The organism is Curtobacterium sp. MR_MD2014 (genome assembly GCF_000772085.1).
Lineage (GTDB): Bacteria > Actinomycetota > Actinomycetes > Actinomycetales > Microbacteriaceae > Curtobacterium.
The window spans coordinates 2,063,221-2,120,891 of the sequence record NZ_CP009755.1 but is presented as its reverse complement, the minus strand read 5'-3'; the positions used below and the strand labels follow the sequence as shown (position 1 = coordinate 2,120,891).

The window sequence follows — 57,671 nt, the reverse complement described above, 5'->3', positions numbered from 1 at the left end:
TCATCCTGACGGGCTCGCAGTCGACCGACGAACGGCGCCGGGCACTGCTCGCGGCGGCATCCGGCAGCTCACGGCTCGTCGTCGGCACGCACGCGCTGCTGGGCGACCGGGTCGACTTCGCGGAGCTCGGTCTGGTCGTGGTCGACGAGCAGCACCGGTTCGGCGTCGAGCAGCGCGAGGCGCTGCGGACGAAGGGCGCGACCCCACCCCACGTGCTCGTCCTCACCGCGACGCCGATCCCGCGCACCGTCGCGATGACGGTGTTCGGCGACCTCGACGTGTCCACCATCACCGGGCTGCCGTCTGGCCGTGCCGGGGTCGAGACCTTCGCCGTCGGGCTGGCCGAGCACCCCGGGTGGGAGGGGCGCATCTGGACCCGGATGGCCGAGGAGCTCGCCGACGGGCGGCAGGCCTTCGTGGTCTGCCCGGCGATCGACGACGCCCACGCCGAGGACGACGGCGGCCCCGAGCCCGCCGAGGACGACGCGCCGAAGCACGCACCGGCGACGGTGCTCGCGACGGCCGAGCGGATGCGGGCCATGCCGGTCCTGCAGGACCGACGGATCGAGGTCCTGCACGGGCGGATGACCGCGGACGAGAAGGACCGCGTCATGACGTCCTTCGCGGCCGGCGACGTCGACGTGCTCGTCGCGACGACCGTGATCGAGGTCGGCGTGGACGTGCCGAACGCGTCGATGATGGCGGTGCTCGACGCCGACCGCTTCGGGGTCTCCCAGCTCCACCAGCTGCGCGGTCGCATCGGTCGTGGGCAGTACGCCGGGGTGTGCCTGCTCGTGACGACCGCCGAGGCCGAGACGACCGCACGCGAGCGCGTCGACGCGGTGGCGGCGTCCGACGACGGCTTCGAGCTCGCCCGCGTCGACCTGGAGCTCCGGCGCGAGGGCGACGTGCTCGGCGAGCGGCAGTCCGGCGGCCGGTCGTCGCTGAACCTGCTCCGCGTCGTCGAGCACGCCGACCTCATCGTCGACGCACGCGGCGAGGCCGAACGCGTGCTCGAGCCCGACCCCGAGCTGCGGGAGCACCCCGCCCTGCGCGAAGCCCTGGCACGGCGGCTCGACGAGTCCGACGCCGCGTTCCTCGGGAAGAACTGACGCCGTCGGCCGGTAGCGTGACGGACATGGCCCAGATCGCCGTCGTCCCCGGCTCCTTCGACCCAGTGACCCTCGGGCACCTCGACGTCATCGGGCGTGCCGCGCGGCTGTTCGACGAGGTGCACGTGCTCGTCGTGCACAACCCGGACAAGCAGCCCGCGATGTTCGCCGCCGCCGACCGGGTGCGGTTGATCGAGCAGTCCCTCGTCGAGACCGGGGCACCGGACAGCGTCCGGGTCGGGGAGTGGACCTCCGGCCTGCTGGTCGACTACTGCCGACAGGTGGGTGCGGGTGTGCTCGTGAAGGGTGTGCGCTCGGGCGAGGACGTCGCGTACGAGACACCGATGGCCATCATGAACCGGCACCTGGCCGACGTCGAGACGGTCTTCCTGCTGCCCGAGGCGTCGCGGGCGCACGTGTCGAGCTCCCTCATCCGCCAGGTCGCGACGCTCGGGGGCGACGTGACGCCCTACGTGCCCGTCGTCGTCGCGGACGCGCTGGCCGAGCACCTCGGGCGCTGACACGCCGCGTCCCGGGCGTCCTCGACGTCCGCAGGAGATCGCGGTAGACTCGTCGATCGTGTCTTCCCCCGTGAACAGCCCCTTCGCCCTGCGCGTGCGCGACCTCGCGCACCGGCCGGGCGAGATGCGCGAGCACTCGCTCGACGTCGAGGTGCCGGACGCGATGGGTGCCGGCGTCATCGCCGTGCGCGAGGGCGCCACGCTGCAGCTCGACGTGAAGCTCGAGGGCCTGCACGAGGGTGTCCTGGTCTCCGGACACGCCTCGGCCGAGGCCACGGGGGAGTGCTCGCGCTGCCTCATCGACATCAGCGAACCGGTCGAAGTCGACTTCGCCGAGCTGTTCGCGTACGATGTCTCGGAGGATTTCGACTTCTTCGTTCACGATGACCACGTGGATTGTGAACCGGTCGTTCGAGATGCGGTAGTGCTGGCGCTGCCGTTCCAGCCGGTCTGCCGGCCGGACTGCCCCGGCCTCGACCCCGTCACGGGTGAGCGGCTGGCCGACCTCGGCGAGGTCACCCCGCGCGAGGTCGTCGACCCGCGTTGGGCCGCGCTGAGCGGCTTCCGGGGCGCCGACGCGGACAGCACCGACGCCGACAGCACCGATGCCGACGACAGCACCCCCACCCAGAGCCCCGAGGGCGACGGCCGCACGGCCTGACGCACCTCGACCCTGACCACCGACCAACCGAAAGAGAACCACCATGGCCGTTCCCAAGCGCAAGCAGTCCCGTGCCAACACGCACGCCCGTCGTTCGCAGTGGAAGGCCGCGCCGGTCCAGCTCGTGAAGACGATCGAGAACGGCAAGGTCACCTACAGCCTCCCGCACCGCGCGAAGGTCGTCGAGGACTCGGCCGGCACCGCCCTGTACATGGAGTACAAGGGCCGCAAGGTCGCCGACGTCTGATCGGACCGGACCACATGACAGCGACGTCCGGCGCCACGGGGTCCCGCCCCGTGGGGCCGGACGTCGTTCGTCTGCAGGGCATCCTCGACGTCCAGATCGACGCCGAGCTGCTCCAGCTCGCCCTCACGCACCGCTCGTACGCGTACGAGCACGGGGGCATCAAGCACAACGAGCGCCTCGAGTTCCTCGGGGACTCCATCCTCGGCCAGGCCGTGACCGTGAAGCTCTTCCGGTCGTTCCCCGACCTCGACGAAGGTGAGCTCGCCAAGCGGCGCGCCAGCCTCGTCTCGACGGTCGCCCTGGCCGAGATCGCCCGCATGATCGGGCTCGGCTCCTACCTGCGCCTCGGCAAGGGCGAGGAGCAGACCGGCGGCCGGGGCAAGGCGTCGATCCTGGCCGACACGGTCGAGGCCGTCATCGGTGCGACGTTCCTGTCCGCCGGTCCCGACGCCGCCACGGACCTGGTGCTGCGACTGGTCGAGCCGCTGCTCGTCGACCCGGACCGCTTCGGCGCCGCCATGGACCCGAAGACGAGCCTGCAGGAGCTCGCCGCGAGCCTGTCCCTCGGCAACCCGGCCTACCGGGTGACCGAAGAGGGCCCCGACCACGACAAGACCTTCCACGCGACGGTCGTGCTGCAGGGCGAGGACGTGTCGACGGGGTCCGGCACCAGCAAGAAGACCGCCGAGATGGCCGCCGCGCTCGAGGCGTGGACGCGGCTCTCCGGCCGGGCGGCCTGACCGCGTGCCCGAACTCCCCGAGGTCGAGGTGGTCCGTGCCGGCCTCGAACCCGCCGTCAGCGGTGCCCGCGTGCTGCACGTCGACGTGGTCGACGACCGCGCACTCACCCGGCACGACGGCCCGGCCGAGGACTTCGCCGAACGCCTGACCGACCGCACGATCGCCGCGGCCGTGCGCCGTGGCAAGTTCATGTGGTTCCCCCTCGTCCCCGAGCGCGACGGCGACCGACCCGAGGCACTCGTCACCCACCTGGGGATGTCCGGTCAGGTCCTGCTCGGCCGCGACCGACCGGCCGCGAAGCACCGCCGCATCCTGATCGACGTGCAACCGACGGGGACCGACCGAGACGGCCGTCCCGAGCAGCCGGTCGCGCTGGAGTTCGTCGATCAGCGGACCTTCGGGTCGATGGCGATCGACGCGATGGTGCCGACCGTCGACGGGGCCCCGGCCGGGTCCGCCGGTGCGGTCGACGCCCACGACCCCGACGCGCCGTGGCGGAGGAGCATCCCGACCCAGGTGTCGCACATCGCCCGTGACCCGCTCGACCCGGCGTTCGACGACGACCGCTTCGTCGCGATGGCGCGGAAGCGTTCCAGCGGCATCAAGCGCGTCCTGCTCGACCAGGGCGTGGTGAGCGGCATCGGCAACATCTACGCCGACGAGTCGCTCTGGGCCGCGCAGCTGCACTTCGACCGTCCGGCCGACCGCCTGCCGCGGGCCGACCTGCACCGGCTCCTGGCCGAGGTCCGCACCGTGCTCGCCCGTGCCCTCGAGGACGGCGGGACGAGCTTCGACGCGCAGTACGTCAACGTGAACGGGCAGTCCGGGTACTTCTCGCAGCGTCTCGCGGTGTACGGGCAGCAGGGGAAGCCGTGCCCGCGCTGCGGCACGACCATCGTGCGCGAGGCCTTCATGAACCGGTCGAGCCACCGGTGCCCCGTGTGCCAACCCGCTCCGCGCCGACGCAGGCGTTAGCCTGACGCGCAACCGAGCACCCGGAGACCCGCATGTACTTGAAGAGCCTGACCATCAAGGGGTTCAAGTCCTTCGCGCAGCCGACGACGTTCGCGTTCGAGCCCGGCGTCACCTGCATCGTCGGCCCGAACGGCTCGGGCAAGTCGAACGTGGTGGACGCCCTCGCCTGGGTGATGGGGGAGCAGGGCGCGAAGACGCTCCGCGGCGGCAAGATGGAGGACGTCATCTTCGCAGGCACCTCGACGCGCGGTCCCCTCGGTCGCGCGCAGGTGCTCCTGACCATCGACAACACCGACGGCCTGCTGCCGATCGAGTACTCCGAGGTGACGATCGCCCGCACGCTCTTCCGGAACGGTGGCAGCGAGTACGCCATCAACGGCGAGAACTGCCGGCTGCTCGACGTGCAGGAACTCCTGAGCGACACCGGGCTCGGTCGCGAGATGCACGTGATCGTCGGGCAGGGCCAGCTCGACAAGGTGCTGCACGCCACGCCGGAGGACCGCCGCGGCTTCATCGAGGAGGCCGCCGGGATCCTCAAGCACCGGCGTCGCAAGGAGAAGACGCTCCGCAAGCTCGACGCCATGCAGACGAACCTGACGCGGTTGTCCGACCTCGCGGGGGAGATCCGTCGGCAGCTGAAGCCGCTCGGTCGGCAGGCCGAGGTCGCGCGCAAGGCGCAGTCCGTCGCCGCGGTGGCCCGCGACGCCAAGGCCCGCCTCCTGGCCGACGAGGTCGTCCGGCTGCGCCGTGAGCTCCACGAGCACCAGGAGGTCGAGACGGGCCGGAAGTCCGAGCGCATCGTCCTGCAGGAGCGCCTCGACCAGACCCGTGCCCGGCAGCAGCAGGTCGAGCAGAGCATGGTCGGTGACGCCGTCGACCGCGCCCGGACCGTCGTGCACCGGCTGGAGAGCGTGCAGGAGCGGCTCCGCGGGCTGTCGAGCCTGGCGAACCAGCGCCTGATGTTCCTCGCCCAGCAGGCCGACGCGCCGCAGCAGGGCCCCACGATCACGCCGGAGCGGGTGCAGGGCGTCCGTGCCGAGGCGGACCGGCTCGAGGCCCGTGCTGCCGAGATGGCAGCCGGGTCCGGGGCAGCGGCGGCGGCCGTCGAGCAGGCGCGGGCCCGCCTGGACGCCCTCGACGAGCAGATCGCCGCGCAGGCCGCGCTCGTCTCGCAGCACGACCTCGAGGCCCAGCGCCTCCGCAACGCCGTGGACGTGCAGCGGTCGCGCCGCGCCTCCGTCGTCGCGGACCGCGAACGGCGGGCCCGGGCACTGGCCGAGGCCGAGGACCGAGCGGCGCGTGCCGCCGCGGCCCTGCACGACATCGGGGACGACCCCTCCGCCGGGGTGGACGCGGACGCACTCGCCGCCGCGCACGACACGGCGCGGCAGCGGCTCGAGGCAGCGCAGACGGCGCGCGAGACCCTGCGCGACCGGCTCCACGCCCTGGAACGCGAGCGCGACGCACTCGACGCCCGGGTCGCGGCCCTCGGCATGTCGATCGACGTCCGGGACGGGTCGCAGGCGGTGATCGACGCCCGGCGCGACGGCGTGCTCGGTCGCCTCGCCGACGCGCTGACGGTCGAGCCCGGGTTCGAGGCCTCGATCGCCACAGCGCTGGACGGGCTCGCCGACGCGGTCCTCGCCACCGACCGCGGCACCGCCCTCGCCACGGTCGCCCACGCGCGCGGCGCCGACCTCGGCCGCGTGGACGTCGTCGTCGCGGACGCGGAGCTCGACGGGCCGGGGCTCCCCGCGTCGCTGCCGCCGGGCGTGCGTCCGGCCCTCGACGTGGTGCAGGGGCCGACCGCGATCACCGCGGTGCTCCGCGGGACGCTGGTCGCGGTGGCGGACGACGTCGACCTGGAGGCCGTGCTCGCCGCCGCCCCGCACGCGACGGTCGTCACGCGGTCGGGTGACCTCGTCCGCACCGTCCGGGTGACCGGCGGTGGCGCGCGCACGGTCTCCCGCATCGAGCTCGTGGCGGAACGCGACGACGCGCAGGCCCGCCGTGACGCGGTCGCGGCGGACGCGGCGGACGCGGCCACGGGCCTCCAGGCCGCTCGCCAGGAGGTCGAGGACGTGCGCCGCCGTGCCGACGAGGCCGATCGCGCGCTGCGCGCGCACACCGCGGCGGTCGCCGACTACGACCGCTCCAGTGCCGCGGTCCGCGCCGGGGCGGAGAACGCCGCGGCCGAGGTGGAACGTCTGCGCGCCGCCCTGGGCGAGACGGACGGTGCGGTCGAGGCGGTCGACGCCGCGCTGGCCGGGGCCGAGGACGCGCTGCGGGGGTTCGAGGAGCGACCGCGACCCGTCGTCGACGCGTCCGGGCGCCCGGCGCTGCAGGACGCCGTCGAGTCCGCGCGGGCCGCGGAGATCGAGCAGCGCATCCAGGTGGAGACCGTGCGGGAGCGGGCCCGGTCGGAGCGGAACCGTGCAGCCGGTCTGCAGCGGCAGCTCGAGGCGGAGCGTGCGGCTGCGGAGGAGGCAGCGCGGCTCGCGGTGATCCGGCGCGGACAGATCGCCGTCGCCGAGGGGGTGCTCGCCGACCTGCCGGGCGTGCTCGGCGCGGTCGACCGGTCGCTCGCCGAGGCCCGGGTGCAGCTCGCGACCGAGGAGGCCGAGCGCACGAAGCGGAACACCGAGCTGCAGGTCGTCCGCAACGAGGAGCGCGAGCTCCGCGAGCGGCTGCAGACCATCACCGACGGCGTGCACTCGCTCGAGATGGAGATCTACGAGAAGAAGCTGCACGTGTCCGGCGTGCTCGACCGCGCGCAGAGCGACCTCGGGCTGAACGAGGCCGTGCTCGTCGCGGAGTACGGGCCGGACGTGCCGGTGCCGGTGGACGTCCTGGTCGACCCACGGGTGCTCGCGCGTCGGCACCGCGAGGCCGACCGGGCACGGGCGGCGGCGGAGGCCGCAGCGGCGCCCGACGCGGACGCTCCCGATGGCGACGCCGCCACGACCGCCGTCGCCGATGTCGACGCCGATGTCGATGTCGATGTCGACGCCGACCTGCCCGGGCTCGTCGACGCCGAGTCGACACTGCCCGGCGGTCCGGCGCTGCCCGAGCTCGACACCACCGACGAGGTCGACCCCGCCGACGTCGAGACGGTGCCGTACGTCCGCGCGGAGCAGGAGCAGCGGCTCGCAGCGGCGGAGCGGGACCTCGGCCGGCTCGGCAAGGTGAACCCCCTCGCGCTCGAGGAGTTCCAGGCGCTCGAGCAGCGGCACGCCTTCCTCGCGGAGCAGCTCGACGACCTGCAGAAGACCCGGACCGACCTCCTCACCATCATCGAGGAGCTCGACACGAAGATGCAGACGATCTTCGAGGCGGCGTACAACGACACGAAGGCCGCGTTCGACGTGATCTTCCCGATCCTGTTCCCGGGCGGCACGGGATCGATCACGCTGACCGACCCCGACGACATGCTCGCGACGGGGCTCGACGTCCAGGTGAAGCCCGCGGGCAAGAAGATCGACCGGTTGACGCTCCTGTCGGGCGGTGAACGCTCGCTCGCGGCGGTGGCCCTGCTCGTGGCGATCTTCACCGCCAGGCCGTCGCCGTTCTACATCATGGACGAGGTCGAGGCGGCGCTCGACGACGCCAACCTCGGGCGGCTGCTCACCGTGTTCGAGCGACTGCGGGAGTCGTCGCAGCTCATCGTGATCACGCACCAGAAGCGCACGATGGAGATCGCCGACGCGCTGTACGGCGTCTCGATGCGGCAGGACGGCGTGTCCGCCGTGGTCGGCCAGCGCGTGCAGCGGCGCGAGCCCGCGGCCGCGGCCGCGGTCGCGTAGCGCGCCCGCGCCCGCGCCCGGCCCGCGTCGCGCTGGCGCGCTGGCGGCCGCACGGCGAGACTCGGCTCGGCGGGCACGTTCGTGACGGGGACACCGCGAAACCGTCCGCTGGAGCGAGTCTCGGGGTGCGGAGACGGACGGGAGGCGCGGTGCCAGCCGGCACCGCGCCTCCCGTCCGCCACGTGGTCGCGACTACTTCGCGTCGGCCTCCACGGCCTCCTTCGGCTCGCCCGTCGGGGTCAGGCCGCGCTCCTGGCGCTTCTTCGAGACGATGAGCGAGGCGGCCGTGGCCACCGCGATCGTCAGCGCGATGAAGCTCAGCGAGAACCAGATCGGGATCTCCGGGGCCCACTCGATGTGCTCGCCGCCGTTGATGAAGGGCAGCTCGTTGACGTGCATGGCGTGGAAGACGAGCTTGACGCCGATGAAGGCGAGGATGACGGCCAGGCCCTGACCGAGGTAGATGAGGCGCTCGAGCAGCCCCGCGATGAGGAAGTACAGCTGACGCAGACCCAGCAGGGAGAACGCGTTGGCGGTGAACACGATGAACGCGTCCTGCGTCAGACCGAAGATCGCGGGGATCGAGTCCAGGGCGAACAGCACGTCGGTGAGGCCGATCGCGACCATGACGAGCAGCATCGGGGTGAACAGGCGCTTGCCGTCGACACGGGCCGTGAGCTTGTCACCGTGGTAGTCGTCCGTGGTCGGGATGATGCGACGCAGGACACGGATGAGCTTCGAGTCGCCCTCGGTCTCGTCGTGCCCGCCGCCCTTCGCCTGCGACCAGGCGAGCCAGAACAGCAGCGCGCCGAACAGGTAGAAGACCCACGAGAAGTTCTCGATGATCGTGACGCCGAGGGCGATGAAGACGCCTCGGGCGACGAGGGCGATCGCGACGCCGACCAGCAGGACCTTCTGCTGGAACTCCTTCGGCACCGCGAAGCTCGACATGATGATGAGGAAGACGAACAGGTTGTCGACCGACAGGGCCTTCTCGGTCAACCAGCCGGCGAAGTACTCGCCACCGGCCTGACCGCCGCCGAAGACCAGGATCCCGACACCGAACAGGATCGCGAGCCCGACGTAGAACGCCGACCAGAACGCGGACTCCTTGATGTGCGGCACGTGCGGGGTCCGCACGTGCGAGTAGAAGTCGAACACCAGCAGCGCGAGGATGCCCGCGATGGTGAGGAGCCAGACGAAGAGGGGAACGTCCAATGGATGTCCTTCAGGTTCGGGGCGTCCCGCGGAGCGGGTACGCCGATGCCTGAAGGTCTCCTCCGCCGTGTCGACCGACTGGTCGGACACGACCGGCGTCCCGGGTCTGGATCGTCCCAGACCGTACTGACGGGTGCGCCGCGCGGGAGTACTCCCCTTCAGGAACCGAGGATACCGGGCGCAGCGCCCACTGGTCGCGCCCTAAGCTGGGAGCATGGCGAGTTCCTGGTCACTGTCCACCCGTCTGCGCGGCCTGTTCCAGCGGAAGACCATCGACGAGACCACGTGGGACGATCTCGAGACCGCGTTGATCGGTGCGGATTTCGGCCCCGACATCGCGGACGAGGTCATCGAGGACCTCCACGCCCGCGTCGACCGGTACGGCACGACGGACCCCGCCGACCTGCAGCGCATGCTCCGCGAGGTGCTCGAGGAGCGCCTGTCGAAGCTCGACACGACCCTCAAGCTCAGCAACCGCCCGGCGGTCGTGCTCGTCGTCGGCGTCAACGGCGTCGGCAAGACCACGACGATCGGCAAGTTCGCGAAGTTCCTCAAGACCTACGACCGCACGGTCGTGGTCGGCGCGGCGGACACGTTCCGCGCGGCGGCGGTCGAGCAGGTCGCGACGTGGGCGCAGCGCGCCGGGGTCGAGGTCGTCCGACCGGCGCAGCCCGGCCAGGACCCGGCCTCGGTGGCGTACCAGACGGTCGAGAAGGCCATGCGCGACGGTACCGAGATCGTCGTGATCGACACCGCCGGCCGACTGCACACCAAGGCCGGCCTGATGGACGAGCTCGGCAAGATCAAGCGCGTCGTCGAGAAGCAGACCGAGATCGCCGAGGTGCTGCTCGTCCTGGACGCCACCACCGGGCAGAACGGTCTCGCCCAGGCGCAGGCCTTCATCGAGGGTGCCGGCGTCACCGGACTCGTCATCACCAAGCTCGACGGATCGGCCAAGGCCGGCTTCGTGCTCAGCGTGCAGGAGAAGACCGGCATCCCCATCAAGCTCATCGGGCAGGGTGAGGGCATCAACGACCTCACCGGCTTCACCCCGCACGTCTTCGTCCAGAACCTGGTCGGTTGAGCGCCGTGGTGTCGTCCGCGACCGCGCCGTCCACGACCGGCGGGCGAGGGACCCGACCGCCGGCCACCGTCTCGGTGCTCGAGGTCGTCGTGATGTGCGTGGTCGCGGTCGGGCTGACGATCGGCAGCCTGCTGCACAAGCTGCAGTGCGCCGCCCCCGGGGTCGACTTCGTGACCGCCACCCGCAAGGCCTGCTTCGCGGACACCGTGAGCCTGTTCTCCAGTCGCGAGCTCGCGTCGCACGTGTTCCCGTACGTGCAGCCGCTCGGCGAGAACGGGCTGCCGCCGGGGAGCCTCGAGTACCCGACGCTCAGCGGGATCTGGGCGTGGCTGAGCGCGCTGCCGGTGAGCTCGCTGCACGGGTTCCTCGTGGTCACCGCGCTGACCTTCGTGCCCGTGGTCGTCGTCACCGTCGTGGCGCTGGCCCGCGTCGCCGGACGCCGGGCGTGGTTCTTCGCGGCCACGCCGCCGCTCTTCCTCTACGCGCTCTACAACTGGGACCTGCTCCCGGTGATGTGCACGGTCGTCGCGATCGCGGTGGCGGTCTGGTGGCCGGCCGGGCGGTCGCTGGTGTGGCGGGCCGTCGTCGTCGGTGCGCTGTTCGGTCTGGGCGGTGCCTTCAAGCTGTACCCGCTCGTCTTCGTCGCGCCGTTCGTCCTCGCCCTGCTCGTCGACGCGACCGCGTCGTGGGGCGATCGCGTGCGCCGTGCCCTCGGCGCGGTGGCGGGCTCGGTGGGCGTGGTCCTCGTGGCGAACCTGCCGTTCGTGCTCATCAACGCCGAGTCGTGGTTCTCCGTGATCCGCTACCAGGGCATCCGGAACATCGACGGGGCGACGCTCTCGGTCTGGTACTACGCCTTCCAGCCGTGGTCGGCCGAGGACTCGCCCGCGTTCCAGCACACGCTGAACCTGCTGGCGACCGGAGCGACGGCGGTGGCACTGCTCGCGGTGCTGGTCACCGGGTTCGTCCTCGGGGTCCGTCGCGGTCGCATGCCCTGGATCGAGACCAGCGCGGCGCTCCTCTGCGCCTACCTGGTCGCGAACAAGGTGGACTCGCTGCAGTACGCTCTCTGGCTCGCGCCGTTCTTCGTGTTCGTCCGGATCCGCAGCGGTTGGGTGATCGCCTACCTGGCCGCGAACACGCTGCTCTTCGCCGGGTGGTTCCGGCACATCTACCTGCAGGCGATCGGGACCACCGTGCGGACCTACGCGGACGAGGCGATGTCGATCGGTGTCTGGGCGCAGATCGTCCTGCTCCCGATCCTGGCGGTCGTGTTCCTGCGCAGCCGGGCGGTGGACCGCGACGACGAGGTGTCGGTGGTGCACGGAGCGCCGGAGCCGCAGCGGACGCCCACGCCGAGCGCGTGAACACGCGCGCGATCGCCGGCAGCAGCAGCGTCCGTCCGGCCGGCGGGGTCGCCGCCGTCGAGCTCGTCGTGATGTGCGTGGTCGCCGTCGGCCTGACCGTCGGGAGCCTGTTCCAGAAGCTGCAGTGCGCGGGCGAGGGTCTCGACCTGGCGTACGTGACACGACACGCCTGCCTCGGCGACACCCTGAGCCTCTGGGGCATCCGCGACCTCGCATCGCACGTGTTCCCCTACGTCGGGCCGCTGACCACCCGCGGCCTGCCGCCCGGCACGCTCGAGTACCCGACCCTCACCGGCCTGTGGGCCTGGCTCAGCGCCCTGCCGGTCGGGTCCAGCCGCGGGTTCCTCGTGGTGACGGCGCTCACGTTCGTGCCGGTGGTGGTGGTCGTGACCGTCCTCCTCGCCCGGATGGCCGGCCGGCGCGCGTGGATCTTCGCCGCGACACCGCCGCTGTTCCTCTACGCGCTCTACAACTGGGACCTGCTCACCGTGGTGTGCACGACCGCGGGCGTCTTCGCCGCGGTGCGGTGGCCGGCCGGACGTGCGCCGGTGTGGCGTGCCGTCGTGGTGGGCGCGCTGTTCGGACTCGGCGGAGCGTTCAAGCTGTACCCGCTCGCGTTCGTGGCACCGTTCGTCCTCGCACTCCTCGTGGACGCCGGGCCGTCCTGGCCGGACCGGGTCCGTCGTGCCGCCGGGGCGGTGGCCGGCGCGCTCGGCGTGGTCCTCGCCGCGAACCTGCCGTTCGTGCTCGTCAACGCCACGTCGTGGTTCTCCGTGATCCGCTTCCAGGGCACCCGGGACATCGACCCGAGCACCCTGTCGGTCTGGTACTGGGCGCTGCAGCCGTGGTCCGCGCAGAGCAGCCCGGAGGTCCAGCTCCGACTCAACCTGCTCTCGACGGCGGCGACCGCCGTGGCCGTGCTGGCCGTGCTCGCCGTCGGTCTGGTCATCGGGCTCCGGCGCGGCCGCATGCCCTGGATCGAGACGAGCGCGGCGCTGCTGTGTGCGTACCTCGTCACGAACAAGGTCGACTCGCTGCAGTACGTGCTCTGGTTGACGCCGTTCTTCGCCGTCGTGCGGATCCGCCTCGGGTGGGTGGTGGCCTACGTGACCGCGAACCTGCTGCTCTTCGTCGGGTGGTTCCACTCGTTCGCGCTGAAGGCCGTGGGTGTCTCCGCCCGGACCTGGGCGGACGAGGCGCAGACCATCGGGATCTGGGGGCAGATCGTCCTGCTGCCGATCCTGGCGGTGGTGTTCCTGCGGAGCCGTGCGGTGGACCGCGACGCGGACCGCCCGGGGCCGGATCCCCGACCGGGGGCAGCTGCCGGGCTCCGTGCTCGGGGAACGGCGTCGCCGGCTCGCGAGTAGTGTCCGCTTCGGCCCGGGCGTCCGCTCGGTCTCGTTCCAGGGATTGGAGACCCTCATGCCCGCACTGCTGATCATCGCGATCATCGTCGGCCTCGTCCTGCTCTTCAGCGGCATCTTCGTCGGTGCGCTGAAGTTCCTGCTCTGGGTGGGCATCGTGCTCATCCTGCTGGCGGTCATCGGCTGGCTCCTCCGGAGCATCCGCGGTCGCGCGTAGCGTCGGCCGGTCACGTCGGACGTGACCACGGACGGACGGGAGGCCCGGTACCAGTTCGTACCGGGCCTCCCGTCCGTCCGTCGGTCGCCGGATCGGCGCTACACGGCCTGGCGACCCGGGGTCGCCTCGAGCAGGTGGGCGAGGTGCGGCGGCACCGTGCCCCCGCGCGCAACGGTGGCGCGCGCCCACAGCCGGCCCGCCCGGTAGGACGAGCGCACGAGCGGACCGGCGAGCACACCCGCGAAGCCGATGTCCTCGGCGATCTCGCGCAGGTCGACGAACTCCTCCGGCGTCACCCACCGCGCGACGGGCAGGTGCCGCGGCGACGGACGGAGGTACTGCGTCAGCGTGATGATGTCGGTACCCGCCTCGTGCAGCTGCTCGAGTGCGTCGACGACCTCGTGCCGTTCCTCGCCCATGCCGAGGATGAGGTTCGACTTCGTCACCAGGCCCGCGTCGCGGCCCTGCGTGAGGACGTCGAGCGAGCGCTCGAAGCGGAACGCGGGCCGGATGCGCTTGAAGATGCGCGACACGGTCTCGACGTTGTGCGCGAAGACCTCCGGGCGGGCGTCGAACACCTGCCCGAGCTGGTCGGGGCGGCCGTTGAAGTCCGGTACGAGGATCTCGACGCCGGTGCCGGGGGAGTGCTCGTGGACCTGTCGGATGGTCTCCGCGTAGAGCCAGGCGCCGCCGTCGTCGAGGTCGTCCCGGGCGACCCCGGTCACGGTCGCGTACTTGAGGCCCATCGACACGACCGAGTCCGCCACACGCCGGGGTTCGCCCCGGTCGAGCGGGCTCGGCTTACCGGTGTCGATCTGGCAGAAGTCGCAGCGCCGGGTGCACTGCGAGCCGCCGATCAGGAAGGTGGCCTCCCGGTCCTCCCAGCACTCGAAGATGTTCGGGCAGCCGGCCTCCTGGCAGACGGTGTGCAGCTGCTTGTCCCGGACCAGTGCGGAGAGGTCCCGGAACTCCGGGCCCTGCGTCGCGCGGGTCTTGATCCAGGCGGGCTTCGTCTCGATGGGTGTCGCGGCGTTGCGGGCCTCGACCCGGAGCATGCGGCGGCCGTCGGGGGCGAGGGTCATGCGGCGACCTCCTGTCGCGTGGTGCTGCTGATGCGGTGACCGGCGTGCATGCCGTCGACCGCCTGCTGGATCCGCGGCCCGACGAGGGCGGCGACCTCGTCGACCGTGACGTGGCGGCCGGTCGCGCGGCTGAGGGTGGTGACGCCCGCGTCGGCGATGCCGCACGGGACGATCGCGCCGTAGGGGGCGAGGTCGTTGTCGCAGTTGACCGCGATGCCGTGGCTCGAGACGTGCTCAGCGACGTGCAGGCCGATCGCGCCCACCTTGTCGTGCGGGCCGCCGCCCGGTCGGGGCACCCAGACACCGCTGCGCCCGTCGACCCGTCCGGCGGTGACCCCGACCGAGGCCGCCGCGTCGAGGACGACCTGTTCGAGGTCGCGGACCCACGCGACGACGTCGAGCGGGTCGGCGAGCCGGACGATCGGGTAGGCCACGAGCTGCCCCGGCCCGTGCCACGTGATGCGTCCGCCCCGGTCGACGTCGACGACCGGGGACCCGTCGGTCGGCAGGTCAGCGGGTTCGGTGCGGCGCCCGGCCGTGTAGACGCTCGGGTGCTCGCAGAGCACGACGACGCCGGGGGAGCGGCCGGCGACGACGTCGGCGTGGAACGACCGCTGGACGGCGAGGCCCTCCTCGTAGTCGAGGAGCCCGGGCCAGCGGATGATCTCGAGCTGGGGCACGTCGAGCACGCTACCCCGGTTCCTGGACGCAGTCCAACAACCGGGCGGTGGGCGGTCCGGGGCGGTCGGAGGTGGCCCTGTAGAATCGTCGGACCATGGCACAATTCGGCTCACTCTCCGATCGGCTGACCGAGACCTTCCGCAACCTGCGGAGCAAGGGTCGTCTGTCCCCGTCCGACGTCGACGGCACCGTCCGCGAGATCCGCCGGGCCCTGCTCGACGCGGACGTCGCGCTCGAGGTCGTCAAGGCCTTCACCGCCTCGGTGCGGGAACGTGCGCTCTCGGACGAGGTCAACAAGGCGCTCAACCCCGCGCAGCAGGTCGTCCAGATCGTCAACGAGGAACTCGTCGGCATCCTCGGCGGCCAGCAGCGCCGACTCGAGTTCGCGAAGCGACCGCCGACCGTGATCATGCTCGCGGGCCTCCAGGGCGCCGGCAAGACGACGCTCGCGGGCAAGCTCGGCAAGTGGCTCAAGAAGGACGGCCACACGCCGATGCTCGTCGCGGCGGACCTCCAGCGTCCCAACGCCGTGCAGCAGCTCCAGGTCGTGGGCGAGCAGGCCGGCGTGCACGTGTTCGCTCCCGAGCCCGGCAACGGCGTCGGCGACCCGGTCAAGGTCGCGAAGAACGCGATCAAGGCCGCGGTCGACCAGCAGTACGACACCGTCATCGTGGACACCGCCGGTCGACTCGGTGTCGACGCCGAGCTCATGAAGCAGGCGGCGAACATCCGCAAGGCCGTCGACCCGGACGAGGTCCTGTTCGTCATCGACGCGATGATCGGTCAGGACGCCGTCGCGACCGCTCGCGCCTTCCAGGAGGGCGTCGACTTCACCGGTGTCGTCCTGTCCAAGCTCGACGGCGACGCCCGCGGTGGTGCGGCCCTGTCGGTCGCCAGCGTCACGGGCCGCCCGATCATGTTCGCGTCCACGGGCGAGGGGCTCGACGACTTCGAGCCGTTCCACCCGGACCGCATGGCGAGCCGCATCCTCGACCTCGGCGACATCCTGTCGCTCATCGAGCAGGCGCAGTCCGCGTTCGACGAGGACGAGGCGCGCAAGGTCGCCGAGAAGATCGCGACCGACTCGTTCACGCTGAACGACTTCCTCGCGCAGATGCAGCAGCTCCGCAAGGCCGGCTCGATCAAGGGCATGCTCGGCATGCTCCCGGGCGCGAAGGGCATGCGCGAGGCGCTCGACAACTTCGACGAGAGCGAGATCGTCCGGACCGAGGCGATCATCCAGTCGATGACGAAGCAGGAGCGCGAGCTCCCGAAGCTCCTCAACGGCTCGCGTCGACTCCGCATCGCGAAGGGTTCCGGCACCACGGTGACCGAGGTCAACGCGCTCGTCAACCGCTTCGAGCAGGCAGCGAAGATGATGCGCACCGTCGCCCGTGGTGGCGTGCCGCAGATGCCGGGCATGGGGCCGATCCCGGGCATGCACGGCGGCAAGAAGAAGCAGCAGCAGGGCGGCGCCAAGAAGAAGAAGGTCGGCAACCCCGCCAAGCGCGCGGCGCTCGCGTCGGGTGCGGCGGCGCAGCCGCAGCAGCAGGCACCCACCGGGTCCGGTCTCGGACTCGGCGGTCCGAAGGGCGGCAAGGCGCCCACCGAGGAAGAGCTGGCCAGCCTGCAGAAGTTCCTCGGCCGCTAGACGCGACCCCATGACGGACGGGAGGCCCGGTACCAGCTGGTACCGGGCCTCCCGTCCGTTCCGTGGTGTCGTCTAGAGCGACTCCCGCAGCTCCGTCACCAGGTGGCGGACCACCGCGCGGAGGTCCCCGCCGTTCTCCTGCGCCACCCGCAGCTGCCGCTGGTACGACGCGCCGTCGGCGATCATCGTGTCCAGGTGGTGCAGCTCCTGCTGGCAGCCCAGACGGTCGGCGATCGGGTCGAGCCGCTGGACCAGGTCGTGGACCTCGTCGGTGACCAGGCGCTCGTGACCGGCGGCGTCGGTGATGATCTCGGCCTCCATGCCGTAGCGGGCTGCGCGCCACTTGTTCTCGCGGATGAACCACGGCTGCATCGACGGCAGCGTCTCGCCGCGGTCGAGGCGGTCCGAGAGCGCGGTGACGAGGCACTGGACGAACGCGGTCACGGCGCCGACCTCGTGGAGGGTCGAGATGCCGTCGGACACGCGGTTCTCGAGCGTCCCCCACCCCGGCGACGGGCGGATGTCCCAGCGCAGGTCCTTGAACCCGTCGATCACACCGGTCTTCGTCAGGTCGTCGACGACGGTCTCGAAGCCGGTCCAGTCGTCGATGCCCGGCGGCAGGCCGCCGGTGGGGAGCTGCTGGAACATGAGGGCACGGTTCGAGGCGTACCCGGTGTCGGTCCCGCCCCAGAACGGGCTCGACGCGGTGAACGCCTGCAGGTGCGGGACGTACGCGAGCATCGCGTTCATGATCGGGACCGCCTTGTCGCGGTCGTCGATCCCCACGTGCACGTGCACGCCCCAGATGAGCATCTGCCGACCCCACCAGCGCGTGCGGTCGATCAGCGTGGTGTAGTGCTCGCTGTCCGCCGTGATCTCCTGCTGGTCCCACTGCGCGAACGGGTGGGTGCCGGAGCACATCACCTGCGCGTCGAGCGGTTCGGCGGCGTCGATCACCTCGCCGATGACGCCCGCGAGCTCGCTCGTCGCCCCACCGACGGTGTCGTGCACCCCCGTGACCACCTCGACGGTGTTCGTGAGGAGTTCTTCGGTCACCCTGTCGGGATCGACGAGGCGCTCCTGCACGGCGGAGAGCACGGCGGGGGCACGGGGCGCGAGGTCGCCGGTGCCGCGGTCGACCAGCGGGAGCTCCCACTCGACGCCGAGGGTCGACGGGCGGGACTCGGTGAAGCGGATGTCCATGGGGCCATCCTGCCCGTCGGCTTGGAGGGTCGGCACAAGGAGTTCGGTCCCGTGCACGTCGTCCGGCAGAGTGGTCGCCATGAGCAGCGTTGCCGTGCCCGACCTCGCAGTCCTCTCCTCGTCCTGGAACCTCGGACCGCTCCACCTGCGGAACCGGGTGGTGATGGGGTCGATGCACACCGGGCTCGAGGTCCTCGACGACGGCGGTGCCGCGATGGCCGCGTTCTACCGCGAGCGCGCGGCGGGCGGCGTCGGCTGCATCGTCACCGGCGGGATCGCGATCAGCGACGAGGCCCGTGGTGGTCCGGACTTCGCGGTGTTCGGCAGCGGGGGCGCGGACGACCGGTTCCGGGTCGCCGTCGCGGCCGTGCACGACGAGGGCGGAGCCGTGCTCGCCCAGCTCTTCCACGCCGGCCGGTACGCCCTCGCGAACGGCCTGGTCGACCGGTACGGCCGACCCCAGCGCGTGGTGGCTCCGTCGGCGCTGCCGTGGGCGGCGGCGCGCGGGGTCCAGCCGATCGCGCTCACCGACGCCGAGGTCCGCCGGACGATCGACGACTTCGCCGCCGCCGCCCGGTCTGCCGCGGCGATCGGCTTCGACGGCGTCGAGATCATGGCGTCCGAGGGCTACCTGATCAACCAGTTCCAGTCGCCGCTGACGAACCTCCGCGACGACGACTGGGGTGGGGACGCCGAGCGACGCCGCCGCTTCGCGATCGAGGTCGTCCGGGCCGTCCGCACCACCGTGCCCGACCTGGCCGTCACGATCCGGCTGTCCGGCGCCGACCTCATGCCCGGGTCGACGACGGACGCCGAGGTCGACGCGCTCGTGCACGACCTGCTGCCGCTGGGACTCGACGGGATCTCGGTCGGCATCGGCTGGCACGAGTCGCGCACGCCGACCGTGCAGGCCGCGGTGCCGCACGGGGCGTGGCTGGCGTACGCCGAGCGGGTCGCGGGGGTGGTCCGGGCGTCGGGGCACCCCGGGGTCCGGGTCATCGCCTCGAACCGGATGACCGACCTGCGTGACGGCGAGGCGGTGCTCCGCGGCGGGCAGGTCGACGCCGTCGCGCTCGCCCGTCCGTTCCTCGCGGACCCGGAGATCGTCCGCCGATCGCTCGACGGCCGCTTCGACCTGGTGAACACCTGCATCGGCTGCAACCAGGCGTGCCTCGACCACTCCATCGTCGGACGGCCCGTGTCCTGCCTCGTGAACCCCCGCGCCGGCCGCGAGCTGACCATGCCGCTCCGGCCGACCGTCGAGCCGAAGCGCGTCGACGTGGTCGGCGGTGGCCCGGCCGGGCTGGCCGCCGCGGTGGATGCCGCGCGGCGCGGGCACGCCGTGACGCTGTGGGAGGCGACCGACGCCCTCGGCGGGCAGTTCGCCCTGGCCGCGGCGATCCCCGGCAAGGAGGACTACGCCGCGACCGTCCGGGCGGCGCGCGCCGAGCTCGGCGACCGCGGGGCGACCGTGCACACCGGCCGTGCCGCCACCGTCGCCGACCTGCTCGACAGCGACGCCGTGGTGCTCGCGGCAGGGGTCGTGCCCCGCGTGCTGGACGTCCCGGGCGCCGAGCTGCCCCACGTGGTGTCCTACGAGGACGCCCTGCGCGACGGGGTCCCGCCCGGCACCGTCGCGGTGGTCGGCGGCGGCGGCATCGGGGTCGACACGGCGGCCTTCCTGGTCGAGTCGCCCGACGAGGCGGTGCGCGCGGCAGAGTTCGCGGCGCGGTGGGACGTCACCGTCGCCGACGACCTGGTCGGCGACGTACCGCAACGGCTTCCCGCGGTGGCACGGACGCTCCGCCCCGGCGCCGACGTCACGGTGCTCCGTCGGTCCGGGAAGTTCGGCCAGGGGATCGGCATCACCTCGCGCTGGGTGGCGGTCGGACGACTGCGCGACGCCGGGGTGCGGATGGTCGGCGGGGTGCAGGAGTACCTGCGCATCGAGCCCGGGACGCTGTGGATCCGGGACGAGGACGGTCGGGAGACCGCGGTACCGGCCGACCACGTCGTCGTGTGCGCCGGGCAGGAACGTGCACCCGCGGTCGAGGGCGACGAGGCCGAGGAGGCGTCGGGGGTCGCCGTCGCAGGGGGAGGGCTCGCACCGGGCCTGGCCGCAGCGGGGGTGCCGTACGCCGTCGTCGGCGGTGCCCGGGACGCCAGGAGCGTCGACGCGGTCCGTGCCACGAGCGAGGCGATCGCGGCCGTTCGCGCCCTCGCACCGTGACGACACGGCGGCCACGGCGCGTCCCGGCTCGCTTCTCCGGCGGAAACCTGCAAGAATGAACGGTCGAATCGCGTCTGCTCGACCCTCTATCCAGCAGGTCGCGACTTCCTTCGAGCTTCCACCGCGCGTGCCCCCACGCCCGCGGTTCCGGTTCAACCACAACAACACGCAACAGGAGTAATTGTGGCTGTCAAGATCCGTCTCAAGCGTCTCGGCAAGATCCGTGCGCCCTACTACCGCATCGTCGTCGCCGACTCGCGCACCAAGCGCGACGGTCGTGTGATCGAGGAGATCGGTCAGTACCACCCGACCGAGGAGCCCTCGGTCATCAAGATCGAGTCCGAGCGTGCGCTCTACTGGCTCGGCGTCGGCGCGCAGCCGACCGAGCAGGTCGCGGCGCTCCTCAAGCTCACCGGCGACTGGGGCAAGTTCAAGGGCGAGGGCAACACCGAGTCCACCGTCAAGGTCGCCGAGCCGAAGCAGGCCTTCGTCGCGGACACCGCCAAGAAGGCCGTCCTGAAGCCGAAGTCGGAGAAGACGGCCCCCGCCGCCGCTCCGGCCGAGTCGGCCGACGACGCCGCAGAGACGACCGAGGCCTGATTCCTTGCTCGACTCTGCGCTGACGCACCTCGTCAAGGGGATCGTCGATCACCCGGACGACGTCCGCGTCGCCAGTTCCACCTCTGCGCGTGGCGAGGTCCTCGAGGTGCGTGTGCACCCCGAGGACCTCGGTCGCGTGATCGGTCGCGCCGGACGGACCGCAAAGGCGCTCCGCACCCTCGTCTCGGCTCTCGCCGACGGCAAGCGGGTGCGGGTCGACGTGGTCGACACCGATTCCTAGGGAGACGACCCAACTCCGGGTGGGTCGCATCACGAAGGCGCACGGGCTCAAGGGCGGCATCAAGCTCGAGCTCTACACCGACGACCCGGATCGTCGGTTCACGCCGGGGGCGGAGTTCACGCTCCAGGTCCCCTCGGACTCGCCGTGGTCGGGCAAGACCCTGACCATCGACGAGCTCCGCTGGTACAACGGCCACCCGGTCGCCTTCTTCGAGGGCGTCGCGGACCGCACCGCCGCTGAGTCCCTCGCGCGGGCGATCCTCTGGGTCGAGCAGGACGCCGACGCCGAGACCGGTGAGGACGACGCCTGGTACGACCACCAGCTGGTCGGCTTGCGCGTGCTCCGCGACGGCGTCGAGGTCGGTACGGTCGCCCGCGTCGACCACCTGCCCGCGCAGGACCTGCTCGCGATCGACACCCCGTCGCGCGGCGAGGTCCTGGTGCCGTTCGTCTCGGCGATCGTGCCGACGGTCGACATCACGGCCGGGACCGTCACGGTGACGCCCCCGACGGGACTGTTCGAGGACCCCGAGGACACCTCGCGGCCCGAGACGGTCACGCCGACCGACCGCGAGGGCTGATCGTGCGCATCGACATCGTCACGATCTTCCCGGAGTTCTTCTCCGTCCTCGACGTCTCGCTGCTCGGCAAGGCCCGCTCGGACGGGCTGCTCGACGTGCACGTGCACGACCTGCGGCACTGGACGACCGACCGGCACCGCACGGTCGACGACACCCCGTACGGCGGTGGCGCGGGCATGGTGATGAAGCCCGAGCCGTGGGCGCAGGCGCTGTCGTCGATCCTGCGCGAGGACGGTTCGTCGACGCTCGTCGTCCCCACGCCGGCCGGCACCCCCTTCCGTCAGTCGATCGCCCGGTCGCTCGCGTCCGAGCACGACCACCTCGTGTTCGCCTGCGGGCGGTACGAGGGCATCGATGCCCGCGTGTTCGCGTGGGCGGCCGAGCGGTGCTCGGTCGTCGAGCTCTCGCTCGGTGACTACGTGCTGAACGGCGGCGAGGTCGCGGCCATGGCGATGATCGAGGCGGTCGGCCGTCTCGTCCCCGGGGTCGTCGGCAACCCGGAGTCACTCGTCGAGGAGTCCCACGAGGACGGCCTGCTCGAGTACCCGTCGTACACGAAGCCGGCCCTCTGGCGGGACCTCGAGGTGCCGGACGTCCTGCTCAGCGGGCACCACGCGCGCGTCGCCGCCTGGCGGCACGAGCAGCAGGTGGAGCGGACCCGTCGCGTCCGCCCGGACCTGCTGCCCGACGCGTAGCGCCGGCCGCGTCGCCGCGCGCTCTGCGCCGGCTGGTCCGGCAGTGGTGCTCCGCGCCGTTCCGGTCGCACGACGTGCCGTTCCTGCACGTTGCGGTCGCGCGACGTGCCGCCGGCGCACGTTCCGGTCGCGCGACGTGCCGCCGGGCTGGATCGTGAGCGGCAGGTCGCGCGACGAGGGCGCCCGCGTCCCGACGGATGGATGGACGGACGGGAGGCGCGGGGCGGGGTCTCGCCGCGCCTCCCGGCCGTCAGGCGGTCGCCTCGGTGCGCTGGGCGCGTCGCAGGGTGAGCACCTCGGGACCGTCGTCGGTGACCGCCACGGTGTGCTCGACGTGCGCGGCACGGGATCCGTCGACGCTCTTCAGCGTCCAGCCGTCCTCGTCCTGCACGAGTTCGTCGGTGCCCTGCATGAGCCACGGCTCGATCGCGACCACGAGGCCCGTGCGGAGCTTCAGACCGCGGCCGGGGCGGCCGTCGTTCGGCACGTGCGGGTCACCGTGCATCGTGCGGCCGACGCCGTGCCCACCGAACTGCGTGTTGACGCTGTAGCCGGCGTCCTTCGCCACCCTGCCGATGGCGTAGGAGACGTCGCCGAGCTTGTTGCCCGGTCGGAACTGCTCGATGCCGGCCAGCAGCGCGCGCTCGACCGTCCCGACGAGTCGCTGGTCCTCGTCGCGGGCCGTGCCCACCTGCACCGTGACGGCGGAGTCCGCCACCCAGCCGTCGACGCTCGCGGCGAAGTCCAGGCTGACGAGGTCGCCGTCGACGAGCACGCGGTCGTACGGCAGGCCGTGCAGGGCCGCGTCGTTCACCGACGTGCACAGGTTCCGGCCGAAGGGGGAGTTGCCGAACGAGGGGTGGTAGTCGACGTAGCAGCTCACGGCGCCACGGTCGGCGATCATCCGAGCGGCCACGCGATCGAGGTCGAGCAGGTTCACGCCCACGTCGACGGTCTCGAGCAGCTCGTCGAGGACGTCGGCGACGAACCGTCCGGCGGCGCGCAGGCCCTCCAGCTCGGCGGGGGTGCGGAGTTCGATCATGCGTCCATCCTGGTCGTTTTGCGAGCGGGCTTCCCTGTGGCATGATGGACCGCTGTGCCCTGGCTGGACTCTGCCACGGGGGAGTCGCCGATTCCGGGCACGCACACTTCTTTCCACACACCGATCCGCGGCGACCCGTGCGCGTCCGCAGAGAGTGAACGAACATGCAGCTCCTCGACCACGTCGACGCAGCGTCCCTGCGCACCGACGTCCCGGACTTCCGCCCCGGCGACACCATCAAGGTGCACGTCAACATCATCGAAGGCACGCGCTCGCGTGTCCAGGTGTTCCAGGGTGTCGTCATCGCCCGCCAGGGCCACGGCCTCGGCGAGACCTTCAAGGTCCGCAAGGTGAGCTTCCAGGTCGGCGTCGAGCGCTGGTTCCCGGTGCACTCGCCGATCATCGACCACATCGAGGTCGTCACCCGCGGTGACGTCCGTCGCGCGAAGCTCTACTACCTGCGCGAGCTCCGCGGCAAGGCGGCCCGCCGCAAGATCAAGGAGAAGCGCGACGCCTGATCGCCTTCACAGTGAGGGCCCGCGAGCCGGGTTCCACTGGACGCCCCCCGCCGATGTACGGTTGTGCATCGACGGGGGGCTTTCCCGTTGTGCGCGCTCCACGGAGCGCAGGGTCTTCCACGTCCGACGAGTGCGGGTGTGGGTCGGCACGCTGGTCGAGCGTGCATGTGAACGAGAGCGGACATGACGGACACCACCGAAGGATCGGGACGCCGCCCACGGGCTGAGCACAAGGGCAACGGCGTCCTGACGTTCCTGCGGGACCTCGTCATCATCTTCCTCGCGGCACTGCTCGTCTCGTTCCTCGTCAAGACGTTCCTGATCCGGTCGTTCTACATCCCGTCGGAGTCGATGGAGAACACACTGCAGGTGAACGACCGGGTGATCGTCAACGAGCTCGTGCCGGACGTGGTGTCGCTCAAGCGCGGTGACGTCGTGGTCTTCAAGGACCCGGGCGGCTGGTTGACCGGCACGAACGTGCCGGGCGTCGCGCCGACCACGCAGCCGGCGAAGGCGATCGACTGGCTCCTCACCCAGGTCGGTCTCGGGACCGGCGACAGCGACGACCACCTCATCAAGCGGGTCATCGGCCTGCCGGGGGACAAGGTCACGTGCTGCAACGACCTCGGGCAGATGTCCGTGAACGGCGTGCCCATCAAGGAGCCGTACACGCTGCTGCCGAGCGGCGCCCCGGCGTCGGCCGACCCGTTCTCGGTGACCGTCCCCGAGGGCACGATCTGGGTGATGGGCGACAACCGCAACGACTCGAAGGACTCGCGCTACAACCGCGACACCCCGTCGAAGGGCTTCGTGCCGCTGTCGGACGTCACCGGCAGGGCGTTCGTCATCTCGTGGCCCACGAGCCGCTGGACGTGGCTCGACGACTACCCCGACGTGTTCGCGGGTGTGGAGGAGAAGGACCGGTGACCCCGGTCCGGCCATCGCTCCGGGTCGAGAAGAAGCTGCTCGGCTCCGGTCGCGTGACCGTGATCGGCATGGACGAGGTCGGCCGTGGGGCGATCGCCGGTCCGGTGGCCGTCGGGGTCGCGGCGGTGACGATCGACATCGGACGCGTGCCCCAGGGGCTCGCCGACTCGAAACTGCTGTCAGCCGCTCGGCGCACCGAGCTCGAGCCCGTCGTCCGACGGTGGGCACGGACCGCCGTGGGCATGGCGACGGCGGACGTGGTCGACCAGCAGGGGATCGTCCCCGCGCTCGGCCAGGCCGGTGCGGCGGCGCTCGGCGCGCTCGTCGACGACGGGCTGTGCCTCGACGACGCCGTCGTGGTGCTGGACGGCTCGTTCGACTGGTTGTCCCGTGCCGTCCCCACAGCACTGGTCCCGTCCGCCCGGCCGCTCGACGTCGTGGTGCGCGTGAAGGCGGACCGCGACTGCGCCTCCGTCGCCGCAGCGTCCGTGGTGGCGAAGGTCGAGCGCGACGCCCTGATGGTCGCTGCGCACGAGGGGGCTCCGCACTACGGGTGGGCGTCGAACAAGGGGTACGGGTCCACGGCGCACTACGACGGGATCCGGTCCGTCGGGGCGCACGCGCTGCACCGGAAGAGCTGGCTGCACCAGGCGTCGAGCGTCGCCCTGGACGGGTTCGACGAGCTGGCCGTCACCGGCTGACCCACCTCGTCGTCCATCGTCGGTCGGCTCGCCGTAGACTGTGCGGGCGATGGATGACGACGAATTCGACGACTACGACCGCGAGGTCGAACTTGCCCTGTACCGCGAGTACCGCGACGTCGTGTCGCAGTTCCGGTACGTGGTCGAGACCGAGCGGCGGTTCTACCTGGCGAACGAGGTCGACCTCGTCCGCCGTGACACCGAGCACGACTTCTACTTCGAGCTCACGATGAACGACGTGTGGGTGTGGGACGTCTACCGTTCCGACCGGTTCGTGAAGTCCGTGCGTGTCCTCACGTTCAAGGACGTGAACGTCGAGGAACTCACGTCGCGGGAACTCGAACTGCCCAAGGAACTCGCACTCGACGAGTGATCCACAGCTTTTCTGGAATTGCGACTCGGGCTTCTTCCGACGACATTCCCGCAATTGTCGCGCTACGGTGGTGGTGAAGCTTTTCCCGTGACCCACCGTCACGGGGATCACCACCCCTCGACCCAGGAGCACGACATGGCACAGAAGGTCACCGTCCAGCTCGTCGACGACCTCGACGATTCGCCCATCGCCGCCGGCGAAGGCCGCACCGTGGAATTCGCGTTCGACGGTTCGAACTACGAGATCGACCTGTCCGACGACAACGTGGACAAGTTCCGCGAAGCGATCTCGGACTACGTCGCAGCGGCACGGAAGGTCTCCGGTCGTCGTTCCGGTGGCAGCAGTGGTTCCGCGCCGAAGTCCGCACCCAAGCGCGGGAACTCCGAGGAACTCGCGAAGATCCGCGACTGGGCGAAGGAGAACGGGTACGAGGTCTCGAGCCGCGGCCGTATCTCGACCCAGGTGCAGGAAGCGTACGCAGCCGCGCACTGACGCACGACCTCACGAGACCCCGGATGTCCTGACGACATCCGGGGTCTCGTCATTCCTGCACAACATTTCCATCAAGAGTGCTCATCCACAGTTCCGCCATCCGACCGACGGCGCCGGATGCATTGCCGCATCGTCGTCGGTGGAGGCAACGACATGGAACGACGAACACTGGGGCAGTACGGCGAGGACCGCGCGGTGGAATGGCTCACGGCGCGCGGGTACCGATTGGTGGAACGAAACTGGCGGTGCGCACGCGGCGAGGTCGACGTGGTCGCCTGGCACGGGCGGACACTCGTGTTCATCGAGGTCAAGACGCGAGCGGGCACGGCGACCGGGCACCCGTTCGAGGCGATCACCACGGCGAAGACCGCGCGCCTCCGACGGCTGGTGCCGATGTGGTTCGCGGCGCATCCCGACACGCACGCCCCGGCGGTCCGTCTCGATGCGCTGGCGGTGCACGTGGCCGGTGACCGGCACGGCATCGAGCACCTGACGGGGATCCTGTGACCGGCATCGGTCGGTCCGCCGCGGTCGCCCTGCTCGGCGTGACCGGACGGCGGATCGAGGTCGAGGCGCACCTGACGAGCCAGCTGCCCGCCTTCAGCATCATCGGACTGCCGGACACCTCGTTGGGCGAGGCCCGAGAGCGGGTCCGGGCCGCAGCGGCGAACGCCGGGGCGCCCCTGCCGGCCCGGCGGATCACGGTCAACCTGACGCCGGCGGCGATCCCGAAGCGCGGATCGGGCTTCGACCTGGCGATCGCCATGGCGGTGCTCGCCGGCGCGGACGTCGCGCCCTGCGTGAGCGAACGGGTCGTGTACATCGGGGAGCTCGGGCTCGACGGGCGACTCCGGCCCGTACCCGGGGTCGTGCCGATGCTGCTCGCGGCACGGGACGCCGGAGCCGAGCGGGTGGTGCTCCCCACGGGGAACGCCGAGGAGGCCCGGTTCGTGCGCGGTGTGGACGTCCGCGCCGTGGACTCGCTCCGTGCCGCCGCGATCGACGCCGGGGCGCTCCTCCCGCCGGTCGAGGTCGACCCGGTCGCCGCGCCGCCGGTCCTCCCCGAGCGATCACCCGTCGCCGAGCTGGCCGAGGTCGTGGGCAACCCCACCGGCGTCCGTGCCCTCGTCGCGGCGGCCGCCGGCGGACACCACGCCCTGCTCGTGGGACCGCCGGGCGCCGGCAAGACGATGCTCGCGGAACGGCTGCCGGGCCTGCTGCCGGACCTCGACGACGACGCGGCGCTCGAGGTCGCGGCGGTGCGGTCGGTCGCCGGGCACGGGGTCGCATCGTGGACCACGAGACCTCCGTGGGAGGCCCCGCACCACTCGGCGTCCGCGGTGTCCCTCATCGGTGGCGGCTCCGGCACGGTCCGACCGGGCGCCGTCTCGCGCGCGACTCAGGGCGTGCTGTTCCTCGACGAGGCCCCGGAGTTCCCGCGCGCGGTGCTCGACGCGCTGCGACAGCCCCTGGAGTCCGGACGGATCACGGTGCACCGGGCCGCCGGGGCCGCCGAGTTCCCCGCACGCTGTCAGGTCGTGCTCGCGGCGAACCCGTGTCCGTGCGGCAACGCCGGCTCGATGCGGCAACCGTGCGAGTGCGCGCCGGCCACCGTCCGCCGGTACCTCGGCCGCATGTCCGGGCCGTTGCTCGACCGCATCGACATCCGGGTGCGCGTGCCGCGGGTGACCACCGGCCTGATCCGCGGTGAGGACGGCACGACGCCCAGCACGGCGCAGGCTCGAGCGACCGTCGAGGCGGCACGCCACGCGATGCGCACCAGGCTCGTCGGTACGGGGTGGACCCGGAACGCCGAGGTGTCGGGGGCGTGGCTCCGCGGCCCCGGGCGGGTGGACCGGCGGGCGACGACGGCGCTCGACCAGGCGCTCGACCTCGGCACGCTGACGATGCGCGGCTGGGACCGGACGATGCGCCTCGCCTGGACGCTCGCGGACCTGCAGGGGGACGACCGGCCGGGCGAACGGCACGTGCGCGAGGCCCTCGCCCTCCGGAGTGCGCTGTGACCGGGGCGCCCGACCTGCTCGAGACGGTCGCGGTGCTCCTCGGTCGGGCTGTGGCCGACGCGGTGGACCCGGTGGAGGCAGCGGCGCGCGTGGCGTGGTCGGCCGTCGTGGAGCCGGGGGACGCGGTGGCGGGGATGCTCGTCCAGGGACTCGGGGCCGAGCGCTCGTTCGCGCTCGTCCGGTCGGCGTGCGACGACGGACCCGTGGGCCTGCTCGACTCCTGCATCGACCGGGGTGTCCCGGGGGCTGAGTCCCCGGCACCCTTCGCCCGCACGCTGCGGGTCGCCCTCGAGCGCTGGCGCCCACGGCTCGCCCGGGTCGACGTGCTGACGACGCTCGAGGCCGCGCGCGCGGTCGGTGCGCGGCTCGTCGTGCCGGGCACGGCCGGGTGGCCCACCGGCGTCGACGACCTCGGGCCGCACGCGCCCGTCGTGCTCTGGACGCGGTCGGGGCGTCGGGCCTCCGGTCCTGCCCTGGCCGTCGTCGGCTCGCGGGCGAACACCGTCGCAGGGGCCGAGGCGACCGCGGAGATCGCCTCGGCCGCCGCCGACGCCGGGTGCACGGTGGTGAGCGGTGGGGCCTACGGCATCGACGCGACCGCGCACCGGGTCGCGGTCGCGGCGGGCACGCCGACGGTGGCGGTCCTGGCCGGCGGGATCGACCAGCTCTACCCGACGGGCAACGTCGAACTGCTGCGGAACGTCGCACGGCAGGGCAGCCTGCTGGCCGAGTCCCCGCCGGGTACCCGGCCGACACGGTGGCGGTTCCTCGCACGGAACCGACTGATCGCGGCGCTGGGTGCGGCGACCGTCGTGGTCGAGGCCGGGGCCCGCTCGGGCGCGTTGAACACGGCGCACCACGCTGCGCAGCTCGGCCGACCCGTGTTCGCCGTCCCGGGGGCGTTCTCGTCGTCGGCGTCGGTCGGGTGCCACCGTCTCGTGGCGCAGGGGCGTGCTCAGATCGTCGTGGGTCCGGGCGACCCCGTCGAGGCCGTCGTCGGACGACGCGGATCCGGGCGAGGACACCCGTCGAGGGACGCTGGGCCGACGCACGCCGACGAGCCGATCGGTGGTCGGCAGGACCCCGAGGTGGTCCGGGTCCTGGACGCATTGGGACGGCGGGCGCTCGGCGAGCAGGAGATCGCCGTGCGCTCGGGCATGTCGGCGGGTGCGGTGGCGGACGCGCTCGCGCTGGCCGAACTGCAGGGGCTCGTCACGCACACCGTCGGCGGGTGGACCAGGTCGTGACGGCGCCGGACGCTTACCCTGGGGCCCGTGGCGGAGCAGACGGACGGGCGACTCGTGGCGGCGGTGGAGTCGTTCCTCGACCACGTCCGTGGCGCCCGGGGTCTGAGCGACCAGACCGTCCGTGCCTACGCGAACGACCTCGACCAGCTGGTGCAGTTCGCCGACGAGCGGCGGATCGCCGCCACCGCGGACCTCGGTCTCGAGGTGCTCCGCGACTGGCTGTGGGAAGCGGACCGACGCGGGCTCGCCCGGTCCACGATCGCGCGCCGGTCGTCGTCGGTGCGGGCGTTCACCCGCTGGGCCAGCGAGACCGGTCTGCTCGACACCGACCCCGGCGCCCGGCTGCGCGCGCCGAAGGGGGCGGGGCACCTGCCGCGCGTCGTGTCGACCGACCAGGTCCGGACGGTGCTCGACGGACTCGAGGCTCGGGCGGACACGGACGACCCTGCTGCGCTCCGCGACCTGGCGGTCGTCGAACTGCTCTACGCCGCGGCGATCCGGGTGAGCGAGCTCGTCGGCATCGGCGTCGAGGACGTCGACCGAGACCGCCTGACCGTGCGAGTGCTCGGCAAGGGCGGCAAGGAACGGGTGGTGCCGTTCGGCGTGCCCGCAAGGGACGCGCTCGAGGCCTGGCTCGAACGGGGGCGCCCGGTCCTCGCTGCGCGCGCTGCCGAGCGGTCACCGGCCCCCGCCCGGCAGTCGGACACCTCCCCGCAGCCGGACCCCTCCGAGCAGCAGGTGCAGCGCTCCGGCGGGCCCGCGCTCTTCCTCGGCGACCGGGGTGGCCGACTCGGGGTCCGCAGCGTGTACCGGGTGGTCGCTCGAGCGCTCGGAGACCTGCCGGGCGCGGGTCCGAGCGGGCCGCACACCTTCCGGCACACCGCGGCGACGCACCTGCTCGACGGGGGAGCGGACCTCCGGGCCGTGCAGGAGCTCCTCGGGCACGCGAGCCTCGGGACGACGCAGATCTACACGCACGTCTCGTCCGCCCGGCTCCGGGAGGTCTACCGAACGGCGCACCCCCGCGCTTGACGGCGAACGGCCGGGCGGGAGGCCCGACGCCGTTCCGCCGCACGGCCTCGCGGCCTCGCGGCCTCCGGCACGTCACCCCGGCCACGCCGACTCCGGGAGCAGGACCGGCCAGGCAGCCGGCGACAGGAACCGCAGCGGATCGACGTAGCGACCCTCGACCCGTGCGCCGAGGTGCAGGCACGGATCGGCGGCGGGACAGTGTCCGACCGTGACGACACCGACCACCATCCCCTGCTGGACGGCGTCGCCCGTCGCCACCGAGGGTTCGACGGAGTCCAGCGTGCTCACGAGGCCCTCACCGTGGTCGATGGTCACGACGCCCCTGCCGGCGACCTGCCCGGCGAACGACACCGTGCCGTCCGCCACCGCGACCGCAGGGGTACCGACGGACGTAGCCAGGTCGATGCCGCGGTGACCGGGCGCGTAGTCGTCCGCGGGTGCCTCGAACGGTCGGACCACCTCGCGCGTGCCCGTCGGCCAGACCCACGGCGCCGGAGCGACGTCCTCGCTCGCCACGATCGTTCCGGCCGAGCGGCCAGCCTCGTCGGACGTCGCCGGGTGCCCCGACAGGAGCGCACTCGCGAGCGCGACCACGAGCGGACCCGCGAGTGCGACCAGGAGTGCGACCGCGAGGACGAGGAGCCCACCCGGCCGCCCGGGCCGAGGGAGGAGCGGTGACCGTCTCATGTGACGAGGGTCGTCGAGACGCACCCGGGCACGGGCGGCGGCAGGCCGATCTGGGGACGGTGCCCGCTGCCTCCAGGGCTGTGCAGGGACGGCTGTCGGACGGCGCCGCGCCGCACCACGTCCCCTCGCGGTGCCGGCTGCGACACGACACGCGTCCATCGACGCGTGCAACGTCGGCGAACCCGTGCGATCCACGGCGACCCCAGAACGCGTCCAACCCCGCATGCGTCGCCGCGCCGCCGCGCCGCCGCGCCCCGATGTGCCCCGCGAGCCGCCAGCGAGTACAGTCGGGGCCGCTCCGGAACACGCAACGCCGCTCGGACGGCGAACCAGCCGACCGCCGGGGCACCGTGCGCCACCCAGCACGGCGGCAAGAACCTGGAGCACCGTGTCGAACACGTCCACCCAGCACGGCGAGGACCGTGCGTTCAAGGGGAAGGTCACCCTGTTCGCCATCGCGGCGGCAGTCGGCGGCTTCCTCTTCGGATTCGACTCCTCCGTCATCAACGGAGCCGTCGACGCGATCAAGGGCGAGTTCGGCCTGTCCGAGGCCGCCAGCGGCTTCGCGGTCGCCTCCGCGCTCATCGGCTGTGCCTTCGGTGCCTACTTCGCCGGTCGCCTGGCCGACCGCTGGGGCCGGACGCGCGTCATGTTCTGGGCAGCGGTGCTGTTCTTCGTCAGCTCGATCGGCTCCGCCTTCGCGTTCGCGACCTGGGACCTCGTCATCTGGCGTCTCGTCGGTGGCCTCGGCATCGGTACCGCGTCGGTGATCGCCCCCGCGTACATCTCCGAGGTCTCCCCGAAGGCGATCCGCGGCCGACTGGCGTCCTTCCAGCAGCTCGCCATCACGCTCGGCATCTTCGCCGCCCTGCTCTCCGACCAGCTCTTCGCGGTGACCGCCGGTGGCGCCTCGGAGCAGGTCCTCGGCCTCGCCGCCTGGCGATGGATGTTCCTCGTCGGTGTCGTGCCGTCCGTCGTCTACGGCGTGCTCGCGATCACCCTGCCGGAGTCCCCGCGCTTCCTGCTCTCGAAGGGCCGTGCCGACGACGCCCGTGAGGTCATGGGCAAGATCGTCCCGCGTGACACCGTGAACACGAGCCTGGAGGAGATCCAGGACGGCATCAAGAAGGAGGCCAACGAGAAGAAGGGCTCCATCCGGGGCAACCGCTTCGGCCTGCAGCCCATCGTCTGGGTCGGCATCATCCTCGCCGTGCTGCAGCAGTTCGTCGGCATCAACGTGATCTTCTACTACTCGACGACCCTCTGGCAGGCGGTCGGGTTCAAGGAGAGCGACTCGTTCCTCATCTCGACGATCACGTCGATCGTCAACGTCGCCGTCACGTTCATCGCGATCTTCACCGTGGACAAGCTCGGCCGGAAGCCGCTGCTCGTGGCGGGCTCGTCGGGCATGTTCGTCTCGCTCACGATGGTCGCGATCGCGTTCTCGCAGGCCACGATCGTGGACGGCGCGCCGAGCCTGCCCGGCTCCTGGGGCATCATCGCGCTGATCTTCGCGAACCTGTTCGTGGTCTCCTTCGGCGCCACCTGGGGTCCGCTCATGTGGGTCCTGCTCGGCGAGATGTTCCCGAACCGCATCCGCGCGACCGCGCTCGGCGTCGGCTCGGCCGCCAACTGGATCGCGAACTTCGTGGTCACGATCTCGTTCCCGGTGCTCTCCGGCTTCAACCTGACGGTGACCTACGGCATCTACGCCCTGTTCGCCCTGCTCTCGCTGTTCTTCGTCATCGCGAAGATCCCGGAGACGAAGGGCCGCTCCCTCGAGGAGATGGGCATCACGGCAGAGGGCGACACGGTGTCGGCGAAGTAGCGTCCACCGGCGTCACCACCTGACGGGAGGCGCGGTGCGGGTCGGACCCGCACCGCGCCTCCCGTGCGTCCCGGCTCCGTCGTGTCCGGCGACGGCCTGGGCGTCCGGACCTGCTAACATTGCGACCGCAGCGCGCTCCGGCGCGCTGACTTCGCGCGTCCACAGTGCTCGTGCAACAGCAGTGCTCGTCCAACAGCAGTGCTCTCGCCACGACACGTTCCGCGGCCACCGGTCCTGCTCTCACGAGCGGGCGGCCGCGCGGACAGGGCGCCAGGGGTCACGGCCACCGGTCGCGACCGACACAACCGCAACCGTGCGCACGGCCGAACAGTCGTGTGCCGAGAACAAGGAGGGACGGCATGGCCGTCGTCACCATCCGCCAGCTGCTCGACAGCGGCGTCCACTTCGGACACCAGACCCGTCGGTGGAACCCGAAGGTGAAGCGCTTCATCCTCGCCGAGCGCTCGGGCATCCACATCATCGACCTGCAGCAGTCGCTGGCCTACATCGACCGCGCGTACGACTTCGTCAAGGAGACGGTCGCGCACGGTGGCACGATCCTCTTCGTGGGCACCAAGAAGCAGGCGCAGGGCTCCATCGCCGAGCAGGCGACCCGCGTCGGCCAGCCGTACGTCAACCAGCGTTGGCTCGGCGGTCTGCTCACGAACTTCCAGACGGTCTCCAAGCGCCTCGCGCGCATGAAGGAGCTCGAGGAGATCGACTTCGACGACACGACGAAGGGCTTCACCAAGAAGGAGCTCCTCATCAAGAAGCGCGAGCTGGACAAGCTCCACAAGACCCTCGGTGGTATCCGCAACCTCACGCGGACCCCGAGCGCGCTCTGGGTCGTCGACACCAAGAAGGAGCACCTCGCGATCGACGAGGCGCAGAAGCTCGGGATCCCGGTCATCGGCATCCTCGACACCAACTGCGACCCCGACGAGATCACCTACCCGATCCCGGGCAACGACGACGCGATCCGCTCCGTCGGTCTCCTGACCCGCATCGTCGCCGACGCCGCGGCCGAGGGCCTGAAGACCCGCCACAACGGCGGCGACGAGGAGACGGCCGAGCCGCTGGCCGAGTGGGAGCAGGAGCTCCTCTCCGGTGAGCAGGGTGGCGCGCAGGCCGCTCCGGCAGCCGAGGCCGCCCCCGCAGCCGAGGCTCCCGTCGAGGAGAACGACGCCGACGCGCAGGTCGCCGCGAAGGAGATCGGCGAGCCGATCGCCGACGAGGCCAAGAACGCCGAAGCCACCTCGGCCGAGTAGTCACCGGGGGCGCCGGGCCGGTCGGCTCGGCGCCCCTTCCCTCTCTCTCCACAACACCAGTCCAGAAAGGACTCCAGTCAATGGCCAACTACAGCCTTGCTGACGTGAAGAAGCTCCGTGAGGACCTCGGGGCCGGCATGATGGACGCGAAGAACGCGCTCGTCGAGGCCGACGGCGACTACGACAAGGCCGTCGAGCTGCTCCGCATCAAGGGCGCGAAGGCCGTCGCCAAGCGCGACGACCGTGCGACCTCCGAGGGTGTCGTCGTCGCGACGACCGAGGGTGGCGCCGCCACCGTCGTCGAGCTCGCGAGCGAGACCGACTTCGTCGCGAAGAACGAGAAGTTCACCACCCTCGCCGACAAGGTCGTGGCCGCGGTCGCCGCCGCCGGTGCGTCCGACGTCGAGGCCGGCAACGCCGCGCCGCTCGACGGCAAGACCGTCGCCGAGACGATCGACGAGGCCGCCGCCGCGCTGGGTGAGAAGCTCGCGCTGCGCACCGTCGTCCGTGTCGAGGGCGACGCCTTCGAGGTCTACCTGCACAAGACCAGCCAGGACCTGCCGCCGCAGATCGCCGTCGTCATCGCCTACGCGGGCTCCGACGCCGCCGAGGCGCGGTCGATCGCCCAGCACGTCGCGTTCGCGAACCCGACGTACCTGACCCGCGACGAGATCCCGGCCGAGGCCATCGAGAAGGAGCGCGCGACCGTCGAGGCGATCACGCGCGAGGAGGGCAAGCCGGAGGCCGCCCTGCCGAAGATCGTCGAGGGTCGCCTCAACGCGTACCGCAAGCAGGTCGCGCTCCTCGAGCAGGACTACGCGAAGGACAACAAGCTGTCCGTCGCGAAGGCCGCCGAGAACGCCGGTCTGACGATCCAGGGCTTCGCCCGCGTCAAGGTCGGCGCGTAACGAACCCGTGACGGGGCTCGGAACCACATCGGTTCCGGGCCCCGTTTTCTGCGCGCTGCGACACGCGCGGAGCCGGCCGGGAGGCACGACCTCCTCCGCCGGACCGGCTGCGGCCGGGTAGATTCCCACGAGACATTCGACGAAGGGTGCGCCACATGACGAACGAGAAGACCGGACGCCGCCGGGTCCTGCTGAAGCTGTCGGGGGAGGCGTTCGGGGCGGGGTCCCTCGGGGTGAACCCGGACGTCATCAGCACCATCGCCAAGGAGATCGCGCAGGCCGCGCAGGACGTCGAGGTGGCCATCGTGGTCGGCGGCGGCAACTTCTTCCGCGGTGCCGAGCTCTCGCAGCGCGGCATGGACCGCGGTCGTGCCGACTACATGGGCATGCTCGGCACCGTGATGAACGCGCTCGCGCTCCAGGACTTCCTGGAGCAGGCCGGAGCGGCGACCCGAGTGCAGTCCGCGATCAGCATGACCCAGGTCGCAGAGCCGTACATCCCGCGGCGCGCCGAGCGGCACCTCGAGAAGGGGCGCATCGTGATCTTCGGTGCCGGTGCGGGCCTGCCGTACTTCTCGACCGACACGGTCGCCGCCCAGCGTGCGCTCGAGATCGACGCGCACGAGGTCCTCGTGGCCAAGAACGGCGTGGACGGTGTGTACACCGCCGACCCGAAGAAGGACGCCACCGCCGAGAAGCTGCACCACGTCACGTACCAGGACGCCCTGCTGCAGGGCCTGAAGGTCGTCGACGCGACGGCGTTCTCGCTCTGCATGGACAACGGCATGCCGATGCACGTCTTCGGCATGGAGGGCGAGGGCAACGTCGCGGCCGCCATCCGCGGGGAGCGCATCGGTACGGTCGTCAGCAACTGACCCGCACGCTGACTAGACTCGACGCAGTACCGAAGGAGAACCACCGTGATCAGTGATGTCCTGACCGAAGCCACCGAGAAGATGGCGAAGGCCGTCGACGTCGCCAAGGACGACTTCGCGACCGTCCGTACCGGACGCATCAACGCCGCCCTCTTCCAGAAGATCCCGGTCGACTACTACGGCACCCCGACGCCGCTCGCGCAGCTCGCGTCGCTCCAGACGCCCGAGGCACGCACGCTCATCGTCACGCCGTACGACAAGTCGGCCCTGAAGGAGATCGAACGCGCGATCGCGACGTTCCCGAACCTCGGCGCCAGCCCGTCGAACGACGGCGAGATCGTCCGCGTGACGATCCCGGAGCTCACGCAGGACCGCCGCAAGGAGTTCGTGAAGCTCGTGCGTGGCAAGGGTGAGGACCACAAGGTCGTCATCCGGAACATCCGTCGCCGCGCGAAGGACGACCTCGACGCGCTGAAGGGTGAGATCTCCGACGACGAGATCGCCCGGGGCGACAAGGACCTCGAGGCCCTGACGAAGAAGCACGTCGACCAGATCGACGACGCGCTGAAGAAGAAGGAAGCCGAACTCCTCGAGGTCTGATGCGTCTCCCCGAGCCGGGCGGCGACCGCCCCACAGAACCGCGCCCGACCGGAGCAGCCCCGACCACGAAGAAGGGGCTGCGACAGGACTTCGATGCCCGTGCCCGTGCGGCGCGCGCCGACTTCGAGGCGCAGCTCAAGCAGCGCAAGGCGGACTTCGGCGCGCGCAACGAGGCACTGACCGCCCGCACCGGCCGCAACCTGCCGGCCGCGATCGCCATCGCCCTGGCGTTCGCGGTCGTCATGCTGGGGTCGCTCCTCATCTGGAAGCCGGCGTTCATGGTCGTCGCGGCCTTCCTGCTCGGGGTGGCCGTCTACGAGCTCGCGAGTGCGATGCGGTTCGCCGGGCGCGACGTGCCGCGCATCCCGAGCGTGGCCGCGGCCGTCGTCATGGTCCCGGCAGCGTTCCTCGGAGGGCAGGTCGCGGCGCTGTTCGCGATCCTCGGCGGCATCGTCCTCATCGCGGTCTGGCGGCTCGTCGAGGTCGCGATCGCGCGGGAGAAGCCGCCGGCCGGTCACGTCGCCCGCGACCTGACGAACGGTCTGTTCGTGCAGGCCTACATCACCCTGCTCGGTGCGTGCATCGTGCTGCTCTCGGCCCAGCCCCGCGGTGAGCTGTGGGTGATCGCCTTCATCCTGGTGGTCGTCGCCGTCGACACGGGTGCGTACGCCACCGGGCTCAACCTCGGCAAGCACCCGATGGCGCCGCGGATCAGCCCGAAGAAGACCTGGGAGGGCTTCGCGGGATCGGTCGCCGCGAGCATCCTGGTCGGCATCGTGGTGACCTGGCTCATGCTCGGTCTGCCCTGGTGGACCGGCATCGTCCTCGGTGTCCTCATCTCGGGCTCCGCCACGCTCGGCGACCTGACCGAGTCGATGATCAAGCGCGACCTCGGCATCAAGGACATCTCGTCGTTCCTGCCCGGGCACGGTGGGCTGCTCGACCGCATCGACAGCATCCTGCCGTCGTCGGCCGTGGCCTACGTGTTGTTCCTGGTGGTCGTCCACTGACCTGAGCGCCCGACGCCCTGTCGGACCGCGCGTCCAGGTGGCGCCATGGTCCGGTGCTGGCAGAATGTCGCCGTGGCCACGACCTTCCCCTCCGCAGACCGCAAGTCCCTCGGGTACGACGTCGACGAGGTCGAGCGGTTCCTCGAGGACGCCCGTCGTGCGTACACCGCCGGCGACACCGCTCCCGGCATCGAGGCGGCGAAGATCCGCAGGACCGCCTTCTCCATGCGCAAGGGCGGCTACTCCACGGCACACGTCGACGCCGCGCTCGAGCGCCTCGAGGACGCCTTCGCCGCTCGCGAGCGGGAGCGCGAGATCGCCGAGACGGGTCAGAAGGCCTGGTACGCCGAGGCCCGCGCCAAGGCGTCGGACGTCGTCGCGCGACTCGAGCGTCCCACCGGGCAGCGGTTCGCACGCACCAGCCCGCTCGGCACCGGCTACCACCCGAAGGACGTCGACGTCTTCGCGGAGCGGCTGGCGGGCTACTTCCGCGACGGCAAGCCGCTCAGCCTGACCGAGGTCCGGTCGGTGGTGTTCCGCCCGAAGCACGGCGGCTACCGCGAGGCGCAGGTGGACGCGCTGCTCGACGCGGTCGTCGAGGTCATGCTCGCCGTCCGCTGACGACGCGCGGGACACCGGTGCTTCTCTTCCCGTGACCGTTCCGTTATCCTGGACCCACTCATGGGCAGGCACACGGCAGACCTCAGCTCCGACCGCGGTACCCGCGAGCACCTCGACCGTCCGGTCGTCGGTGAGCGCCGCGCGGCACGCGACCGACTCCGCACGACGGGGCACTCGGTCCTCCACGAGACCCCGCGGGTCGAGACGGCAGCGCTGCCGTCGACACCGCTGGGCGCACCCGTGACGGCGCCGACCCCGGTCGCGACGTCCGCCGCACCGGCGACCGCTCCGGTCCTCGTCCGCGGACCGATCGCACCGACCGGTGCTGCCGACCCGCGCATCGTCCAGCAGCGACGCGCGGTCGCCGCACCGGCGAAGCCGAAGGCCGCCCGGACCCTCAACTCGTTCATGCGCGGACGCGCGACCATCCCGACGCTGTCGTTCTTCGCCGTCTTCGGCTTCGTCGGCGGCTCGCTGTTCAACCCGATGCAGCCCGACGTCGCCCAGGCCGCCGTCGTCGCTCCGGTGCTCGTCAAGGCGCCCGTGGAGCCGCAGCAGTTCACGGCACACGGCACGTACGCCGCGTTCGACGTGACGCGCGACGGCTACGGCGTCACGCTGCCGAAGCCCAAGGTCGAGGAGAAGCCGGCCGAAGCCACCGACGACCAGGCCGACCCGGCAGCGAAGAGCACGGCCGTCACGCCGTCGAACACGCTCGCGGCGACGGCCGCGACGCCGAACCCGGGCAGCGCGCAGGAGATCGCCCAGCAGATGGTCGCCGCACGCGGCTGGGGGAGCGAGCAGTTCAACTGCCTCGTGTCGCTGTGGAACAAGGAGTCGGGTTGGCGCGTCAACGCGTACAACCCGAGCGGTGCCTACGGCATCCCGCAGGCGCTGCCCGGCAGCAAGATGGCCACGGCCGGTGCGGACTGGCAGACGAACCCCGCGACGCAGATCACCTGGGGTCTCAACTACATCTCCGGCGTCTACGGCACCCCCTGCGGCGCGTGGGGCCACAGCCAGTCCTACAACTGGTACTGATCGGCAGTTCCGGGGTGCCGCGCAGCAACCGACCGCGGCGACCCCGTGGTCGTGGTCCCGAGCCGACCGAGGACGAGACCGGTCTCGACCGCCTCCTGAGTTCGTGGAGGCGGACCGAGGTCCGTCGCGGTCGCACCTTCACCGTGCAACCGGTGTCCGCGGCGTCCGCACAGAAGGAGTACGTCTGTCCGGGCTGCGGCCTGGCCGTGCTGCCGGGTGTCGCGCACGTGGTGGTCTGGCGCGCGGACGGTGTGCTCGGGGACGACGCCGACCTGGCGTCCCGCCGACACTGGCACAACCACTGCTGGAGCATCGCATGAGCACCGAGATCCGCTCGAACACCGAGCTCCCCGCCCGACGTACCGACATCGAACTGGTGACGGACGACCACCTCACCCTCGTCGGCGAGCTCGCCGAGCCGCTCGACCGGCCTGCGCGGGGCACGCTCGTGACGCTCCACCCGCTGCCGACCGCGCACGGGTTCATGGACAGCCACGTGCTGAAGAAGGCTGCCTCGCGCCTGCCCGCGCTGGCCGACATCGCGGTGCTGCGGTTCAACTTCCGGTCGGTGACCTCGCCACGGGGCACGTCCGAGGGCGTCTTCGGTGACGGTGAGTCCGAGGGCTTCGACCTCCGCGCCGCCGTGCAGGAGACCGTCGCACGCGGACTGCCGACCCCGTGGCTCCTCGGCTGGTCGTTCGGCACCGAGGTCGTCCTCAAGCACGGCCTCGAACACGTCGCCGCGGGGAACGTCGCCGGCGTGGTGCTGCTGTCGCCCCCGCTGCACCGGATCTCGGACGACGAGCTCCGACGCTGGGCGGACGTGGACGTCCCGGTCGTCGCGCTGGTCCCGGAGCACGACGACTTCCTGCAGCCGGAGGACGCGGTCCGCCGCTTCGCCGTCGCGCCGAACGTGCGGGTCGTCCCCGTCGCGGGCGCGAAGCACCTGTGGGTCGGGGAACGGTACGTCCGCACGGTCCTCGACGCCGTCGCGGACCTCGTGGTCCCGGGCAGCGCGCCGCTGCCGACGCACCTCGACGACTGACCACACGGTCGGCGTCGCGACCGGGCTGACGCCACCGACCGGTCAGGGCCGGACGGCGACCGTGCCCCGCGAGCCGACCGTCCCGGGTGAGCGGGGAGCGCCACGGCTGGCGCGGGGGGACGCGACCCGGCCCGGAGGCGCGCGGTGCGCCTCCGGGCCGGGTCGCGGATGCCGTCCTCAGCGGGCGGTGGCGTCCTCGTCGAGGGCCTCGTCGTCCGCCGGCCGGCCGGCCGCCACGGGGGACTCGTCGAGGAGCCCGGTGGCGTGCGTGAGCACGCCGCGCAGGTTCTCCAGGTACCCGGCGACCGCGTCGCGCTCGGTGCGGATGGCGGCGAGCCGGTCCTCGGACTCGGCGATCGCCGCGGCCGACCGTTCCTCGGCCTCCGCGATCATCCGGTGGACTCGCTCCTGGGCGTCGCTGACGATGGTGCGTGCACGTTCCTGTGCCTGCGCGGTGCTCGTGCGCTCGAGGTCGTCGGCCTCCTGCTGCAGCCGCTCGGCGCGCTCCCGCGCCTCGGACGCGCGGCGGGTCGCCTCGGCGAGCTGCAGGTTGGCCTCGTCGAGGTACTTCTGCGTCTCGGCCACCGTCTCCTGGTGCTTCTGCAGGTAGTCCTGCTCGGCGTCGTCACGGCGGGCGGCGAGCTCGGACTCGAGCGCCGCGCGGGCCTCGTCGCGTTCCCGGGCGATCGCCGTGCGGACCTCGTCGCGTTCCTGCTGCAGGTCGGCGCGCACCGTGTCGACCTCCTGCTGCAGCGCCGTGCGCTCGGCCTCGAGGTCGGAGAGCTCGGCCGTGCGGCGGTCGGCGATCTCGGTGTCGACCTCGGCGTGCTCCCGCTCGCGGCGCGCAGCGAGCTCGTCGGCGTGCTCGCGAGCGGCGCGCTCGGCGGCGGCGTCGGCCTCGGCGCGCTCGCGTTCGAGGCGGGCGCGGTGCTCCTCGAGTTCCGCGGCGATGCGGGCAGCGGTCTCCTCCACCAGGCGTGCGTTCTCGGCCCGGGTCTGCTCCTCGTCGACACGGAGCTGCGCACGGGCGGCCTCGAGCTCCTGGTCGAGGGCGGTGCGCGCCTCGGCTGCCTCGCGCTCCCAGCGTGCGCGGGCGGCACCGAGTTCGGCGTCGAGCTCACGACGACGGTCGCTGGTCTCCGCCTCGAGTGCGGCCCGGCCGCGCTCGACCTCGGACTCGAGCTCGGCCCGGCCGGTCTCGAGCGCGAGCTCGTGCGCTCGGCGCTGCTCGTCGCGCTCGCGCTGCCAGGCAGCGCGGCCCTCGGCGACCTCGCGCTCGAGGGCGGCGCGCCGCGTGGTCTCCTCGCGGTCGAGGTCCGCGGTGCGCCGGGCGTGGTCGGCCTCGAACACACTGCGTCGGTGCTCGGTCTCACGGTCGAGGTCGGCAGCGGCGCGACGGGCGTCCTCGGCCGCGCGCTGCGCGTCCTCGCGCAGCTCGGCGACCTCGCGCTCGACACGGGCACGCAGGGCATCGGTCTCGCGGATGGCGACCGAGCGGACCTCGGCGGCCTCGGTGACGGCTGCACCCCGGACGGCGGCGGCCTCGTTGCGGGCGTCCTGGGTCAGCAGGCCGGCCTCGGCACGGGCACGCTCGATCGTGTCGGACGACTCGGCCCGGGCGCGGGTGAGCTCGTCGGTCGCACGGGAGCGGGCGTCCTCGAGGGTCTCCGACGCCTCCTGCCGGGCTTCGCGGAGCAGACGCTCGGCCTCGTGCCGACTCGATGCGCGGAGCCGCTGGGCGTCGATGTCCGCCTGGCTGATGAGTCGGGTCGACTGCTCCTCGGCCACGCGCAGGGTGGACTCGAGGCGGGTGCCGAGCCCGCTGTAGGTCGGGGTGCCGGCCTCGTCGAGCTCGCCCTGCAGGTCCGCGACACGCGCCTGCAGGAGACGGATCTCCTTGGCGGCCTCGGCGCGGTCGGTGTTCGACTTGATGAGTTCGCGGCGGAGCTCGTTCACCGAGCGGTCCACCTCGTCGCGGCGGTACCCGCGCAGCTCGGTCCCGAACTCGGCCTCGTCGTTCGCCACGTGTTGCTCCTGGGGGTCGGCGGAGGGCCAGCCCTTGGCCCGCGGACGAGTCTAGTGGCGGCCCACCGGCGCCGACTGAGCCCGTGGACAGCGGTGGGGGATGCGATGTCCAGGGTGCCTCGCTATCCTGGAGCGCTGATTCGCGCGCCGATCCCCCCACCCCCGGCGCGGTAGGGAGAAGATCCGTGCGATTCGTCCTGGCGATCGTCAGTTTCGTCATCGGTCTGCTGCTCGTCGGTCTCGCGGTCGGGCAGCGCACCGTGTTCGCGCCACCCTCGTCGCTCGTCGCAGAGTCCTCGAGCACGGCCTCGGCCCCGGTGACCGTGATCCCGGGGTCGACGCTCAACGCGAACCCCGGGTACCAGCGCATCGACGTCTCGGGTTCCGGGACGGTGTTCGCGGCCTACGGCAGGACCGCCGACGTCGACGCGTGGATCGGTGACGCGAAGCACACCACCCTGCGCTTCGACGCCGAGCAGGACCGCCTGGTCGGCCGCACGACGGGATCGGCCGACTCCGTGCCGGACCCGAAGGGCAGCGACCTCTGGTACCAGGAGTGGGACGGTGCGGGACGGTTCACCGTCCGGTTGCCCGCCGACGTCTCGGTCGTGGTGCTCGCCGACGGGTCCGACGCCGCGCCGACCGACGTGTCGGTGACCTGGCCGCGGGACACCGCGACGCCCTCCGTCGGTCCGCTCCTCGTCGCGGGCGGACTCTTCCTGGTCGGTGGCGTCGCGCTGCTGGTCTGGGCGTTCCTGCACCAGCGTCGTGGTCGTGGTCCGCGTCGCCGCAGCGGTGGGTCGCGTCCGCCGCGCGTGCGGGCGTCGCGTCGTGCAGCCGCCGCGGGAGCACAGGTGCCGGTCCGCGGTCGTCGTGGCCGTCGTTCCCTGGTGGCCGTGCCGATCGTGCTCGTGGGGGCGCTCGGTCTCGCTGGCTGCTCGTCGGACTACTGGCCGCAGGGCGGTGGCTCCGGCGCCACCCCGACGCCGACCGCCTCGGCCACCGGCGCCGCGGACTCGACCGAACCGACCGCTGCGACCGAGCAGCAGATCCGCCGGATCGTCGAGCGGGTCGCCGAGGTCGCGTCGAAGGCCGATGCCGACCGTGACGCGACGCTGCTCGAGACCCGCTTCACCGGGGCCGCCCTCGACTTCCGCAAGGCGAACTACGCGATCCGCGAGAAGGACACCGACGTCGAGACGCCGCCCGCGATCTCGGCCGGTCAGGTCTGCGTGGCACTCCCGCAGCAGACCGACAGCTGGCCGCGCACGATCTTCACGGTCGTCGCCGAGGACTGCTCCGCGAAGACCGCTCCGCAGGCCCTCACCCTGGTGCAGGACAGCGCGCGCGACGACTACAAGGTCGCTTACGACGTGTCGCTCGAGGCCGCTGCGGAGATCCCGAGCCTGGCGCCGACGTCGATCGGTGCGGCACGGCTCGCCGGGGACACGAAGCTCCTGCGCATCGCGCCCGACGACATCGCGGCCGCGTACGGCGACGTGCTGGCGAAGGACTCCGACAGCGACTCCGCCTCGCTCTTCGCCTCCGACGGCGACGGTCTGCGCTCGACGATCGGCAAGGCGTACAAGGACAAGAAGGCCGAGTCGCTGCCGGACACCGCGAAGATCGAGTACTCGTCCGAGGTGCCCGACGACGGCGCCGTGGCGATCGCCACGGACGGCGCGGGTGCGCTCGTGTCGGCCTCGCTCGACGAGGTCGAGAAGGTGACCCCGACCGCGGCCGGCGCCGAGGTCAACACCGAGGGGGCGGTCAAGGCCCTCTCCGGCGTCGACTCGAGCACGAAGGGGATCAGCGCGACGTACAGCGTCCAGCTGCTGTTCTCCGTGCCGCCGGTCGGCAGTGATGAGAAGGTGGTCCTGCTCGGGTTCACGCAGGGCCTGACCGCAGCGAGTGAGGTGCAATGACCAACGTCCCCCCGACCCCGTCCGGTCTCCGCGGAGCCGTCGACCTGTCGTCCCTCGTCGACCGCGCGCAGCGGCCGACGCAGCAAGCGGGTGCTGCCGCCGGAGGCCCGGGCGCAGCCGCGGGCACCGGCGGCGCCGGCGCCGCTGCCGTGCCGGGCGGCGTCCCGGCGACCGGTGCCGGTCCCGACGCCGACCTGACCGTCCCGTCGCTCGTCATCGACGTCACCGACCAGAGCTTCCAGGACGTCCTGCAGCTCTCGTCCGTCGTCCCGGTGATCGTCGACATCTGGGCGGAGTGGTGCGGGCCGTGCAAGCAGCTCTCGCCGATCCTCGAGCAGCTGACCGCGGAGTACGACGGTCGCGTGGTGCTCGCCAAGGTCGACGCGGACACCAACCCGCAGCTCGTGCAGGCGTTCCAGGCGCAGTCGATCCCGACCGTCGCCGCCGTGATCGGTGGTCGGCCGCTCGGACTCTTCGTCGGCGCGCTGCCCGAGGCGCAGGTGCGCGACGTCTTCGAGCAGGTCGTCGCCGCTGCCGAGCAGAACGGCGTGACCGGTCGGGTCACCGTCGACGGCGCTGCCGAGACGGAGCCCCAGGGCGAGCCCGCTCCCGAGCCGCTGCCGCCGCACCACCAGGCGGCGTACGACGCCATCGAGCGGGGCGACTACGCCGCCGCCGTGCAGGAGTACAAGACCGCGATCGCGCAGGACCCGAACGACCAGATGGCCGTCGCCGGGCTCGCGCAGGTCTCGTTGCTCGACCGGTTGAACGGTCGCACGGCCGACGAGCTCCGCAGTGCCGCGGCCGCGGCGCCGCAGGACGTCGAGGCGCAGATGGCCGTCGCCGACCTGGACGTCAGCGGAGGGCACGTCGAGGACGCCTTCGGGCGGCTGCTCGACCTGGTCCCGACGGTGTTCGGTGCGGACCGTGAGACGCTGCGCGTCCGGCTCGTCGAGTACTTCGAGCTGATCGGGGTGGACGACCCGCGTGTGGCCGCGGCACGGCGCCGTCTGGCGAGCGCACTGTACTGACCAACGCGCCACCGTCGGCCGGTACGAGACGCCGGCGTCAGTGCGAGACGCCGCAGGAACCACGAGACGCCCCCGGGAACGGGGGCGTCTCCTGTGTTCGGGGGCGTCTCGCTCGGCGTGCACCGCGGACGACACGGGCGGACGACACGGGCGGACGACACGGGCGGACGACGGACGGGAGGCCCGGTGCCAGCTGGCACCGGGCCTCCCGTCCGTCCCGCGGTCGCGTCCGCGCGGCGGCGGGGTCAGTCGGCCAGTCGCAGCCAGACCGCACCCAGCGGCGGGACCACCAGGTGGGCCGAGGCCGGGCGGCCGGCCCACGGCGTCTCGTCGGCCGTGACCGAACCCATGTTGCCGACACCGGACCCGCCGTACTCCGTGGCGTCGGTGTTGAGCACCTCGTGCCAGGTGCCCGCAGCGGGCAGCCCGAACCGGCGCTCGACGGGTACCCCGGAGAAGTTCACGAAGACCGCGAGGCGGTCGTCGCCGTCCTTCCGGAGGAACCCGAGCGTCGAGTGCGGCGCGTCGCCGCCCTCGATCCACTCGAAGCCCTCGGGGGAGGAGTCGTGCGTCCACAGCGCCGGGGTCTCCTTGTAGACGCGGTTCAGCGACGCCACGAGGTCCTGCACGCCGAGGTGTCCCGGATCGTCGAGGAGCCACCAGTCCAGCCCCCGGGCCTCGGACCACTCCGACGGCTGGGCGAACTCCTGGCCCATGAAGAGCAGTTGCTTGCCGGGGTGCGCCCACATGAACGCGAGGTACGCCCGGACGTTCGCGAGCTTCTGCCACTCGTCGCCGGGCATCTTCCCGTAGAGCGAGCCCTTCCCGTGCACGACCTCGTCGTGGCTGATCGGCAGGGTGAACTGCTCACTGAAGGCGTAGACCAGCGAGAACGTGATCTCGTCGTGGTGGTACGCGCGGTACGCCGGGTCACGCTCGATGTACTGCAGCGAATCGTGCATCCAGCCCATGTTCCACTTCTGGCCGAAGCCGAGCCCGCCGGCGCTCGTCGGCTGGGTGACACCGGGCCACGAGGTGCTCTCCTCGGCGATCATCACGATGCCGGGGTAGCGCTTGTAGGCCGTGGCGTTCGTCTCCTGCAGGAACGAGATCGCCTCGAGGTTCTCGCGACCGCCGTGGATGTTCGGCAGCCACTCGGTGCGGGAGTAGTCGAGGTACAGCATCGAGGCCACGGCGTCGACCCGCAGGCCGTCGATGTGGAACTCCTCGAACCAGTAGAGCGCGTTCGCCACCAGGAAGTTGCGGACCTGCGGGTGCCCGAAGTCGAACACGAAGGTGCCCCAGTCGAGCTGCTCACCGCGACGCGGATCCGGGTGCTCGAACAGCGCGTAGCCGTCGAACTTCGCGAGTGCCCACTCGTCCTTCGGGAAGTGTCCCGGTACCCAGTCCATGATCACGCCGATGCCGGCGCTGTGCAGGCGGTCGATCAGGTAGCGCAGGTCGTCCGGCGTGCCGAAGCGCGCGGTCGGAGCGTAGTACCCGGTGACCTGGTAGCCCCACGAGCCACCGAACGGGTGCTCGGCGAGCGGCAGGAACTCGACGTGGGTGAACCCGAGGTGCTGCACGTGGCCGATGAGCGCATCGGCGGCCTCGCGGTAGGAGAGCCCGGGGCGCCACGATCCGAGGTGCACCTCGTAGACGCTCATCGGCGCATCGTGGGTCGTCGTCTGCGCTCGACGCTCCATCCAGGCGGTGTCGCCGTCGGACCACGTGTGGTCGGAGGCGGTGACGACCGAGGCGGTCAGCGGCGGGACCTCGGTGCGTCGGGCGAACGGGTCCGCTCGCTCGACCCAGCCGGAGTCGGTGAGGATCTGGAACTTGTACCGCTGCCCGACGAGGGCGCCGGGCCAGAAGAGCTCCCACACGCCGAGGTCGTTCAGGCGACGCATCGCGGTGGTGCGGCCCTCCCACCCCTCGAAGTCTCCGATCACGCGGACGGCGGTGGCGCGGGGTGCCCACACGGTGAACGCGACGCCGTCGACGCCGTCGACGGTGCGGACGTGCGCGCCGAGGTGCTGCCAGAGCTGCTCGTCACGGCCCTCGCCGAACAGGTGGAGGTCGAGCTCGCCGATGGTCGGCGCGAAGCGGTAGGCGTCGTCGGTGGTCCATGTCGCGTCGTCGGCGTCGGTGGACTCGTCGAGGTCGTAGTCGGCCTCGACGCGGTACCGACCGAGCGTGCCGGTCGTGGCGCCCGCCCAGAGACCGTCGCCCTCGTGGGTCAGTTCGACGTCGTCGCCGTCGGGGCGCACGATGCGGACGGCCGTCGCGAGGTGCCGGACGACGCGCACGCTCGTGCCCCCGTCCACCGGGTGCGGACCGAGCACGTCGTGCGGCTGGGACCAACGGCCCTCGGCCACCTGCTGGCGGAGCCAGTCCTCGACCGGCGCCGGCCGGGGAGCCGCTCCCGAGGTCGGGGCGACGTCGGAGCCGCCGGCGGGCGCTGCGTGCTGCGGTGCTGCGTGCTGCGGTGCCGCGGGCTGTGGTGCTGCGGACTCGGGTGCTGGGACGAGGTCCGCCGCGGTCGCCGTCGCTCCCGGTGCCGCCGAGCGTCCACCCTCGGAGAGCGGTGCGTCCGCGCCGTCCGCCGACAGACCGGTCGGGTCCGTGGGCTCCGGGCCGGTCGGTGCCGGGGAGCCGTCACGAGCTGCGCCGGCGAGGGTCGCCGACTCCGGGACCCCGCGGTCCGGCGTCTCCTTCGCCACGGGCGCGGCGCCGGGGAGGTCCTCGTGCGGTGCCGAGACCCGTGGCTCGTACCGGGGGGCCGGTTGGTCGGCCGGCGGGACCTCGCCCGGGGCACGGGAGCGGGTCACGGGCGGCGGCGGGGGCGGCACCGGCGGGACGCTCGGCCCCTGGCCTCGGTCCGGGGTGGCGGGGGTGGGACGGTCGGAGCCCATCGGCGGGGTCCCCTTCGGGTCGCTGTCGGTCATCGGACGGGTCCCTCCACGACGAGCAGGTGCACGGGCTCCTGGAAGGCGTCGAGGCGGACGTAGTTGGACGAACCCCACTCCCAGCGCTGCCCGGTGACGACGTCGCGGACGACGAACGGCTGCTCGTTCGGCAGCCCGAGCGCGGCGAGGTCGAGGTGCACGGTGGTCTCGCGCGCCGAGTGCGGGTCGACGTTCGCGACGACGATCACCGTGTCCGCGCGGCCCGACCGGATGAACTCGGCGGGCAGGTGCTTCGAGTAGACGACGATCGCCGGGTCCTCGGCGTCGTGGACGTGCAGGTTCCGGAGCTGACGCAGCGCGGGGTGGGCCTGACGGAAGCGGTTGAGCATCGTGACGTAGGGCGCGAGGCTCGCGCCCTCGGCCTCGGCCAGGGCGAAGTCGCGCGGCTTGTACTCGTACTTCTCGTTGTCGATGTTCTCCTCGGACCCCGGGCGTGCGACGTCCTCGAAGAGCTCGTACCCGGCGTACATGCCCCAGGTCGGCGCCCCGGTCGCGGCGAGCGCGGCGCGCACCTTGTAACCGGCGCGACCGCCGAACTGCAGGTACTCGGTGAGGATGTCGGGGGTGTTCACGAAGAGGTTCGGGCGCAGGTAGGCGCTCGTCTCGTGGCTGAGCTCGGCGAAGTAGTCCTCGATCTCCTCCTTCGTGTTCCGCCACGTGAAGTACGTGTACGACTGCTGGAACCCGGCCTCGGCCAGGGCGCGCATCATCGCCGGGCGGGTGAAGGCCTCGGCGAGGAACACCGTGTCCGGGTGCTGGTCGCGGACCTCGCGGATGACGCGTTCCCAGAACCAGAGCGGCTTGGTGTGCGGGTTGTCGACGCGGAAGATGCGGATCCCGAACGCGATCCAGTGCTCGAGGACCCGCAGGACCTCGGTGACGATGCCCTCGGGGTCGCTGTCGAACTGGATCGGGTAGATGTCCTGGTACCGCTTCGGCGGGTTCTCGGCCGTGGCGATCGACCCGTCCGCCCGGACCGTGAACCACTCGGGGTGCTGGTCCACCCACGGGTGGTCGGGGGAGCACTGGAGTGCGAAGTCGAGCGCGACCTCCATCCCGCTGTTCTTCGCCGTCTCGACGAAGACGCGGAAGTCGTCCTCGGTGCCGAGGTCGGGGTGGATCGCGTCGTGCCCGCCCTCGGGACCACCGATCGCCCACGGGCTGCCCGGGTCGTGCGGTCCCGGGGTGAGCGTGTTGTTCGGGCCCTTGCGCGCCGTGGTGCCGATCGGGTGGATCGGCGGGAGGTAGACCACGTCGAAGCCCATGCGCGCGACGGCCGGGAGCCGGCGGGCCGCGGTGCGGAAGTCGCCGCTCCTCCACGAGCCGTCGGCGTTCTTCTTCGCCCCTTCGCTGCGGGGGAAGAACTCGTACCAGGCGCCGACGCCCGCGCGCTGCCGCTCGACGTCGAGGAGCTGCGTGGGGGAGTGCGTCCGGAGCGAGGTCAGCGGGGAGTCCTCGACCTCACCCGTGATGCGCGGGTCGTCGACGGCCGTGAGGCGCTCGGTCGGCTCGAGGTCGGTGTCCCGCAGCTGCTCGGCCGCGCGGACGGCGGCGCTGGAGTCGGTCTCGGCGGCGAGTCGGTCGAGCAGGACGGCGCCGTCGAGGAGCGTCGCCTCGGTGTCGACACCGGCGGCGATCTTGAGCCGGGCGGCGTGCAGCCACGTCGCCCAGTCGTCGGAGAACGACTCGACGTGCCACGTCCAGACGCCGACGTGGTCGACCTGCACGGTGGCCTCGTAGCGGTCCGTGCCGGGGGCGCCGAGCAGCATCGGCACGGTGCGTGTGCCGCCGTCCGGGCGTTCGAGCACGAGGTCGGCGCCGATGATCCCGTGGCCCTCGCGGAAGACGGTCGCGCCGAACGTGATCACCTCGCCGTCGAACGCCTTGCCCGGGAACCCGTTCGGGGTCGTCGGCGCGAGCTGGGTGATCGGGATGCGTCCGATCTTCGGTCGGCGGGGTCGATCTGCGGTGGCCACGGAGGCGACGCTACCCGGCCGGAGCGCTCGCGTTCCCCGGAACGCGTTCCCTGTGCAGTGTCGGGCGCGTCACACGGCCTGTGCAGGACGCGCACGTGCGGGCTCCGTCGCCCGTTCCTTCCCCGGACGGGCGCGCGGAGGGCCACGACCGCCCTACGCCACCTCGAAGACGTGGATGCCGGGGCCGTACGCGGTGAAGACCTGCCCGCCCGGCCGGAGCCGCTCGTGGTCGCGGTGCTTCTCGCTCGACCAGGCCAACCGGTACCCGAGCACGTCCTGGCGCGCCGGCAGCGTCAGGTCCCGCGTCCGCCCGCTGCCGTGCACGACCACGAGCACCCGGTCGAACGGCTCGTGCTCCGGGGTCGACTCGGCGAAGTACTGCACGACCCGGTGGATGGGTTGGTCCCACCCCTCGGGGGTCATCGGCTGCCCGTCCGGTCCGTACCACGCCATGCGCGACGCTCCGGGCGTCTCCCGCCCCTCGACCCCGAAGCGCGTCGGCCGGAGCGCCGGGTGCGCTGCGCGCAGCCGCGTGAGCGCCGCGACCGCCTCGGTCATCGCCTCGGCGTCCTCGTCGTCCGACCAGTCGACGGCGGTCAGGTCGTCGGACACGACGTAGGCGTTGTTGTTGCCGTGCTGCGTCCTGCTGCGCTCGTCGCCGGCGGTCAGCATCGGGATGCCCGCCGAGAGCATCAGGGTGCCGACGAGGTTCCGCATCGACCGGCCCCGGGCGGCACGCACCCCGCGGTCGGCCGTGTCGCCCTCGATCCCGTGGTTGAACGAGCGGTTGTCGTCGGACCCGTCCCGCCCGTCCTCGCCGTTCGCCTCGTTGTGCTTGCGGTCGTGCGAGACGAGGTCGAGCAGCGTGAAGCCGTCGTGGGCCGTGACGAAGTTGACGCTCGCGAGGGGGCCGCGCTCCTGGCCGAAGGTGCCGCGGGACCCGGTGAGCGCCTCGGCGAGCCGACCGATGCCCGCCTGCGGGGTGCCGTTCCGGCGTTCCTCGGCGACGTCGGTCAGCCAGAACTGGCGGACGGTGTTCCGGAACCCGTCGTTCCACTCGCTCGTGCCGGGGCCGAACGCCCCCGTGCGCCACCCGTCGGGACCGACGTCCCACGGCTCGGCGACGACGAGCACGTCCTGCAGGTCCGGGTGCTGCCGGATGCGCTCGAGCAACGGGTGCGCCGGGTCGAACACGTGGTGCTCGTCGCGGGCGAGCGCCGCCATCAGGTCGAACCGGAACCCGTCGACCTGCACCTCGCGCGCCCAGTAGCGCAGGCTCTCGACGACCATGTCCGCGGTGGCCTCGACCGAGGTGTCGAGCGTGTTCCCGCAGCCGGTGGTGTCGTAGTACGACGCACCGTCCTCGGTCCAGCGGTACCGCCCCGCCCCGTCGATGCCGCGCAGCGAGGTGGTGGGTCCGCCGGTGCCCTCCTCGGCGGTGTGGTTGTAGACGACGTCGAGCAGCACCTGGATGCCCGCCTCGTGCAGGAGTCGCACCATGCCCTTGAACTCGCGGAGCACCGCGGAGGCACCCGCGGCACGGGCGTCCGACGAGGCGTGGGCCGCGTGCGGTGCGAAGAACCCGAGGGTGTTGTAGCCCCACGCGTTCTCGCGACCGGCGTCCCGGAGCCACGCCTCGGTGTCGAACGCGTGCACGGGCAGCAGCTCGAGGGTCGTCACGCCGATGCGGCGCAGGTGGGCGATGGTGCTCGGGTGCGCGACGCCGGCGTACGTCCCGCGCAGGTGCTCGGGGACGTCGGGGTTCGCAGCGGTGAGCGTGCGGACGTTCGCCTCGTACACGACGGTCCGGTCCAGGGGGACGTCGGGCTTCGGCACACCGCCCCAGTCGAAGGCATCGTCGACCACGACGCTCGTCCACCGTGGGCCGCCGCTCCCAGCGACCGTCGCCGCGGGGACGATGCCACGCGCGTACGGGTCGAGCAGCGGTCGCGCGGGGTCGAACGCGTGGCGGGGTCCGTCCGGACCGTCGACGAGCAGGTGGTACCGATCGCCCGGCCGCACGTCCGGCGTCTCCGCCGCCCACCGGTCGGTGCCGTCGGTCCGCGACAGGACGTGGCGGGTCTCGACACCGTCGGCGTCGACGACCACGAGGGTCACCGCGGTCGCGGAGGCGGAACGCACCGAGAAGCGGGGCACGCCGTCACCGAGGCGGAAGCCGGGGGTCTCGTCGATCGCGGTGCGGTGCATGACGACCAGGGTACGAGGGGCCGGAGGTATCCTGTGAACGCACACGGAAGGGGCGCAGTCATGCCGGTCTACCTCGACCACGCGGCGACGACGCCCATCCTGCCCGCGGCGCTCGCCGCGTTCACCCGGGCCCTGGCCACGGTGGGCAACCCGTCGTCGATCCACAGCGCCGGCCAGCGCGCGAAGATGCTGCTCGAGGACGGTCGCGCCGCGGTCGCCCGGTCGCTCGACGCGGAGCCGGTCGAGGTCGTCTTCACCTCCGGCGGCACCGAGAGCATCAACCTCGCGGTCAAGGGGCTGTACTGGGCGCGGCAGCAGGACCGTCCGCGGCCGCGCATCGTCGTGCCGGCGGGCGAGCACCACGCCACCGTCGACACGGTCGAGTGGCTCGAGCGCCACGAGGGCGCCGTCGTCGACGTGGTCCCGCTGGACGCGCAGGGTCGCGTCGACCTCGTCGGCCTGGAGGCACGGCTCGCCGACGCCTCGGACGTCGCCCTGGTCACGTTCCTGTGGGCGAACAACGAGGTCGGGACCCTGCAGCCGGTCGACCGCATCGTCGAGCTGGCGCACGCCGCCGGTGTGCCGGTGCACAGCGACGCCGTCGCGGCGTACGGGCAGGTCCCGGTGTCGTTCGCGGCCTCCGGCCTCGACGCGCTCAGCGTGTCGGCGCACAAGATCGGTGGGCCGGTCGGGATCGGCGCGCTGGTCCTCGGGCGCCGTGCGACGGTCGAGCCGCTCATCCACGGCGGTGGCCAGCAGCGACAGGTCCGCAGCGGGACGCAGGACGCCCCGGCGGCGGCGGCCTTCGGGGTCGCCGCCGACGCCGGGCTGCACGACGCGTCGGCCCTGCGCGACCGGCTCGTCGCGGGGGTCCTGGAGCGCGTCCCGAGCGCCGTGCTCATGGGCGACCCGGTCGACCGGCTCCCCGGCAACGCCCACTTCACCTTCCCCGGGTGCGAGGGCGACTCGCTGCTGTTCCTGCTCGACGCGGCCGGGGTCGCCGTGTCGACCGGGTCCGCCTGCCAGGCCGGCGTCCCCGAGGCGTCGCACGTGCTGCTCGGCATGGGCCTGTCCGAGGACGAGGCCCGCGGCGCCCTGCGCATCACGCTCGGGCACACCTCGACCGAGGCCGACGTCGACGCTTTCCTCGCCGCGCTGCCCGACGCGGTCGCCCGGGCCGGCGCAGCCGGCCTGGCGTCCCGGACGCCTCTGCTCGGACGCTGAGCGACCAGGTCCCCACGGCCCTCCACAGCGGCCACCTGCCGGACGCGAGCCCACACGGCGGAGTGCGGCGAGCCTCCCGGCCGGTGGGCACCGGTAGGATCGGTGACCATGGTCGAACTTGACTTCACCGAGCAGCTGTCCGCCCTCCGCGAGACCTTCGGCAACATCCGCTCGGTCGTCGACGTCGACCGGCTCCAGCGCGAGATCGCCGAACTGAGCGAGCAGGCGGGTGCCCAGGACCTGTGGGACGACGTCGAGCACGCGCAGCAGGTGACGAGCGCGCTCTCGCACAAGCAGGCCGAGCTCCGGAAGATGACCGACACCGAGCAGCGCATCGACGACCTCGAGGTCCTCGTCGAGATGGCGAACGAGGCCGACGACGCCGACTCCGCGGCCGAGGCGCAGGACGAGCTCAAGGCCATCCAGAAGACCATGGGCGACCTCGAGGTGCAGACCCTCCTCGACGGCGAGTACGACGAGCGCCCCGCGGTGATCACGATCCGCGCCGGTGCCGGCGGTGTCGATGCGGCGGACTTCGCCGAGATGCTCCTCCGCATGTACCTGCGCTACGCCGAGCAGCACGGCTTCAAGACCACCGTCATGGACACCTCCTACGCGGAGGAAGCGGGCATCAAGTCCGCGACGTTCGAGGTCGACGCGCCGTACGCCTTCGGCACGCTCTCGGTCGAGGCCGGCACGCACCGCCTCGTCCGCATGTCGCCGTTCGGTGCCGCGGGCAAGCGCCAGACCTCGTTCGCCGCGGTCGAGGTCATCCCGCTCATGCCGGAGACCGCGGTCATCGACATCCCGGAGAACGACATCCGGGTCGACGTGTTCCGGTCCTCCGGCCCCGGTGGCCAGTCGGTCAACACCACCGACTCCGCCGTCCGCCTGACCCACCTGCCGACCGGCACCGTCGTGTCCATGCAGAACGAGAAGTCGCAGATCCAGAACCGCGCAGCCGCCATGCGCGTGCTGCAGTCGCGCCTGCTGCTCCTGAAGAAGGAGGAGGAGAACGCGAAGAAGAAGGAGCTCGCCGGCAACATCACGGCGAGCTGGGGCGACCAGATCCGCTCGTACGTCCTCGCGCCGTACCAGATGGTCAAGGACCTCCGGAGCGAGCACGAGGTCAACAACCCGTCGTCGGTGTTCGACGGGGACCTGGACGGCTTCATCAACGCGGGCATCCGCTGGCGCAAGCAGGGCGACGATTCCTGAGCGAGCTCGCGGGGGAGTCGAGCCGCGCGCCTCGGTTGACTTCCGGCCCACCCGACCTAGCCTGATCCGGTCATGATCAAATTCGACCAGGTCACCAAGGTCTACTCGGGCAACCCGAGTCCCGCGCTCGACGACCTCTCCCTCGAGATCCTCAAGGGTGAGTTCGTCTTCCTCGTCGGCGCGTCCGGCTCCGGCAAGTCGAGCTTCCTCCGTCTCGTGCTCAAGGAGGAGAAGCCGACCCGCGGGCAGATCCACGTGCTCGGCCAGCGCCTCGGCGCGCTGTCGTCGCGCAAGGTCCCGTACTTCCGCCGCAACCTCGGTGTGGTCTTCCAGGACTTCCGGCTCCTGCCGAACAAGAACGTCTTCGACAACGTCGCGTTCTCGCTCCAGGTGATCGGCAAGAGCAAGGGCTTCATCAGCGAGGCCGTCACCGACGTGCTCAAGCTCGTCGGCCTGGCCGGCAAGGCCACCCGGATGCCGCACGAGCTCTCCGGCGGTGAGCAGCAGCGCGTCGCGATCGCCCGTGCGGTCGTCAACAAGCCGGCGATCCTGCTGGCCGACGAGCCCACCGGCAACCTCGACCCGACCACCTCGGCGGGCATCATGGCGCTCCTCGAACGCATCAACCAGGGAGGCACCACCGTGCTCATGGCGACGCACGACGCCAGCATCGTGAACCAGATGCAGCGCCGGGTCATCGAGCTCTCGAACGGCACCGTCCTGCGCGACGAGCAGTCCGGCGGGTACCAGACGCAGGCGCTGCCGATCCAGCGCGGCTCCGGCGTCTCGAACACGACCGGCATCCAGACGATCCCGGGGCTCATCCGATGAGGCTCGGGCTCGTCATGTCCGAGGTCGGCTCGGGCCTGCGGCGCAACGCGTCGATGGTGGTCTCGGTCGTCCTGGTGACCTTCATCTCGCTCACCTTCGTGGGCACGGCGATCCTGCTGCAGATGCAGATCAACCAGATGAAGGGGTACTGGTACGACCGGGCGCAGGTCGCGGTGTACCTGTGCACCGACACCGACACCACCGGCAACTGCACCGGTGCCAAGGCGACCGAGGACCAGCGCGAGCAGGTCCAGGCGCAGCTCGACTCGTCCACCCTGAAGCCGTACATCGAGAAGACGTACTACGAGGACCAGGACCAGGCGTTCACGCGGTTCAAGGAGCAGTTCAAGGACTCGCCCGCGACCGAGTTCGTGAAGCCGGAGTACCTCAACGAGACCTTCTGGGTGAACCTGAAGAACCCGTCGCAGGCGGACGTGCTCGTCGAGAGCCTGTCTAAGTTCGCCGGTGTGCAGAGCGTCGTCGACCAGCGCGGGTACCTGCAGCCGATCTTCAACCTGCTCAACGCATCGTCGTACACGGCGATCGGCATCGCGTCGCTGATGCTCGTGGCGGCCGTGCTGCTCATCGCGACCACCATCCGACTCTCGGCGTTCAGCAGGCGACGTGAGCTCGGCATCATGCGCCTGGTCGGGGCGTCGAACCGGTTCATCCAGACACCCTTCGTGCTCGAGGGGGTGATCGCCGCCGCGATCGGAGCGGTGCTCGCCGGTGGCGCGATCACCGCGGTGGTCTGGTTCTTCGTCCGGAACTACCTGGCGCAGCGGTTCTCCGGCACCGCCTTCATCGGCATGAGCGACGCGGCCGTCGTCGTGCCCGCGGTGATCGTGATCGGCGTGCTCCTGGCCGGGGTCTCGGCGCTCATCGCGATCCGCCGGTACCTGCGCGTCTGAGACAGCCCGGGCGGCGGTCGATCGTCCGGCGCGAGGCTCGCCGTGGCGGACATCTTCGCGGTGGTCCTGCCGTGAACGTGTCCGCATGCGCGAGCCTCGGGTCGCCGGCGCACCGCGGCGCGCCGGGAAGGTGCGCCGCGGTCGTCGTGTTCACTAGGCTGTAGGGCTGCGCAGCAGCACCGGGGCCCGTGCCCGGTCACGAAGGGAGTCATCATGGCGAAGGAACGCGGCGAGAAGATCGTGGCGACCAACCGTCGCGCGCGCCACGACTACCTGATCGAGGACACGTACGAGGCGGGCATGGTGCTCTCGGGTACCGAGGTGAAGTCCCTCCGCGAGGGGCGGGCCTCACTCGTCGACGGCTACGCGTTCATCGACGGTGGCGAGGCCTGGCTCGACTCCGTGCACATCCCCGAGTACACCGAGGGGACGTGGAACAACCACGCGCCGCGGCGGAAGCGCAAGCTCCTCCTGCACAAGCAGCAGATCGTGAAGATCTCGCACAAGACCGCGCAGGGCGGGTACACGCTCGTGCCGATGAAGATCTACTTCCACGACGGCCGGGCGAAGGTCGAGATCGCGGTCGCCAAGGGCAAGCGCGAGTTCGACAAGCGTCAGGCCCTGCGCGAGAAGACCGACAAGCGCGAGGCCGAGCGCGCCATGCGCTCGCGCAACCGCCTCGGCGAGTGAGCGCGGCGGGGTGAGCCCTCGGCGAACGTCGGTGGCGTCGTCCAGCACACCCCGCTAGGCTGGGGTCCGCTCCTCACGGGGAGCATTGGCAACTCAACAGCGTGACAGCGGCTCGCACGTCACGGCCCGTACGGGGATGATCGGTTTCGAC

Annotated in this window: 53 protein-coding genes and 1 other RNA gene (2 of these 54 only partly in view); 44 read left to right on the top strand and 10 right to left on the bottom strand. The window is 71.8% G+C overall.

Annotated elements, in window-relative coordinates:
* The 7 genes from NI26_RS09760 to NI26_RS09730 all read left to right on the top strand — a co-directional run.
* Positions 1-1,112, top strand: the 3' portion of a protein-coding gene (locus NI26_RS09760; RefSeq protein WP_066658366.1) for an ATP-dependent DNA helicase RecG. Its footprint begins 1,081 nt before the window's first position; 1,112 of the gene's 2,193 nt are visible here — the last part of the coding sequence; the start codon falls outside the window, past its left edge; its stop codon occupies positions 1,110-1,112.
* Between the two features lie 26 nt (positions 1,113-1,138).
* On the top strand, positions 1,139-1,633 hold the full coding sequence (gene coaD / locus NI26_RS09755; RefSeq protein WP_066654861.1) for a pantetheine-phosphate adenylyltransferase: 495 nt from the start codon (positions 1,139-1,141) through the stop codon (positions 1,631-1,633).
* Between the two features lie 70 nt (positions 1,634-1,703).
* A complete protein-coding gene (locus NI26_RS09750) occupies positions 1,704-2,294 on the top strand; it encodes a YceD family protein (protein WP_066654860.1) in 591 nt (196 codons plus the stop codon).
* 43 nt (positions 2,295-2,337) lie between these two features.
* The gene (rpmF, locus tag NI26_RS09745; RefSeq protein WP_058728177.1) at positions 2,338-2,541 is read left to right on the top strand and encodes a 50S ribosomal protein L32; all 204 of its coding nucleotides are present in this window, start codon (positions 2,338-2,340) and stop codon (positions 2,539-2,541) included.
* A 14-nt stretch (positions 2,542-2,555) separates the two neighbouring features.
* Entirely contained in the window at positions 2,556-3,281 is a 726-nt protein-coding gene (gene rnc, locus NI26_RS09740) for a ribonuclease III (protein ID WP_066654858.1), read from the top strand.
* 4 nt (positions 3,282-3,285) lie between these two features.
* Positions 3,286-4,257: a bifunctional DNA-formamidopyrimidine glycosylase/DNA-(apurinic or apyrimidinic site) lyase gene (gene mutM, locus NI26_RS09735; RefSeq protein WP_066654856.1), complete on the top strand. Its 972-nt coding sequence runs from the start codon at positions 3,286-3,288 to the stop codon at positions 4,255-4,257.
* 32 nt (positions 4,258-4,289) lie between these two features.
* Positions 4,290-8,060: a chromosome segregation SMC family protein gene (locus tag NI26_RS09730; RefSeq protein ID WP_066654851.1), complete on the top strand. Its 3,771-nt coding sequence runs from the start codon at positions 4,290-4,292 to the stop codon at positions 8,058-8,060.
* Between the two features lie 192 nt (positions 8,061-8,252).
* Here the strand turns inward: NI26_RS09730 and NI26_RS09725 are convergent, their stop codons facing one another.
* A complete protein-coding gene (locus NI26_RS09725) occupies positions 8,253-9,278 on the bottom strand; it encodes a TerC family protein (protein ID WP_066654849.1) in 1,026 nt (341 codons plus the stop codon).
* A gap of 214 nt (positions 9,279-9,492) precedes the next feature.
* On the opposite strand from NI26_RS09725, the gene ftsY reads away from it, so the two are divergent.
* From ftsY to NI26_RS17010, 4 genes are read left to right on the top strand one after another with little or no spacing between them, the layout of a single operon-like run.
* The gene (ftsY, locus tag NI26_RS09720) at positions 9,493-10,362 is read left to right on the top strand and encodes a signal recognition particle-docking protein FtsY (protein WP_058748735.1); all 870 of its coding nucleotides are present in this window, start codon (positions 9,493-9,495) and stop codon (positions 10,360-10,362) included.
* On the top strand, positions 10,359-11,729 hold the full coding sequence (locus NI26_RS09715) for a hypothetical protein (protein ID WP_144411318.1): 1,371 nt from the start codon (positions 10,359-10,361) through the stop codon (positions 11,727-11,729). Before ftsY ends, NI26_RS09715 begins: the two co-directional genes overlap by 4 nt.
* On the top strand, positions 11,726-13,096 hold the full coding sequence (locus NI26_RS09710; RefSeq protein ID WP_066654844.1) for a hypothetical protein: 1,371 nt from the start codon (positions 11,726-11,728) through the stop codon (positions 13,094-13,096). The genes NI26_RS09715 and NI26_RS09710 overlap by 4 nt, the downstream gene beginning before the upstream one ends.
* 55 nt (positions 13,097-13,151) lie before the next feature.
* On the top strand, positions 13,152-13,310 hold the full coding sequence (locus tag NI26_RS17010; protein ID WP_137767577.1) for a DUF4175 domain-containing protein: 159 nt from the start codon (positions 13,152-13,154) through the stop codon (positions 13,308-13,310).
* 98 nt (positions 13,311-13,408) lie between these two features.
* Here the strand turns inward: NI26_RS17010 and lipA are convergent, their stop codons facing one another.
* Both lipA and lipB read right to left on the bottom strand, forming a co-directional pair.
* Positions 13,409-14,392, bottom strand: coding sequence for a lipoyl synthase (gene lipA, locus NI26_RS09705; RefSeq protein ID WP_066654842.1), 984 nt, complete (start codon positions 14,390-14,392; stop codon positions 13,409-13,411).
* Positions 14,389-15,072, bottom strand: coding sequence for a lipoyl(octanoyl) transferase LipB (gene lipB, locus NI26_RS09700; protein WP_066658363.1), 684 nt, complete (start codon positions 15,070-15,072; stop codon positions 14,389-14,391). Before lipB ends, lipA begins: the two co-directional genes overlap by 4 nt.
* 95 nt (positions 15,073-15,167) lie before the next feature.
* Here lipB and ffh point away from each other — a divergent pair, with 95 nt between their 5' ends.
* Entirely contained in the window at positions 15,168-16,724 is a 1,557-nt protein-coding gene (gene ffh, locus NI26_RS09695) for a signal recognition particle protein (RefSeq protein ID WP_066654840.1), read from the top strand.
* Positions 16,725-16,796: 72 nt separating this feature from the next.
* On the opposite strand, the gene NI26_RS09690 is transcribed toward ffh, so the two are convergent.
* Complete coding sequence (locus tag NI26_RS09690) at positions 16,797-17,927, bottom strand: glutamate--cysteine ligase (protein ID WP_066654837.1); 1,131 nt, start codon at positions 17,925-17,927, stop codon at positions 16,797-16,799.
* 79 nt (positions 17,928-18,006) lie between these two features.
* Here NI26_RS09690 and NI26_RS09685 point away from each other — a divergent pair, with 79 nt between their 5' ends.
* The 5 genes from NI26_RS09685 to trmD all read left to right on the top strand — a co-directional run bounded on the left by NI26_RS09685 (position 18,007) and on the right by trmD (position 22,273).
* A complete protein-coding gene (locus tag NI26_RS09685; protein WP_066658360.1) occupies positions 18,007-20,157 on the top strand; it encodes an oxidoreductase in 2,151 nt (716 codons plus the stop codon).
* A gap of 183 nt (positions 20,158-20,340) precedes the next feature.
* Complete coding sequence (rpsP, locus tag NI26_RS09680) at positions 20,341-20,757, top strand: 30S ribosomal protein S16 (protein ID WP_066654835.1); 417 nt, start codon at positions 20,341-20,343, stop codon at positions 20,755-20,757.
* 4 nt (positions 20,758-20,761) lie between these two features.
* Complete coding sequence (locus NI26_RS09675; protein ID WP_058730104.1) at positions 20,762-20,998, top strand: RNA-binding protein; 237 nt, start codon at positions 20,762-20,764, stop codon at positions 20,996-20,998.
* Positions 20,999-21,017: 19 nt separating this feature from the next.
* Positions 21,018-21,578 carry a ribosome maturation factor RimM gene (rimM, locus tag NI26_RS09670; protein ID WP_307810335.1) on the top strand — a complete coding sequence of 187 codons (561 nt, stop codon included), beginning with the start codon at positions 21,018-21,020 and terminating at the stop codon, positions 21,576-21,578.
* Positions 21,579-21,580: 2 nt separating this feature from the next.
* On the top strand, positions 21,581-22,273 hold the full coding sequence (gene trmD, locus NI26_RS09665; protein WP_066654831.1) for a tRNA (guanosine(37)-N1)-methyltransferase TrmD: 693 nt from the start codon (positions 21,581-21,583) through the stop codon (positions 22,271-22,273).
* 250 nt (positions 22,274-22,523) lie between these two features.
* On the opposite strand, the gene map is transcribed toward trmD, so the two are convergent.
* On the bottom strand, positions 22,524-23,315 hold the full coding sequence (map, locus tag NI26_RS09660; RefSeq protein WP_066654828.1) for a type I methionyl aminopeptidase: 792 nt from the start codon (positions 23,313-23,315) through the stop codon (positions 22,524-22,526).
* Between the two features lie 164 nt (positions 23,316-23,479).
* Between map and rplS the strand changes: the two genes are divergently transcribed.
* The 9 genes from rplS (at position 23,480) to NI26_RS09615 (ending at position 30,629) form a co-directional block, all read left to right on the top strand.
* A complete protein-coding gene (gene rplS / locus NI26_RS09655; protein WP_058730094.1) occupies positions 23,480-23,833 on the top strand; it encodes a 50S ribosomal protein L19 in 354 nt (117 codons plus the stop codon).
* A 183-nt stretch (positions 23,834-24,016) separates the two neighbouring features.
* A complete protein-coding gene (gene lepB / locus NI26_RS09650) occupies positions 24,017-24,760 on the top strand; it encodes a signal peptidase I (RefSeq protein ID WP_066654826.1) in 744 nt (247 codons plus the stop codon).
* Entirely contained in the window at positions 24,757-25,461 is a 705-nt protein-coding gene (locus NI26_RS09645; protein ID WP_066654823.1) for a ribonuclease HII, read from the top strand. Before lepB ends, NI26_RS09645 begins: the two co-directional genes overlap by 4 nt.
* Before the next feature lie 49 nt (positions 25,462-25,510).
* The gene (locus NI26_RS09640; RefSeq protein WP_058730091.1) at positions 25,511-25,834 is read left to right on the top strand and encodes a DUF2469 family protein; all 324 of its coding nucleotides are present in this window, start codon (positions 25,511-25,513) and stop codon (positions 25,832-25,834) included.
* Positions 25,835-25,969: 135 nt separating this feature from the next.
* A complete protein-coding gene (locus NI26_RS09635; protein ID WP_066654821.1) occupies positions 25,970-26,326 on the top strand; it encodes a histone-like nucleoid-structuring protein Lsr2 in 357 nt (118 codons plus the stop codon).
* 153 nt (positions 26,327-26,479) lie between these two features.
* Entirely contained in the window at positions 26,480-26,833 is a 354-nt protein-coding gene (locus tag NI26_RS09630) for a YraN family protein (RefSeq protein WP_066654820.1), read from the top strand.
* Positions 26,830-28,350, top strand: coding sequence for a YifB family Mg chelatase-like AAA ATPase (locus NI26_RS09625; protein WP_081984920.1), 1,521 nt, complete (start codon positions 26,830-26,832; stop codon positions 28,348-28,350). Before NI26_RS09630 ends, NI26_RS09625 begins: the two co-directional genes overlap by 4 nt.
* Positions 28,347-29,597, top strand: a complete 1,251-nt coding sequence (gene dprA / locus NI26_RS09620) for a DNA-processing protein DprA (RefSeq protein ID WP_066654817.1) — start codon at positions 28,347-28,349, stop codon at positions 29,595-29,597. Before NI26_RS09625 ends, dprA begins: the two co-directional genes overlap by 4 nt.
* Before the next feature lie 27 nt (positions 29,598-29,624).
* A complete protein-coding gene (locus tag NI26_RS09615) occupies positions 29,625-30,629 on the top strand; it encodes a tyrosine recombinase XerC (RefSeq protein ID WP_066654816.1) in 1,005 nt (334 codons plus the stop codon).
* 72 nt (positions 30,630-30,701) lie between these two features.
* Here NI26_RS09615 and NI26_RS09610 read toward each other — a convergent pair whose 3' ends face one another.
* On the bottom strand, positions 30,702-31,316 hold the full coding sequence (locus NI26_RS09610) for a M23 family metallopeptidase (protein WP_066654815.1): 615 nt from the start codon (positions 31,314-31,316) through the stop codon (positions 30,702-30,704).
* 388 nt (positions 31,317-31,704) lie between these two features.
* Here NI26_RS09610 and NI26_RS09605 point away from each other — a divergent pair, with 388 nt between their 5' ends.
* The 10 genes from NI26_RS09605 to NI26_RS09560 all read left to right on the top strand — a co-directional run bounded on the left by NI26_RS09605 (position 31,705) and on the right by NI26_RS09560 (position 40,512).
* A complete protein-coding gene (locus tag NI26_RS09605) occupies positions 31,705-33,144 on the top strand; it encodes a sugar porter family MFS transporter (RefSeq protein WP_066654813.1) in 1,440 nt (479 codons plus the stop codon).
* A gap of 359 nt (positions 33,145-33,503) precedes the next feature.
* Entirely contained in the window at positions 33,504-34,412 is a 909-nt protein-coding gene (rpsB, locus tag NI26_RS09600) for a 30S ribosomal protein S2 (RefSeq protein WP_066654811.1), read from the top strand.
* Positions 34,413-34,492: 80 nt separating this feature from the next.
* Positions 34,493-35,320, top strand: a complete 828-nt coding sequence (gene tsf, locus NI26_RS09595; RefSeq protein WP_066654809.1) for a translation elongation factor Ts — start codon at positions 34,493-34,495, stop codon at positions 35,318-35,320.
* Positions 35,321-35,475: 155 nt separating this feature from the next.
* Entirely contained in the window at positions 35,476-36,195 is a 720-nt protein-coding gene (pyrH, locus tag NI26_RS09590) for a UMP kinase (protein ID WP_058729969.1), read from the top strand.
* Between the two features lie 45 nt (positions 36,196-36,240).
* Positions 36,241-36,795, top strand: a complete 555-nt coding sequence (gene frr, locus NI26_RS09585; protein ID WP_066654807.1) for a ribosome recycling factor — start codon at positions 36,241-36,243, stop codon at positions 36,793-36,795.
* A complete protein-coding gene (locus NI26_RS09580) occupies positions 36,795-37,805 on the top strand; it encodes a phosphatidate cytidylyltransferase (RefSeq protein WP_081984918.1) in 1,011 nt (336 codons plus the stop codon). Before frr ends, NI26_RS09580 begins: the two co-directional genes overlap by 1 nt.
* Positions 37,806-37,877: 72 nt before the next feature.
* Positions 37,878-38,426, top strand: a complete 549-nt coding sequence (locus tag NI26_RS09575) for a DivIVA domain-containing protein (protein WP_200884098.1) — start codon at positions 37,878-37,880, stop codon at positions 38,424-38,426.
* Positions 38,427-38,486: 60 nt separating this feature from the next.
* Positions 38,487-39,467 (top strand): transglycosylase SLT domain-containing protein, encoded by a 981-nt coding sequence (locus NI26_RS17175; protein WP_235426340.1) that lies wholly within the window; start codon positions 38,487-38,489, stop codon positions 39,465-39,467.
* Positions 39,468-39,481: 14 nt separating this feature from the next.
* Positions 39,482-39,787, top strand: a complete 306-nt coding sequence (locus tag NI26_RS09565) for a hypothetical protein (RefSeq protein ID WP_066654803.1) — start codon at positions 39,482-39,484, stop codon at positions 39,785-39,787.
* Entirely contained in the window at positions 39,784-40,512 is a 729-nt protein-coding gene (locus NI26_RS09560) for an alpha/beta hydrolase (protein ID WP_066654801.1), read from the top strand. Before NI26_RS09565 ends, NI26_RS09560 begins: the two co-directional genes overlap by 4 nt.
* A 177-nt stretch (positions 40,513-40,689) precedes the next feature.
* Here the strand turns inward: NI26_RS09560 and NI26_RS09555 are convergent, their stop codons facing one another.
* Complete coding sequence (locus tag NI26_RS09555; protein WP_066654799.1) at positions 40,690-42,537, bottom strand: hypothetical protein; 1,848 nt, start codon at positions 42,535-42,537, stop codon at positions 40,690-40,692.
* 185 nt (positions 42,538-42,722) lie between these two features.
* Here NI26_RS09555 and NI26_RS09550 point away from each other — a divergent pair, with 185 nt between their 5' ends.
* Both NI26_RS09550 and NI26_RS09545 read left to right on the top strand, forming a co-directional pair.
* Positions 42,723-44,462: a hypothetical protein gene (locus tag NI26_RS09550; RefSeq protein WP_066654797.1), complete on the top strand. Its 1,740-nt coding sequence runs from the start codon at positions 42,723-42,725 to the stop codon at positions 44,460-44,462.
* Positions 44,459-45,493, top strand: coding sequence for a tetratricopeptide repeat protein (locus NI26_RS09545; RefSeq protein WP_066654793.1), 1,035 nt, complete (start codon positions 44,459-44,461; stop codon positions 45,491-45,493). Before NI26_RS09550 ends, NI26_RS09545 begins: the two co-directional genes overlap by 4 nt.
* A 245-nt stretch (positions 45,494-45,738) precedes the next feature.
* Here NI26_RS09545 and glgB read toward each other — a convergent pair whose 3' ends face one another.
* The 3 genes from glgB to NI26_RS09530 all read right to left on the bottom strand — a co-directional run bounded on the left by glgB (position 45,739) and on the right by NI26_RS09530 (position 52,646).
* Positions 45,739-48,441, bottom strand: a complete 2,703-nt coding sequence (gene glgB, locus NI26_RS09540; RefSeq protein WP_235426339.1) for a 1,4-alpha-glucan branching protein GlgB — start codon at positions 48,439-48,441, stop codon at positions 45,739-45,741.
* Positions 48,438-50,438 (bottom strand): alpha-1,4-glucan--maltose-1-phosphate maltosyltransferase, encoded by a 2,001-nt coding sequence (locus NI26_RS09535; RefSeq protein WP_200884097.1) that lies wholly within the window; start codon positions 50,436-50,438, stop codon positions 48,438-48,440. The genes glgB and NI26_RS09535 overlap by 4 nt, the downstream gene beginning before the upstream one ends.
* 153 nt (positions 50,439-50,591) lie before the next feature.
* Positions 50,592-52,646: a glycogen debranching protein gene (locus NI26_RS09530; protein ID WP_066654790.1), complete on the bottom strand. Its 2,055-nt coding sequence runs from the start codon at positions 52,644-52,646 to the stop codon at positions 50,592-50,594.
* Between the two features lie 60 nt (positions 52,647-52,706).
* Here NI26_RS09530 and NI26_RS09525 point away from each other — a divergent pair, with 60 nt between their 5' ends.
* The 6 genes from NI26_RS09525 to ssrA form a co-directional block, all read left to right on the top strand.
* A complete protein-coding gene (locus NI26_RS09525) occupies positions 52,707-53,870 on the top strand; it encodes a cysteine desulfurase family protein (RefSeq protein WP_066654788.1) in 1,164 nt (387 codons plus the stop codon).
* A 108-nt stretch (positions 53,871-53,978) separates the two neighbouring features.
* The gene (prfB, locus tag NI26_RS09520) at positions 53,979-55,088 is read left to right on the top strand and encodes a peptide chain release factor 2 (protein WP_066654787.1); all 1,110 of its coding nucleotides are present in this window, start codon (positions 53,979-53,981) and stop codon (positions 55,086-55,088) included.
* Positions 55,089-55,160: 72 nt separating this feature from the next.
* Positions 55,161-55,919 (top strand): cell division ATP-binding protein FtsE, encoded by a 759-nt coding sequence (ftsE, locus tag NI26_RS09515; protein WP_066654786.1) that lies wholly within the window; start codon positions 55,161-55,163, stop codon positions 55,917-55,919.
* Positions 55,916-56,830 carry a permease-like cell division protein FtsX gene (gene ftsX / locus NI26_RS09510; RefSeq protein ID WP_066654784.1) on the top strand — a complete coding sequence of 305 codons (915 nt, stop codon included), beginning with the start codon at positions 55,916-55,918 and terminating at the stop codon, positions 56,828-56,830. Before ftsE ends, ftsX begins: the two co-directional genes overlap by 4 nt.
* Before the next feature lie 213 nt (positions 56,831-57,043).
* On the top strand, positions 57,044-57,520 hold the full coding sequence (smpB, locus tag NI26_RS09505) for an SsrA-binding protein SmpB (RefSeq protein WP_066654782.1): 477 nt from the start codon (positions 57,044-57,046) through the stop codon (positions 57,518-57,520).
* A gap of 132 nt (positions 57,521-57,652) precedes the next feature.
* Positions 57,653-57,671, top strand: a transfer-messenger RNA (tmRNA) gene (ssrA, locus tag NI26_RS09500) (it continues 359 nt past the right edge of the window).

Excerpts from the sequence above, each read along its gene's own strand:
- NI26_RS09560 (WP_066654801.1), top strand. The coding sequence starts at position 39,784 with ATGAGCACCGAGATCCGCTCGAACACCGAGCTCCCCGCCCGACGTACC.
- NI26_RS09545 (WP_066654793.1), top strand. The coding sequence starts at position 44,459 with ATGACCAACGTCCCCCCGACCCCGTCCGGTCTCCGCGGAGCCGTCGAC.
- lepB (WP_066654826.1), top strand. The coding sequence starts at position 24,017 with ATGACGGACACCACCGAAGGATCGGGACGCCGCCCACGGGCTGAGCAC.
- glgB (WP_235426339.1), bottom strand. The coding sequence starts at position 48,441 with ATGACCGACAGCGACCCGAAGGGGACCCCGCCGATGGGCTCCGACCGT.
- smpB (WP_066654782.1), top strand. The coding sequence starts at position 57,044 with ATGGCGAAGGAACGCGGCGAGAAGATCGTGGCGACCAACCGTCGCGCG.
- NI26_RS09630 (WP_066654820.1), top strand. The coding sequence starts at position 26,480 with ATGGAACGACGAACACTGGGGCAGTACGGCGAGGACCGCGCGGTGGAA.
- NI26_RS09685 (WP_066658360.1), top strand. The coding sequence starts at position 18,007 with ATGAGCAGCGTTGCCGTGCCCGACCTCGCAGTCCTCTCCTCGTCCTGG.
- NI26_RS09525 (WP_066654788.1), top strand. The coding sequence starts at position 52,707 with ATGCCGGTCTACCTCGACCACGCGGCGACGACGCCCATCCTGCCCGCG.
- rnc (WP_066654858.1), top strand. The coding sequence starts at position 2,556 with ATGACAGCGACGTCCGGCGCCACGGGGTCCCGCCCCGTGGGGCCGGAC.
- ffh (WP_066654840.1), top strand. The coding sequence starts at position 15,168 with ATGGCACAATTCGGCTCACTCTCCGATCGGCTGACCGAGACCTTCCGC.
- NI26_RS09635 (WP_066654821.1), top strand. The coding sequence starts at position 25,970 with ATGGCACAGAAGGTCACCGTCCAGCTCGTCGACGACCTCGACGATTCG.
- NI26_RS09640 (WP_058730091.1), top strand. The coding sequence starts at position 25,511 with ATGGATGACGACGAATTCGACGACTACGACCGCGAGGTCGAACTTGCC.
- lipA (WP_066654842.1), bottom strand. The coding sequence starts at position 14,392 with ATGACCCTCGCCCCCGACGGCCGCCGCATGCTCCGGGTCGAGGCCCGC.
- ftsY (WP_058748735.1), top strand. The coding sequence starts at position 9,493 with ATGGCGAGTTCCTGGTCACTGTCCACCCGTCTGCGCGGCCTGTTCCAG.
- NI26_RS09610 (WP_066654815.1), bottom strand. The coding sequence starts at position 31,316 with ATGAGACGGTCACCGCTCCTCCCTCGGCCCGGGCGGCCGGGTGGGCTC.
- ftsX (WP_066654784.1), top strand. The coding sequence starts at position 55,916 with ATGAGGCTCGGGCTCGTCATGTCCGAGGTCGGCTCGGGCCTGCGGCGC.
- map (WP_066654828.1), bottom strand. The coding sequence starts at position 23,315 with ATGATCGAACTCCGCACCCCCGCCGAGCTGGAGGGCCTGCGCGCCGCC.
- NI26_RS09530 (WP_066654790.1), bottom strand. The coding sequence starts at position 52,646 with ATGCACCGCACCGCGATCGACGAGACCCCCGGCTTCCGCCTCGGTGAC.
- rpmF (WP_058728177.1), top strand. The coding sequence starts at position 2,338 with ATGGCCGTTCCCAAGCGCAAGCAGTCCCGTGCCAACACGCACGCCCGT.
- coaD (WP_066654861.1), top strand. The coding sequence starts at position 1,139 with ATGGCCCAGATCGCCGTCGTCCCCGGCTCCTTCGACCCAGTGACCCTC.
- rplS (WP_058730094.1), top strand. The coding sequence starts at position 23,480 with ATGCAGCTCCTCGACCACGTCGACGCAGCGTCCCTGCGCACCGACGTC.
- NI26_RS09580 (WP_081984918.1), top strand. The coding sequence starts at position 36,795 with ATGCGTCTCCCCGAGCCGGGCGGCGACCGCCCCACAGAACCGCGCCCG.
- ftsE (WP_066654786.1), top strand. The coding sequence starts at position 55,161 with ATGATCAAATTCGACCAGGTCACCAAGGTCTACTCGGGCAACCCGAGT.
- NI26_RS09730 (WP_066654851.1), top strand. The coding sequence starts at position 4,290 with ATGTACTTGAAGAGCCTGACCATCAAGGGGTTCAAGTCCTTCGCGCAG.
- prfB (WP_066654787.1), top strand. The coding sequence starts at position 53,979 with ATGGTCGAACTTGACTTCACCGAGCAGCTGTCCGCCCTCCGCGAGACC.
- pyrH (WP_058729969.1), top strand. The coding sequence starts at position 35,476 with ATGACGAACGAGAAGACCGGACGCCGCCGGGTCCTGCTGAAGCTGTCG.
- NI26_RS17175 (WP_235426340.1), top strand. The coding sequence starts at position 38,487 with ATGGGCAGGCACACGGCAGACCTCAGCTCCGACCGCGGTACCCGCGAG.
- NI26_RS17010 (WP_137767577.1), top strand. The coding sequence starts at position 13,152 with ATGCCCGCACTGCTGATCATCGCGATCATCGTCGGCCTCGTCCTGCTC.
- tsf (WP_066654809.1), top strand. The coding sequence starts at position 34,493 with ATGGCCAACTACAGCCTTGCTGACGTGAAGAAGCTCCGTGAGGACCTC.
- rpsB (WP_066654811.1), top strand. The coding sequence starts at position 33,504 with ATGGCCGTCGTCACCATCCGCCAGCTGCTCGACAGCGGCGTCCACTTC.
- NI26_RS09690 (WP_066654837.1), bottom strand. The coding sequence starts at position 17,927 with ATGGACATCCGCTTCACCGAGTCCCGCCCGTCGACCCTCGGCGTCGAG.